This window comes from Streptomyces eurocidicus, from assembly GCF_002891295.1.
GTDB classification, from domain to species: domain Bacteria; phylum Actinomycetota; class Actinomycetes; order Streptomycetales; family Streptomycetaceae; genus Streptomyces; species Streptomyces eurocidicus.
Window position 1 is genome coordinate 342,804 of sequence record NZ_LGUI01000008.1, and the last position, 56,237, is coordinate 399,040.

At 72.6% G+C, this 56,237-nt stretch carries 51 protein-coding genes, 1 tRNA gene and 2 pseudogenes (1 of these 54 only partly in view); 31 read left to right on the plus strand and 23 right to left on the minus strand.

The genetic code is table 11. The annotated features are described in order from the left end of the window. The first annotated feature begins 72 nt into the window (after positions 1-72). Both AF335_RS23575 and AF335_RS23580 read left to right on the plus strand, forming a co-directional pair. Positions 73-852 carry a class I SAM-dependent methyltransferase gene (locus tag AF335_RS23575; protein WP_102920418.1) on the plus strand — a complete coding sequence of 260 codons (780 nt, stop codon included), beginning with the start codon at positions 73-75 and terminating at the stop codon, positions 850-852. A 282-nt stretch (positions 853-1,134) separates the two neighbouring features. Beyond that, positions 1,135-1,778 (plus strand): annotated as a pseudogene (locus AF335_RS23580) (VIT1/CCC1 transporter family protein); the annotation flags it as partial. Positions 1,779-2,008: 230 nt separating this feature from the next. Here the strand turns inward: AF335_RS23580 and AF335_RS23585 are convergent. Continuing rightward, the gene (locus AF335_RS23585; protein ID WP_102920419.1) at positions 2,009-3,094 is read right to left on the minus strand and encodes a P1 family peptidase; all 1,086 of its coding nucleotides are present in this window, start codon (positions 3,092-3,094) and stop codon (positions 2,009-2,011) included. Between the two features lie 283 nt (positions 3,095-3,377). Next, positions 3,378-4,532 (minus strand): low temperature requirement protein A, encoded by a 1,155-nt coding sequence (locus AF335_RS23590; RefSeq protein ID WP_244927133.1) that lies wholly within the window; start codon positions 4,530-4,532, stop codon positions 3,378-3,380. 254 nt (positions 4,533-4,786) lie between these two features. On the opposite strand from AF335_RS23590, the gene AF335_RS23595 reads away from it, so the two are divergent. Continuing rightward, a complete protein-coding gene (locus AF335_RS23595) occupies positions 4,787-4,969 on the plus strand; it encodes a hypothetical protein (RefSeq protein ID WP_102920420.1) in 183 nt (60 codons plus the stop codon). 56 nt (positions 4,970-5,025) lie between these two features. On the opposite strand, the gene mscL is transcribed toward AF335_RS23595, so the two are convergent. The 5 genes from mscL to AF335_RS23620 all read right to left on the minus strand — a co-directional run bounded on the left by mscL (position 5,026) and on the right by AF335_RS23620 (position 10,045). Further along, positions 5,026-5,499, minus strand: coding sequence for a large conductance mechanosensitive channel protein MscL (mscL, locus tag AF335_RS23600; protein WP_102920421.1), 474 nt, complete (start codon positions 5,497-5,499; stop codon positions 5,026-5,028). Between the two features lie 115 nt (positions 5,500-5,614). Beyond that, on the minus strand, positions 5,615-6,487 hold the full coding sequence (locus AF335_RS23605) for an S-methyl-5'-thioadenosine phosphorylase (RefSeq protein ID WP_228773646.1): 873 nt from the start codon (positions 6,485-6,487) through the stop codon (positions 5,615-5,617). 123 nt (positions 6,488-6,610) lie between these two features. Beyond that, the gene (locus AF335_RS23610) at positions 6,611-6,937 is read right to left on the minus strand and encodes an FmdB family zinc ribbon protein (RefSeq protein WP_102920422.1); all 327 of its coding nucleotides are present in this window, start codon (positions 6,935-6,937) and stop codon (positions 6,611-6,613) included. A 66-nt stretch (positions 6,938-7,003) separates the two neighbouring features. Then, a complete protein-coding gene (locus AF335_RS23615; RefSeq protein ID WP_102920423.1) occupies positions 7,004-8,281 on the minus strand; it encodes an MFS transporter in 1,278 nt (425 codons plus the stop codon). A 264-nt stretch (positions 8,282-8,545) separates the two neighbouring features. After that, positions 8,546-10,045, minus strand: coding sequence for a potassium/proton antiporter (locus tag AF335_RS23620; protein ID WP_102920424.1), 1,500 nt, complete (start codon positions 10,043-10,045; stop codon positions 8,546-8,548). Positions 10,046-10,292: 247 nt separating this feature from the next. Between AF335_RS23620 and AF335_RS23625 the strand changes: the two genes are divergently transcribed. Further along, positions 10,293-13,199, plus strand: coding sequence for a penicillin acylase family protein (locus tag AF335_RS23625; protein WP_102920425.1), 2,907 nt, complete (start codon positions 10,293-10,295; stop codon positions 13,197-13,199). Positions 13,200-13,327: 128 nt separating this feature from the next. On the opposite strand, the gene AF335_RS23630 is transcribed toward AF335_RS23625, so the two are convergent. Continuing rightward, positions 13,328-13,936, minus strand: a complete 609-nt coding sequence (locus tag AF335_RS23630) for a 5-formyltetrahydrofolate cyclo-ligase (RefSeq protein ID WP_244927134.1) — start codon at positions 13,934-13,936, stop codon at positions 13,328-13,330. A gap of 81 nt (positions 13,937-14,017) precedes the next feature. Here AF335_RS23630 and galU point away from each other — a divergent pair, with 81 nt between their 5' ends. The 7 genes from galU to AF335_RS23665 all read left to right on the plus strand — a co-directional run bounded on the left by galU (position 14,018) and on the right by AF335_RS23665 (position 19,448). Beyond that, a complete protein-coding gene (galU, locus tag AF335_RS23635; protein WP_102920427.1) occupies positions 14,018-14,920 on the plus strand; it encodes a UTP--glucose-1-phosphate uridylyltransferase GalU in 903 nt (300 codons plus the stop codon). Between the two features lie 4 nt (positions 14,921-14,924). Beyond that, the gene (gene glp, locus AF335_RS23640) at positions 14,925-16,268 is read left to right on the plus strand and encodes a molybdotransferase-like divisome protein Glp (protein ID WP_221505393.1); all 1,344 of its coding nucleotides are present in this window, start codon (positions 14,925-14,927) and stop codon (positions 16,266-16,268) included. Positions 16,269-16,315: 47 nt separating this feature from the next. Further along, positions 16,316-16,822, plus strand: a complete 507-nt coding sequence (gene moaC, locus AF335_RS23645; protein ID WP_102920428.1) for a cyclic pyranopterin monophosphate synthase MoaC — start codon at positions 16,316-16,318, stop codon at positions 16,820-16,822. Further along, positions 16,819-17,364 carry a MogA/MoaB family molybdenum cofactor biosynthesis protein gene (locus AF335_RS23650; protein ID WP_102920429.1) on the plus strand — a complete coding sequence of 182 codons (546 nt, stop codon included), beginning with the start codon at positions 16,819-16,821 and terminating at the stop codon, positions 17,362-17,364. Before moaC ends, AF335_RS23650 begins: the two co-directional genes overlap by 4 nt. A gap of 35 nt (positions 17,365-17,399) precedes the next feature. After that, entirely contained in the window at positions 17,400-17,996 is a 597-nt protein-coding gene (locus AF335_RS23655) for a GNAT family N-acetyltransferase (RefSeq protein ID WP_376697818.1), read from the plus strand. A 202-nt stretch (positions 17,997-18,198) separates the two neighbouring features. Further along, entirely contained in the window at positions 18,199-19,284 is a 1,086-nt protein-coding gene (gene sepX / locus AF335_RS23660; RefSeq protein ID WP_102920431.1) for a divisome protein SepX/GlpR, read from the plus strand. A 90-nt stretch (positions 19,285-19,374) separates the two neighbouring features. Continuing rightward, positions 19,375-19,448: transfer RNA gene (locus AF335_RS23665), tRNA-Ala, on the plus strand. 199 nt (positions 19,449-19,647) lie between these two features. Here AF335_RS23665 and AF335_RS23670 read toward each other — a convergent pair. Next, positions 19,648-21,912, minus strand: a complete 2,265-nt coding sequence (locus tag AF335_RS23670) for an alpha-N-acetylglucosaminidase (protein ID WP_102920432.1) — start codon at positions 21,910-21,912, stop codon at positions 19,648-19,650. 235 nt (positions 21,913-22,147) lie between these two features. Between AF335_RS23670 and AF335_RS23675 the strand changes: the two genes are divergently transcribed. From AF335_RS23675 to AF335_RS23685, 3 genes are all read left to right on the plus strand, one after another. After that, entirely contained in the window at positions 22,148-22,603 is a 456-nt protein-coding gene (locus tag AF335_RS23675) for a hypothetical protein (protein ID WP_102920433.1), read from the plus strand. Between the two features lie 20 nt (positions 22,604-22,623). Continuing rightward, complete coding sequence (locus AF335_RS23680; RefSeq protein WP_102920434.1) at positions 22,624-23,916, plus strand: sensor histidine kinase; 1,293 nt, start codon at positions 22,624-22,626, stop codon at positions 23,914-23,916. 126 nt (positions 23,917-24,042) lie between these two features. Continuing rightward, complete coding sequence (locus tag AF335_RS23685) at positions 24,043-24,537, plus strand: DUF1269 domain-containing protein (RefSeq protein ID WP_170127791.1); 495 nt, start codon at positions 24,043-24,045, stop codon at positions 24,535-24,537. A gap of 13 nt (positions 24,538-24,550) precedes the next feature. Here AF335_RS23685 and AF335_RS23690 read toward each other — a convergent pair whose 3' ends face one another. Beyond that, positions 24,551-25,033, minus strand: a complete 483-nt coding sequence (locus tag AF335_RS23690) for a GNAT family N-acetyltransferase (protein ID WP_102920436.1) — start codon at positions 25,031-25,033, stop codon at positions 24,551-24,553. Between the two features lie 67 nt (positions 25,034-25,100). Here AF335_RS23690 and AF335_RS23695 point away from each other — a divergent pair, with 67 nt between their 5' ends. Then, on the plus strand, positions 25,101-25,898 hold the full coding sequence (locus AF335_RS23695) for an exodeoxyribonuclease III (RefSeq protein ID WP_102920437.1): 798 nt from the start codon (positions 25,101-25,103) through the stop codon (positions 25,896-25,898). Between the two features lie 62 nt (positions 25,899-25,960). Here the strand turns inward: AF335_RS23695 and AF335_RS23700 are convergent, their stop codons facing one another. The 4 genes from AF335_RS23700 to AF335_RS23710 form a co-directional block, all read right to left on the minus strand. Continuing rightward, positions 25,961-26,149 (minus strand): hypothetical protein, encoded by a 189-nt coding sequence (locus AF335_RS23700; protein WP_102920438.1) that lies wholly within the window; start codon positions 26,147-26,149, stop codon positions 25,961-25,963. A gap of 3 nt (positions 26,150-26,152) precedes the next feature. Further along, positions 26,153-26,287, minus strand: a complete 135-nt coding sequence (locus AF335_RS36290) for a hypothetical protein (protein ID WP_260421990.1) — start codon at positions 26,285-26,287, stop codon at positions 26,153-26,155. Then, entirely contained in the window at positions 26,280-26,549 is a 270-nt protein-coding gene (locus tag AF335_RS23705; RefSeq protein WP_228773645.1) for a hypothetical protein, read from the minus strand. The genes AF335_RS36290 and AF335_RS23705 overlap by 8 nt, the downstream gene beginning before the upstream one ends. A 61-nt stretch (positions 26,550-26,610) precedes the next feature. Next, positions 26,611-27,825 (minus strand): helix-turn-helix domain-containing protein, encoded by a 1,215-nt coding sequence (locus AF335_RS23710; protein ID WP_102920439.1) that lies wholly within the window; start codon positions 27,823-27,825, stop codon positions 26,611-26,613. Positions 27,826-27,907: 82 nt separating this feature from the next. Here AF335_RS23710 and AF335_RS23715 point away from each other — a divergent pair, with 82 nt between their 5' ends. Continuing rightward, the gene (locus AF335_RS23715; RefSeq protein ID WP_102920440.1) at positions 27,908-28,378 is read left to right on the plus strand and encodes an NUDIX domain-containing protein; all 471 of its coding nucleotides are present in this window, start codon (positions 27,908-27,910) and stop codon (positions 28,376-28,378) included. A gap of 20 nt (positions 28,379-28,398) precedes the next feature. Here AF335_RS23715 and AF335_RS23720 read toward each other — a convergent pair whose 3' ends face one another. Further along, entirely contained in the window at positions 28,399-28,731 is a 333-nt protein-coding gene (locus tag AF335_RS23720) for a winged helix-turn-helix domain-containing protein (protein WP_102920441.1), read from the minus strand. Continuing rightward, complete coding sequence (locus tag AF335_RS23725; protein ID WP_102920442.1) at positions 28,728-29,147, minus strand: hypothetical protein; 420 nt, start codon at positions 29,145-29,147, stop codon at positions 28,728-28,730. The genes AF335_RS23720 and AF335_RS23725 overlap by 4 nt, the downstream gene beginning before the upstream one ends. A gap of 229 nt (positions 29,148-29,376) precedes the next feature. Here AF335_RS23725 and AF335_RS23730 point away from each other — a divergent pair, with 229 nt between their 5' ends. After that, positions 29,377-29,739 carry a hypothetical protein gene (locus AF335_RS23730; RefSeq protein ID WP_102920443.1) on the plus strand — a complete coding sequence of 121 codons (363 nt, stop codon included), beginning with the start codon at positions 29,377-29,379 and terminating at the stop codon, positions 29,737-29,739. 198 nt (positions 29,740-29,937) lie between these two features. Here the strand turns inward: AF335_RS23730 and AF335_RS23735 are convergent, their stop codons facing one another. Further along, positions 29,938-30,720, minus strand: coding sequence for a MerR family transcriptional regulator (locus AF335_RS23735; RefSeq protein ID WP_102920518.1), 783 nt, complete (start codon positions 30,718-30,720; stop codon positions 29,938-29,940). A gap of 210 nt (positions 30,721-30,930) precedes the next feature. On the opposite strand from AF335_RS23735, the gene AF335_RS23740 reads away from it, so the two are divergent. The 3 genes from AF335_RS23740 to AF335_RS23750 all read left to right on the plus strand — a co-directional run bounded on the left by AF335_RS23740 (position 30,931) and on the right by AF335_RS23750 (position 33,656). Continuing rightward, positions 30,931-32,472: a flavin-containing monooxygenase gene (locus AF335_RS23740; RefSeq protein ID WP_102920444.1), complete on the plus strand. Its 1,542-nt coding sequence runs from the start codon at positions 30,931-30,933 to the stop codon at positions 32,470-32,472. Next, positions 32,469-33,365, plus strand: coding sequence for an SDR family oxidoreductase (locus tag AF335_RS23745; RefSeq protein WP_102920445.1), 897 nt, complete (start codon positions 32,469-32,471; stop codon positions 33,363-33,365). Before AF335_RS23740 ends, AF335_RS23745 begins: the two co-directional genes overlap by 4 nt. Positions 33,366-33,467: 102 nt before the next feature. Continuing rightward, the gene (locus AF335_RS23750; RefSeq protein ID WP_102920446.1) at positions 33,468-33,656 is read left to right on the plus strand and encodes a hypothetical protein; all 189 of its coding nucleotides are present in this window, start codon (positions 33,468-33,470) and stop codon (positions 33,654-33,656) included. Positions 33,657-33,762: 106 nt separating this feature from the next. Here the strand turns inward: AF335_RS23750 and AF335_RS23755 are convergent, their stop codons facing one another. Beyond that, positions 33,763-37,152, minus strand: coding sequence for a S41 family peptidase (locus AF335_RS23755; protein ID WP_102920519.1), 3,390 nt, complete (start codon positions 37,150-37,152; stop codon positions 33,763-33,765). 185 nt (positions 37,153-37,337) lie between these two features. On the opposite strand from AF335_RS23755, the gene AF335_RS23760 reads away from it, so the two are divergent. The 3 genes from AF335_RS23760 (at position 37,338) to AF335_RS23770 (ending at position 41,637) form a co-directional block, all read left to right on the plus strand. Beyond that, positions 37,338-37,910, plus strand: coding sequence for a TetR/AcrR family transcriptional regulator (locus AF335_RS23760; protein WP_102920447.1), 573 nt, complete (start codon positions 37,338-37,340; stop codon positions 37,908-37,910). 119 nt (positions 37,911-38,029) lie between these two features. After that, positions 38,030-40,246, plus strand: a complete 2,217-nt coding sequence (locus tag AF335_RS23765; RefSeq protein WP_102920448.1) for an MMPL family transporter — start codon at positions 38,030-38,032, stop codon at positions 40,244-40,246. A 194-nt stretch (positions 40,247-40,440) separates the two neighbouring features. Continuing rightward, entirely contained in the window at positions 40,441-41,637 is a 1,197-nt protein-coding gene (locus tag AF335_RS23770; RefSeq protein ID WP_102920449.1) for a MarP family serine protease, read from the plus strand. A 22-nt stretch (positions 41,638-41,659) separates the two neighbouring features. Here the strand turns inward: AF335_RS23770 and AF335_RS23775 are convergent, their stop codons facing one another. Then, on the minus strand, positions 41,660-41,872 hold the full coding sequence (locus tag AF335_RS23775; protein ID WP_146045609.1) for a hypothetical protein: 213 nt from the start codon (positions 41,870-41,872) through the stop codon (positions 41,660-41,662). A gap of 202 nt (positions 41,873-42,074) precedes the next feature. Between AF335_RS23775 and AF335_RS23780 the strand changes: the two genes are divergently transcribed. Next, a complete protein-coding gene (locus tag AF335_RS23780) occupies positions 42,075-42,836 on the plus strand; it encodes a helix-turn-helix domain-containing protein (RefSeq protein ID WP_228773644.1) in 762 nt (253 codons plus the stop codon). Between the two features lie 293 nt (positions 42,837-43,129). Here AF335_RS23780 and AF335_RS23785 read toward each other — a convergent pair whose 3' ends face one another. The 4 genes and pseudogenes from AF335_RS23785 to AF335_RS23805 form a co-directional block, all read right to left on the minus strand. Further along, a complete protein-coding gene (locus tag AF335_RS23785; RefSeq protein ID WP_102920452.1) occupies positions 43,130-43,315 on the minus strand; it encodes a hypothetical protein in 186 nt (61 codons plus the stop codon). Between the two features lie 279 nt (positions 43,316-43,594). Beyond that, positions 43,595-44,437, minus strand: a complete 843-nt coding sequence (locus AF335_RS23790; protein WP_102920453.1) for a helix-turn-helix domain-containing protein — start codon at positions 44,435-44,437, stop codon at positions 43,595-43,597. A gap of 28 nt (positions 44,438-44,465) precedes the next feature. Further along, positions 44,466-44,996: pseudogene (locus AF335_RS23795) on the minus strand (DUF6879 family protein). A gap of 364 nt (positions 44,997-45,360) precedes the next feature. Then, positions 45,361-47,400: a DHA2 family efflux MFS transporter permease subunit gene (locus AF335_RS23805; protein WP_102920454.1), complete on the minus strand. Its 2,040-nt coding sequence runs from the start codon at positions 47,398-47,400 to the stop codon at positions 45,361-45,363. A 311-nt stretch (positions 47,401-47,711) separates the two neighbouring features. Between AF335_RS23805 and AF335_RS23810 the strand changes: the two genes are divergently transcribed. From AF335_RS23810 to AF335_RS23840, 7 genes are all read left to right on the plus strand, one after another. Then, complete coding sequence (locus tag AF335_RS23810; protein ID WP_102920455.1) at positions 47,712-48,785, plus strand: energy-coupling factor ABC transporter permease; 1,074 nt, start codon at positions 47,712-47,714, stop codon at positions 48,783-48,785. Position 48,786: 1 nt separating this feature from the next. Continuing rightward, positions 48,787-49,569, plus strand: coding sequence for a cobalt ECF transporter T component CbiQ (gene cbiQ, locus AF335_RS23815; protein WP_102920456.1), 783 nt, complete (start codon positions 48,787-48,789; stop codon positions 49,567-49,569). 174 nt (positions 49,570-49,743) lie between these two features. After that, positions 49,744-50,541 carry an energy-coupling factor ABC transporter ATP-binding protein gene (locus tag AF335_RS23820; RefSeq protein WP_102920457.1) on the plus strand — a complete coding sequence of 266 codons (798 nt, stop codon included), beginning with the start codon at positions 49,744-49,746 and terminating at the stop codon, positions 50,539-50,541. Positions 50,542-50,702: 161 nt separating this feature from the next. Further along, positions 50,703-51,893: a serine hydrolase domain-containing protein gene (locus tag AF335_RS23825; protein WP_102920458.1), complete on the plus strand. Its 1,191-nt coding sequence runs from the start codon at positions 50,703-50,705 to the stop codon at positions 51,891-51,893. 10 nt (positions 51,894-51,903) lie between these two features. Beyond that, entirely contained in the window at positions 51,904-52,695 is a 792-nt protein-coding gene (locus tag AF335_RS23830; protein ID WP_102920459.1) for an SDR family NAD(P)-dependent oxidoreductase, read from the plus strand. A gap of 143 nt (positions 52,696-52,838) precedes the next feature. Then, positions 52,839-54,599 (plus strand): dolichyl-phosphate-mannose--protein mannosyltransferase, encoded by a 1,761-nt coding sequence (locus tag AF335_RS23835; RefSeq protein WP_102920460.1) that lies wholly within the window; start codon positions 52,839-52,841, stop codon positions 54,597-54,599. A gap of 187 nt (positions 54,600-54,786) precedes the next feature. Further along, positions 54,787-56,237: the 5' portion of a penicillin-binding transpeptidase domain-containing protein gene (locus AF335_RS23840; protein ID WP_102920461.1), read on the plus strand. It continues 169 nt past the right edge of the window; the window shows 1,451 of its 1,620 coding nt (coding positions 1-1,451); its start codon is at positions 54,787-54,789; the stop codon falls past the right edge of the window.

Genomic DNA, 56,237 nt, shown 5'->3' on the forward strand with positions numbered 1-56,237 from the left:
GCTCTCCGCTTCTCCGCTCCCCCTCTTCAGCTCGTGTCTTCTCAGCTCGTGTCTTCGAAGGAGGTCACTCCCATGTCTTCGCCCAAAGCCATGCTCAAGAACCGCAGCCACCTCAGCCACAAGGTCCGTTACGCGGTCACCAATCCGGCACGTATCGCCCCGTACCTCAAGCGCCACGCCCGTGACACCTGGCTGCGCCTGAAGCACCCCGACCACGTCGACTACTACCGCGCGGTGATGGCCTCCGACACCGCCCGCAACCCCGAGGCGGCCGTGGGCAGCCGCAGCCACGACCGCTGGCTGGCCCTAGGGAAGATGCAGTTCGACTACCTCGCCGAGCACGGCCTCGCCCCGCACCACCGCATGCTCGACATCGGCTGCGGCAACCTCCGCGCGGGCCGGCTGTTCATCGACCACCTCGACACCGGCAACTACTACGGCATCGACATCTCGCCGGACATCCTCATCTCCGCCAAGCAGACCCTGACGACCTTCGGCCTCCAGGGCAAGCTGCCCCACCTCACCATCACCCAGAACCTCACCTTCGACTTCCTCCCCGACGGGCACTTCGACGTGGTGCACGCGCACAGCGTCTTCTCGCACTCGCCGATCGAGGTCATCGACGAGTGCTTGGCCCACGTCGGCCGCGTCCTCGCCCCCGACGGCTTCTTCGACTTCACCTTCGACCGCACGGAGGGCGCGGAGCACCAGGTGCTCCGCGAGGACTTCTACTACCGCACCCGGACCCTGATCGCCCTCGCCGAGAAGCACGGGCTGCGCGCCCGCTTCATGGAGGACTGGGAGACCCGGCCGCACGGCCAGTCGAAGATCCGGGTGAGCCTGCCCGGGTGACAGGGGTGCGTCCGGCGGCGTGAGCGGGGGGACGGGTGAGAGTCTCGGCTGGTGAGCGATGACGAAGCCGCTGGTTCCCCGGACGGCGGGGCTGATGACGGGCGTGGGGGCGGGGGGCGGTCCTCGTCCCAGGAGGACGGGGTCTCGTCCGAGGGCAAGCGTTCCCCTTCTCACGAGGAGCGTCCCTCTTCTCCTGACGAGCGTTCCTCTTCCCAGGACGAGCGTCCCCCTTCTCACGACGAGCCCCACGAAGGCGGCGCCCTCGGCAACCGCCTCAACCGCCTGCGCGCCGCCGTCCTCGGCGCCAACGACGGGGTGGTCTCCACCGCCGGCCTCGTCGTAGGCGTCGCCGGGGCCACCGACGCGCGCGGCACGCTGCTGACCGCCGGGCTCGCCGGGCTGCTGGCCGGGTCCCTGTCGATGGCCGCGGGCGAGTACGTCTCGGTCAGCACCCAGCGCGACTCGGAACAGGCCGCCCTCGCCCTGGAACGCAGGGAACTCGCCGTGGCCCCGCAGGCCGAACTCGACGAGCTGACCGACCTCCTGAAGGGCAAGGGCCTCACCACCGAGCTCGCCCGCGAGGTCGCCGAACAGCTCACCGAACACGACGCGCTCCGCGCCCACGCCGAGGTCGAACTCGGCATCGACCCCGACGAACTCACCAGCCCCTGGCAGGCCGCCGCCGCGAGCTTCCTCGCCTTCACGGCGGGCGCGCTGCTCCCTCTCCTGGCGATGGTCCTCCCACCACCGCACGTCCGGCTGCCGGTCACGGTGGTGGCGGTGCTCTGTGCGCTGGCGCTGTGCGGGTGGGGGAGTGCGCGGATGGGGCGGGCGGGGGTGGGGCGGGCGGTGTTGCGTAATGCGGGGGTGGGGTGGTGGCTATGGGGGTTACGTATGGGGCTGGGTCGTTGCTGGGGGCGGTGGGGTTTGAGGGCGGTGGTTGCGCCTGCGGCGGGCTTTTCCCCTACCCGCCCCTTCCCGAATGTCCTCAAACTCCCCCAGCTACCGCTGGGAGGTGCCCCCAGACGGGCTGAAATCAGCCCGTCCGGCGTTTGAGGACACCGCGCGGAGCGCGGAACGGGGGCCCGGGGGGCTTGCCCCCGGTTCGGGAAGGGGCGGGCTGGGGGCAAGCCCCGCGCAGCGGCACCCCCGCCACTCACCCCCCGTACAACTCCCCATAAGACGGAAACACCCCACCCGCCCCATCCACCGACTCCGCCGCCAGCACCCCCTTCACCACAGCCCGCATCAGCACATCCGCCCCCGCCGCCAGGATCTCGTTGAGCGCCCCCGCCGCCAGTACGGTCGTGTCCCCGAAGACGTCCTCCGCGACCAGCGGGCGCGCGCCCGTCGCCAGGGCGAAGACCGTGTCGCCGTCGGTCAGCAGATGCACCGGACGTACGGCGCGCGCCAGGCCGTCGTGGGCCGTGCCCGCCAGCTTCTGCGCCTGGGCGCGGGTCAGGACCGCGTCCGTGGCGACGACGGCGAGCGTCGTGTTCAGCGGCGGTCGCGCCGACGCCGCCGAGCGCTTCGCGGACTCCAGCACGGCCGCCGCCAGCGTCTCCTGTGCGGCCCGGTGCCGCTCCCGGTCCGGGATCTCGACCTCGCCCGCGGCCAGCCGGCCGTACAGCGCGCCCGTCGTCGGCTCGACCACCGAACCCGCCGCGTTGACGATCGCCAGCGCCGCGACCGTCGTCCCCGACGGCAGCACCACGCTGGCCGTGCCGACACCGCCCTTCAGCCCGCCGGCCACCGCGCCCGTACCCGCGCCCACCGAGCCCTGGACGACCGGCGCCCCCGACCCCGTACGGGCCGCCGCCTCGACCGCCTCCCGGCCCAGCGCCGCGTCGGGCCGGGCCCGCCAGTCGCCGCCGCGGCCCAGGTCGAACAGGGCCGCCGCCGGGACGACCGGTACCACCTGGGACGGCTCCGGGCCCACCCGGAACCCGCGCCCCGCCTCCTCCAGCCACGCCACCACCCCGGACGCGGCGTCCAGCCCGAACGCGCTGCCGCCCGAGAGGACGACGGCCTCGACCTTCTGCACGAGGTTCCGCGGGTCCAGGGCGTCCGTCTCCCGGGTGCCGGGGCCACCGCCCCGTACGTCCACGGCGGCGACGGCCCCGCCTTCGGGGGCGAGGACGACGGTGGTGCCGCTGAGGAAGCCGTTGCCTTTGCGGTGGGCGTGGCCTACGTGGAGGTTGGGGACGTCGGTGAGGGCGTCTTGGGGGCCGGGGTGCGTCATGGGGCTTGGGTACCACGGGGGTGCCGCTGCGCGGGGCCTTTTTCCCCAGCCCCGCCCCTTCCCGAATGTCCTCAAACTCCCCCAGCTACCTCCCCCAGCTACCGCTGGGGGTGCCCCCAGGAGGTGCCCCCAGACGGGCTGAAAATCAGCCCGTCCGGCGCTTGAGGACCGGGGTCCGGGGCGGAGCCCCGTTCGGGAAGGGGCGGGGTGGGGAACAAGCCCCGCGCAGCGACAACCCGCACCCCGTCACCCACCCCCGTCACTCACCCCCGCGCAGACAACGTCACCCCACCCCCACCGTCCCCGCCCCCACAACCCCCGCCAGCAACACCGCCGCATGTCCCGCGAACGTGCAGCCCAGCATCAGTGCCGCCGACACCGGCAGTACCGCCTGCTGTGCCATCCCCCTCTTGTAATGCCGGGAATGCAGCAGCCACACCACGAACAGGAAGACCGCCGAGGGGACCGTCACCGCGGCCGCCGCCGCGGTCGTCGAGACATGGGCCTTTCCCACCGCCTGCTCCACCGCCACCTCGATGCCCGCGCCGATCGCCGCCGCCGACGCGAAGATCAGGTAGTGGCCGTACCCCCAGGGGAGGGCGTAGCGGTTGGCGGACAGGTGTTCGTGGATGGGTACCGCGAAGTAGATCCACCAGGCGGCGAACACGATCAGCAGCCCGCCCGCCGCGATCGGCAGCAGCTCGCCCAGCGCCTCGTCCTCGTCCAGGGCCGACTGCACCGCCACCGTGCCCGCCGTGATCGTCTCGCCGAGGACGATCACCGTGAAGAGGCCGTAGCGCTCGGCGATGTGGTGCGGGTGCCAGGGGGTGGGCGTGTGCCGCTCGGCGAGCAGCGGTACGGACAGCTCCGCCGCCACCAGGACCAGGAACAGCCACCTCCGGGAGCCTGCCGGGGCGAACAGCAGGGCGATCCAGCCGAGCTGGCAGATCGTCAGGCCGAGCGCGTACCGCCGGGCCGTGACGGCCGCCCCGGGATCCTCCTCGGACCGCGACGCCCGCAGCCACTGCGTGGTGAGGGCCAGCCGCATCAGGACGTAGCCGACGACGGTGATCGTCCAGTCGTTCTTGTCGAAGGCGCGCGGCACCCCGGCCGCGTAGACCTGAACGCCCGCCATCTGCACCAGGGTGAGCACCCGGTACGGCACGTCGTCGCAGTCGTAGGCGGAGGCGAACCACGAGAAGTTCATCCACGCCCACCAGATCCCGAAGAACACGAAGAGGTAGGCGATGATCCCGGTGCCCGTATGCCCTTCCGCCAGCGCGTGCACCAGCCGGGCGCCCGCCTGCGCCACGGCGACCACGAAGCAGAGGTCGAAGAACAGCTCCAGCGGCGTCGCCGCGCGGTGCTCCTCGTCGCGGTCGCGCGCGACCATCCGCCGCAGGACGGCACCGGTCCGGGCCACGGGGTGCTCGCTCATGCGCCGATTGTCACCGCGGGGCGCGCGGAGCGCGCGGTGGAGCGGTGCGTACGGGCGGGCCGGGGCTCCGCCCCGGACCCCGGTCCTCACTCTCCCCCGGCTAACGCTGGGAGGTGCCTCCGGACGGGCTGAAAATTCAGCCCGTCCGGAGATCGAGGACAATTCGGGAAGGGGCGGGTAGGGGAAAAGCCCGCCCGTACCGCACCCGCGCCCGTACCGTACGGCGGCGCCGGCCACCCCCGTACCCTGGACCCATGAGCGACACCGCCCCCCAGCCCGCCCCGCGGCCCCGTCCCGCCGCCCTGATCTTCGACGACCCGCTGTCCCAGCAGTCCTCGGACGACACGGACCACGGCTGGGGCGACCGGCCCTCCGGTGGCGGCGGCGCCGCCGACCTGGCCCGCTTCCTGGACGAGAAGCCGCCGCACCACGTGTGACGACGGCGGCCACGTGTGACGACGGCGGCCACGTGTGACGACGGCGGGCCCGGGCCCTACCGCTGGGCCGGCACCGCGTCCGCGCCCGGCTCGCGCCGCTGCTCCACGAGCGCGTCGCGGATCTGCGTGAGCAGCTCCAGCTCGGTCTCCTTCGCGGGGGCCGCCGGGGCCTTGGCCGCCTGGCGGTCCTGCCAGCGCTTCATCGGCAGCAGCATCAGGAAGTAGACGACCGCCGCCGTGATCAGGAAGGTGAGGGTCGCGCTGAGCACGGTGCCCCACTGGATGAAGACGCCCTTGGTCACCTCGCCTGCGGCGTTCTTGTCGCAGGGGCCCTTGAGGCAGGACGCGTAGTGGTCCAGGTCCTTGGTGCCGAACGCGCCGACGACCGGGTTGATCACACCCTTGACCACGGAGTTCACGATGTTGGTGAACGCGGCGCCGATGACGACGGCGACGGCGAGGTCTATCACGTTCCCCCGCATCAGGAACGCCTTGAAGCCCCCGAGCACGCCTGTCTTCTTCTCGCTCACCGCAACTGCCTCGCTATCTCTCTGACGCTTGTCTCCGTACGTTGCGGAATGAACAGTTCCGCAACGTACGGGAGATTTTGCCAGCTCTGTCCGGTTACCCGGAACGCAAGAGTCGTTACGGCAGCTCGATACCCAGGTCCCAGCCCTCGTGCACGCCCGAACAGAGGCAGGACCGGCCGTCGTTCTCCGGCAGCGCGGTGACCGCCGCGAAGAGCACCTCGCGCAGTCGCCCGACGTTCTCCGCGAAGACCCGCATCACATCGCCGTGGTTTACGCCGTCGCCCGTCTCGGCCCCCGCGTCCAGGTCCGTGACCAGGGCCATCGAGGTGTAGCAGAGCTCCAGCTCACGGGCGAGCACGGCCTCCGGGTGCCCGGTCATGCCGACCACGGACCAGCCCTGGGCCGCGTGCCACCGGGACTCGGCGCGGGTGGAGAAGCGGGGCCCCTCGATGACGACCATCGTGCCGCCGTCCATCACCCGGCCCCAGCCGTGACCGCGCGCCACCGCGACCGCCACCGCGCGGCCGGTGGGGCAGTACGGGTCGGCGAACGTGGTGTGCACCACGTTCGCCAGCCGTCCGTCGGGCAGCGGCTCGCCGTCGAAGAACGTCTGGACCCGTGACTTCGTACGGTCCACCAGCTGGTCCGGTACGACCAGCGTCCCCGGGCCCAGCTCCGGGTGCAGCCCGCCCACCGCGCAGGGGGCCAGGACCTGCCGGACGCCGAGCGAGCGCAGGGCCCAGAGGTTGGCCCGGTAGTTGATGCGGTTCGGCGGCACGGTGTGGTGGCGGCCGTGACGGGGGACGAAGGCGACCTTGCGGCCGGCCAGCTCGCCCACGAAGAGCGAGTCGCTCGGCGACCCGAACGGGGTCTCGACGATGACCTCGGTCACGTCTTCCAGGAAGGAGTAGAACCCCGACCCGCCGATCACGCCTATGTCCGCACGCACGGGTTCCGCCTCGACCATCACGGTGTCTGTATCGACCATGCGGCCCACCCTAGCGGCGCTTCGCAAGGCCCCGGAGGGGCGACCGCGGAGGCCGGGCCGGGAATGCGACGGAGCCCGCCGCCCCGGTGGGGCGACGGGCTCCGGAACGCTTGGGAGCGCGCGTCAGGCTGCCGACGTGCTGCTGCTCGACGAGCCGGACGACGACGCGGAGGTCGCGCTCGTGCTCGACGTGGACGCCGACGAGGAGGAGTCCGACTTGGACGCGGTGCTCGTCGTGCCGCTCGCCTTGGCGGGGCTGCTGCTGGACGACGCGCCACGGCTGTCGTTCCGGTAGAAGCCGGAGCCCTTGAAGACGATGCCGACCGCGGAGAAAACCTTCTTCAGGCGTCCGTCGCAGCTCGGGCACACGGTCAAGGCGTCATCGGTGAACTTCTGCACCGCCTCGAGGCCCTCGCCGCACTCGGTGCACTGGTACTGGTAAGTCGGCACTTGCTCCTCCTGGCACTCTCACTCGTTGAGTGCTAACGACGATCCATATTGCAGTATTCCGTCGCGTCAGTCCACCGAGACGGACTGACGGTGACCGACCCCACGTGCGGCGACGATCGATTCGCCGCGCGGGGTGAGCGCCTTCCGCAGCGCCAGCAGGACCACCAGGGCCGCCGCCGTACCGGCCAGCGGCACCAGGAAGCCGGTGCTCGCCGAGTGGGTGTCGATCAGCTTGCCGCCGACGGCCGCGCCGGCCGCCTGGCCGAGGCCGACCGCGCCGGTCAGCCAGGTGAACGCCTCGGTGCGGCTGCCCGCCGGGACGAGCTTCTCGACCAGCGTGTAGCCGGTGATCAGCGCCGGGGCGATGCACAGGCCGACCAGCAGGCCGAACCCGCCCAGCATCGGCAGCGAGTCCGCCGCCCACAGCGGGGTGGTGGCCAGCGCCAGCAGCGGGTAGGCGATCAGCAGCCGGCGCTGGGCGCTGACGCGCCAGGCGATGGCACCGCAGATCAGGCCCGCGATCATGTTTCCGGCCGCGAACGTGCCGTACATCAGACCGTTCAGGCCCGGCTCGCCCAGCTCCTTGGTGAAGGCCGTCATCGACACCTGCATGCCGCCGAAGACGGAGCCGATGCCGAGGAAGGCGATCGCGAGGACCCGCACGCCCGGCACGGACAGCGCCGACGCCTGCTTCTCCGGGCTGCCCGCGGCGGCCCGGACCGGGGTGGGCTGGGTGCGCCGCTGGGCGGCGAAGAGCAGACCGCCGCCGATGGTGAGCACGGCCTCGGTGATCAGACCGGCGGCCGGGTGGACACCGGTGCACAGCGCGGTGGCGAGCACCGGGCCGATCACGAACGTGAACTCGTCCGTGACCGACTCGAAGGCCGCCGCCGTCGGCATCAGCGGTGAGCCGTCCAGCTTGGCCGCCCAGCGGGCCCGGACCATCGGCCCGATCTGCGGGGTCGACGCACCGGCGGGCACCGCTGCGGCGAAGAGCGCCCACAGCGGTGCGTCCGTCAGTGCCAGCGTGATCAGCAGCGCGATGGCCGCGGCGTGCACGACCACACCGGGTATGAGCACCCGGGCCTGGCCGAAGCGGTCCGCGAGCTTGCCGCTCTGCGGCGCGAAGAGCGCCATGGCGACGCCGGCGGTCGCCGAGACGGCGCCGGCCTTGCCGTACGAGCCGGTGGTGTGCTCGACCAGCAGCAGGATGCCGATGGTGAGCATCGCGAACGGCTGCCGGGCCAGGAAGCCGGGGAGCAGGAAGGTCCAGGCGCCGCGCGTACGCAGCAGCTGTCCGTATCCCGGCCGGGTCCCGGCGTTGTCGTTGACCGTGGTTGCCACGGCCGGGCCTTTCCGCCGCCTGGTAGCGCGCACCGGACGGGGGAAAGCCGCACGGAGCGCGCCGAGAGCTGTCCTCTCGCGCAGGACCGTGGTAGATGCCGAGCGGGCCGCCTTGTACTGCGCGACCGCGGCCGCCGTGCGGTCGCGCCAGCCCTGCATCAGGCAGAGTTGGTTCGGTGATGTCGGTGTCGCCGGCCGAGATGACCGGCGGTGAAGCGGACCTGTGGAGTCAGTTCGAGGATCAAGAATTTCGAACTAAATAGGTTACTTCCTCTTTATCGTACCCGTACTCCCCAGCCAGCCCGCAAGCTTTCCTCCCTCACCGACCGCGCGCAGCCGTTTCTCGGTCGCGTCCCGCACCGGGTCCGTGGCCACCACCAGCAGCTCGTCGCCCCGGCGCAGCACGGTCGTGGGCGAGGGCACGAAGCTGGTGCCGTCGCGCACGACGAGCGTCACCGCCGCCCCGGGGGGCAGCCGCAGCTCGCCGACCTCCACACCGTGCATCCGTGACGGCTCGGGGATCGCCACGGACAGCAGATGGCCGCGCAGCCGCTCCAGCGGCGCCGACTCGATGCCGAGGTCCTCCGGCTCGTTCTCGCCGAGCCTCAGGTGCCGGGCGAGCCAGGGCAGGGTCGGGCCCTGCACCAGGGTGTAGACGATCACGAGGACGAAGACGATGTTGAAGATCGTCCGGCTGTTCTCCACCTCGGCCACCATGGGGATGGTGGCCAGCACGATGGGTACCGCGCCGCGCAGCCCGGCCCAGGACAGCAGGGTCTTCTCCTGCCAGGACGTGCGGAACGGCGCCAGGCTCAGGAACACCGACACCGGGCGCGCGACCATGGTCAGCACCAGGCCGACGACCAGCGCGGGGATGATGTCGTCGCCCAGCTCGTGCGGGGTGACGAGCAGGCCGAGCAGGACGAACATGCCGATCTGCGCGATCCAGCCGAGCCCCTCCGCGAAACCGCGGGTGGCCGGCCAGTGCGGCAGCTTGGCGTTGCCGAGGATCAGCGCCGCCAGATAGACGGCGAGGAAGCCGGAGCCGTGCGCGAGGGCGCCGCCCGCGTAGGCGGCGGTCGCGATGGCCATGACGGCGATCGGGTAGAGGCCGGAGGCGGGCAGGGCGACGTGCCGCAGCGCGTACGCCCCGAGGAAGCCGACCGCGAGGCCGACGGCGCCGCCGATCGCCAGCTCCAGGGCGATCTTGCCGACGAGCAGGTACCAGTGGTCGACCGGGCCGGCCGCCGAGAAGGCGACGACCAGGATGACCACGGGGGCGTCGTTGAAGCCGGACTCCGCTTCCAGCACACCCGTCAGCCGGGACGGCAGAGGAACGTTTCGCAGGACCGAGAAGACGGCCGCGGCGTCGGTCGAGGAGACGACCGCACCGATGATCAGGGCCTGGCGCCAGTCGACACCGGCGAGGTAATGGGCCGCCGCCGCGGTGACGCCCACGCTGACGGCGACGCCGAAGGTGGAAAGTATCGCGGCCGAGGGCAGGGCGGGTCTGATCTCATGCCACTTCGTGCCGAGACCGCCCTCGGCGAGGATCACCACGAGCGCCGCGTAGCCGATCACCTGGGTCAGCCCGACGTCATTGAAGGAGATGCCGAGGCCGTCCTGGCCGATGGCGACGCCGATGCCCAGATAGATGAGCAGGCTGGGGAGCCCGCTGCGCGAGGAGATCCGTACCGCCGCCACCGCCACGAGCAGTACGAGAGAGCAGATCAGCAGGAGTTCGTTGAGGTGGTGGACAGTCAGGGGCCGGTCCCTTCACGAGTCTTTCCACGGATAACGGGCGGGTTTCGGCCGGAACGTTCCTCCGACCGATGAGAACTTCATTTCCTAACCTAATATTTTACGCGTTCTTGACGCGTGACGGCAGTCACAGGAGGGCGATGGCGATCTATGTCACTTCGGCGGCCGGACTCCGCGTCGGGCCGCTCCTGGCCCTGCGCCTATGGTTGCTTCAGCACTCCAGGACCACCCTGCCCCTCTAAGGACAGCGATGCCCGCCAACAAGACCGGCCCTTCCGGCAAGAAGAAGACCGGTAAGAAGAAAGGCCGACGCGCCCGGCTGCTCGTGATCACCCTCGTGCTGCTGATCGTGGCGGGCGTGGGGTTCGGCGCGTACTGGAGCGTCAGTACGGTCCGCGCCTCCTTCCCGGAGACGAGCGGCACCCTTCAGCTGAAGGGTCTGTCGGGGCCGGTGAAGGTCTCCCGTGACGCCAACGGCATTCCGCAGGTCTACGCGGACACCGCCGAGGACCTCTTCCGCGCCCAGGGCTTCGTCCAGGCGCAGGACCGGTTCTGGGAGATGGACGTCCGCCGCCATCTGACGGCCGGCCGCCTCTCCGAGATGTTCGGCGACGGCCAGGTCGAGACGGACGCGTTCGTCCGGACGATGGGCTGGCGGAAGGTCGCACAGGAGGAGTACGACACCAAGCTCTCCGCGACCACCAAGAAGTACCTCCAGGCGTACTCCGAAGGCGTCAACGAGTACCTCAAGGACCATCAGGGCAAGTCGCTGTCCGTCGAGTACGCGGCCCTGGAGTTCGAGAACGACTACAAGCCCGAGCAGTGGACCCCGGTCGACTCCGTGGCCTGGCTGAAGGCCATGGCCTGGGACCTGCGCGGCAACATGCAGGACGAGATCGACCGCTCGCTCGCCTCGACCCGGCTGAGCCCCAAGCAGATCGAGCAGCTCTACCCGGCGTACCCGTACGACCGGAACAAGCCGATCATCGAGGGCGGCGCCGTCGACCCGGCCACCAAGGCGTTCGACCCCAAGGGCACGCCGGCCGCGGGCCAGAACGGCCAGAACAGTCAGAGTGGCCAGGACGGCCAGACGGGTCGTAACGGCCAGAACAGCCGTAACGGCCAGACGGGCCAGAACGGCGGCCAGGCGGGTCGGGACGGTGCGCAGAACGGTGCGCAGAACGGGCAGGACGGTGGTGCCGGCACCCCCGCCACCACCGGTGGCGCGGGCGCCGCGAACGGCCTGAAGACCGGCCTGTCCTCGCTCTCCCACACCCTCGACAAGATCCCGGCGCTGCTCGGCCCCTCCGGCAACGGCATCGGCTCGAACTCCTGGGTCGTCTCGGGCAAGTACACGACCACCGGCAAGCCGCTGCTGGCCAACGACCCGCACCTCGCCCCGCAGCTGCCCTCGCTCTGGTACCAGATGGGCCTGCACTGCACGAAGACCGGCCCGGCCTGCCCGTACGACGTGGCCGGCTACACCTTCGCGGGCATGCCCGGTGTGGTCATCGGCCACAACAAGGACATCGCCTGGGGCATGACCAACCTCGGCGCCGACGTCTCCGACCTTTACCTGGAGAAGGTCACCGCCGGCAGCTACCTCTACGACGGCAAGCAGGTCCCCTTCGCCACCCGCAAGGAGAAGATCAAGGTCGCCGGCGGCAAGGACCGTGAGTTCACGATCCGCACCACCGCGAACGGCCCGGTCGTCTCCGACCGCAACACCGAGCTGGGCAAGGTCGGCCAGGACGCCCCGGTGCAGGACCCCGCGCCCGACCGCGCCGAGGGCTACGCCGTCTCGCTGCGCTGGACCGCGCTCGACCCGGGCAAGAGCATGGACGCCCTGCTGGAGCTGAACCGCGCCGCGGACTTCACCCAGTTCCGCAAGGCCGCCGCCGGCTTCGAGGTCCCCTCGCAGAACCTCGTCTACGCCGACACCAAGGGCCACATCGGCTACCAGGCCCCGGGCCGCATCCCCGTCCGCAAGGGCGACGGCCGCTACCCGGCGCCCGGCTGGGACTCGGCCTACAAGTGGACCGGCTGGATCCCGCAGGAGCAGCTGCCCTGGGAGCTCGACCCCCAGCGCGGTTACATCGTCACCGCCAACCAGGCCGTCGTCGACAAGAAGTACCCGTACAACCTGACCTCGGACTGGGGCTACGGCGTCCGCAGCCAGCGCATCAACGAGCTCATCCAGTCGAAGATCAAGGACGGGGGGAAGATCTCGACGGACGACATGCAGAAGATGCAGATGGACAACACCAGCGAGATCGCCAAGCTGCTCACCCCCTATCTGCTGAAGATCGAGCTCAAGGGCGCCAACGAGCGCGAGACGAAGTACGTCCGCGAGGCCCAGAAGCTCCTCCAGGGCTGGGACTACACCCAGGAGGCCGACTCGGCCGCCGCCGCGTACTTCAACGCCGTCTGGCGCAATACCCTCAAGCTCGCCTTCGGCAACAAGCTGCCCAAGGAGCTCCGGGTCAAGGACCAGTGCCTGCGGGTGCGCCCGGCCAACGACGCCGGTCCGCAGGAGGACCTCGACGGCAACGCCCGCCTCGTCACCGAGTGCGGCGAGCGGGACGCGGACTCCGCGCAGCCCGACGGCGGCGACCGCTGGTTCGAGGTCGTCCGCTCCATCCTCGACAAGCCCGAGGACGACTGGTGGAAGTTCGGCACCCGCAGCAACCCGGGCGCCAGCAACCGTGACGAGCTGCTGGCGCGGGCCATGAAGGACGCCCGCTGGGAGCTCACCTCCAAGCTCGGCAAGGACGTCAACTCCTGGAGCTGGGGCCGGCTGCACCAGCTCACCCTGAAGAACCAGACCCTCGGCAAGGAGGGCCCCGGGATCGTCCAGTGGGTCCTCAACCGCGGGCCCTGGAACCTGGCGGGCGGCGAGGCCGCGGTCAACGCCTCCGGCTGGAACGCGGCGGGCGGCTACGAGGCCGTCTGGGTGCCGTCGATGCGGATGGTCGTCAACCTCGACGACCTCGACAAGTCCCGGTGGATCAACCTCACGGGCGCGTCGGGCCACGCCTACAACGAGCACTACTACGACCAGACGGACAAGTGGGCCAAGGGCGAGCTGCTGCCGTGGGCCTTCAGCCCGGACGCGGTGAAGAAGGGCACGGACGCGGAGCTGACGCTGAAGCCGTGACCCTTCCCGGGGCTCCGCCCCGGACCTCGGTCCTCAAACGCCGGACGGGCTGATTTCAGCCCGTCCGGCGTTTGAGGACAACCGCGCGGTAGCGCGGAAAAAAGGGGGCCCGGGGGCGAAGCCCCCGGTTACGGGAAGGGGCGGGTAGGGGAAACCCTCCGCACCCCACCCGGCGTCACCACCACATCCACGGGCCGATCATGCGGCTCCTCCGGGACATGCGCGAGCACCTCGTGGTCGTACAGCAGAACCACCCGCACCGGCCCCACCCCCGCCCGCTCCAACCGCTCCAGCACCCGGTCGTACGAGCCCCCGCCGCGCCCCAGCCGCATCCCGCGGCCGTCCACCGCCAGGCCCGGCAGCAGCACCGTGTCCGCGCCGGTGACCGCGTCCGGCCCCAGCCGCTCGCCGGCGGGCTCCAGCAGGCCGCGACCGGCCCGTACGAGGCGGTCGGGACCCTCGTAGCGGGCCCAGTCGAGATCGTTGTCGTCCAGCAGCACCGGAAGGAGTACCCGCACGCCCCGCTCCCGCAGCGCGTCGAGCAGCGCGCGGGTGCCCGGTTCGCGCCCGACGGAGACATAGGCGGCCACCGTGCCCGCCTCCGCGACCTCCGGCAGGGCCAGCGCCCGGTGGGTCAGCGCCGCCCCGGACACCTCCAGCTCATCAGGGGTCAACCCGGCCCTCACCGCCAGGAGGCCCTTCCGCAACTCACCCTTGGTACCGTCGTACTTGATCACTGTTCGTACAAACTCCCTGTGTCGGGTCATACTCGGTGGAGCCTCATCTTCCGCCCATTCCCAACCGTTAGTGTTCGGCCCATGACTCAATCGCGTCCTCGGATCAGCAAGGCTGTCATCCCTGCCGCCGGTCTCGGCACCCGCTTCCTTCCGGCCACCAAGGCCACGCCCAAGGAGATGCTGCCGGTCGTCGACAAGCCGGCGATCCAGTACGTGGTGGAGGAAGCCGTCCTGGCCGGGCTGTCGGACGTCCTCATGATCACCGGCCGTAACAAGCGGCCGCTGGAGGACCACTTCGACCGCAATTACGAGCTGGAGGAGGCCCTGCGGCGCAAGGGCGACGACTCCCGGCTCGCCCGGGTGCAGGAGTCCAGCGACCTGGCGACCATGCACTACGTCCGCCAGGGCGACCCCAGGGGCCTCGGGCACGCCGTGCTGTGCGCGGCCCCCCACGTGGGCGACGAGCCGTTCGCCGTGCTCCTCGGCGACGACCTGATCGACGCCCGGGACCCGCTGCTGTCGAACATGGTCGACATCCAGCGCAAGCACGGCGGCAGCGTGATCGCCCTGATGGAGGTCGACCCCTCCCAGGTCCACCTCTACGGCTGCGCGGCGGTCAAGCCCACCGACGTCGACGGCGTGGTGGAGATCACCGGCCTGGTCGAGAAGCCCGACGCCGCCGAGGCGCCCAGCAACTACGCGGTGATCGGCCGCTATGTCCTGGACCCCGCCGTCTTCGACGTGCTGCGCGAGACCGAGCCCGGCCGCGGCGGCGAGATCCAGCTCACCGACGCCCTCCAGGCCCTCGCCGCCGAGCCCGGCCTCGGCGGGCCCGTGCACGGCGTGGTCTTCAAGGGCCGCCGCTACGACACCGGGGACCGCGGTGACTACCTCCGCGCCATTGTCAGACTGGCGTGCGAACGTGAAGATCTAGGACCGGACTTCCGCGCCTGGCTTCGCCGTTACGTCACCGAGGAGATGTAGCACCTTGAGCAAGACCGCCGACAAGGGCACTCACGCGCACACCGACGTGGCGAGGGACGACGAGCGCCTCTGGTCGGTGGAGGAACACCTCGGCGACATCCTGGACCGGATCCGCCCGCTGGAGCCGATCGAGCTCCAGATCCTGGACGCCCAGGGCTGCGTCCTGGTCGAGGACGTCACCGTGCCGCTCGCCCTGCCCCCCTTCGACAACAGCTCCATGGACGGCTACGCCGTCCGCACGGCCGACGTCGAGGGCGCGAGCGAGGAGTTCCCGGCGGTCCTGACCGTCATCGGGGACATCGCCGCGGGCAGCGGCGAGCTCCCCACCGTCGGGCCCGGCGAGGCCGCCCGCATCATGACCGGCGCGCCCCTGCCGCCCGGCGCCGAGGCCGTCGTCCCCGTGGAGTGGACCGACGGCGGCACGGGCGAGGGCCCCGCCGCCGCCATGGCCGCCCACAGCGCCGCACCCGAGGGCGCCACGGGCGAGGTCCGCGTGCACCGGCCGGTCGCCGCCCGGGGGCACGTCCGCGCCCGTGGCAGCGACGTCGCCGCCGGGGAGCTCGCCCTCGCCGTCGGCACGGTCCTCGGCCCGCCCCAGATCGGCCTCCTCGCGGCCATCGGCCGCGCCACCGTGCGGGTCCGGCCCCGGCCGCGCGTCGTCGTCATGTCGACCGGCAGCGAGCTCGTCCCGCCCGGCGAGGCCCTCGGCCCCGGCCGCATCCACGACTCCAACAGCTTCGCCCTGGCCGCCTGCGCCCGCGACGCCGGCGCCCTCGCCTACCGCGTCGGCGCCGTCGACGACGACGCCGAGACCCTCCGCTCCACCCTGGAGGACCAGCTCATCCGGGCCGACGCCGTGGTCACCAGCGGCGGCGTCAGCGTCGGCGCCTACGACGTGGTCAAGGAGACCTTCGCCGAGCTGGCCGGCGACGAGGGCAGCGTCTCCTTCCGCAAGCTGGCCATGCAGCCGGGCAAGCCCCAGGGCTTCGGCCGCATCGGCCCCGACCGGACGCCCCTGTTCGCCCTGCCCGGCAACCCCGTCAGCGCGTACGTCTCCTTCGAGCTGTTCGTCCGGCCCGCCCTCCGCGCCCTGATGGGCCTCGCCCCCTTCGACCGCCCCACCGTCCGCGCGGTCTGCGCCGACGCGATCACCTCCTCGCCCGAGGGCCGCCGGCAGTACCTGCGCGCCCGCCACGAGGACGGCGAGGTCAGGCTCGTCGGCGGGGCGGGCTCGCACCTCGTCAAGGCGCTCGCCGAGGCCAACGCCCTGATAGTCGTCCCCGAGGCGACCACGGCCGTCCCGGCCGGCACCGAGCTCGACGTCGTCCTCCTCGACCGGACTCCCTGACACGCTCCCGATACGGTGTCTGCCCACAGGACCGGATCAGGAGAACGATGAGCAGCGCCCAGGACTCCAGCCTCACCCATCTGGACAGCGCGGGGGCGGCCCGCATGGTCGACGTCTCGGCCAAGCCCGTCACCGCCCGCACCGCCCGCGCGAGCGGCCGGGTCCTCGTCTCCCCGGAGGTCGTGCGGCTGCTGCGCGGCGAGGGCGTGCCCAAGGGCGACGCCCTGGCCACCGCCCGGATCGCGGGGATCATGGGAGCCAAGCGCACCCCCGACCTCATCCCGCTCTGCCACCCCCTCGCGGTGTCCGGCGCGAAGGTCGACCTGACGGTCGCCGACGACGCCGTCGAGATCAGCGCCACCGTGAAGACCACCGACCGCACGGGCGTCGAGATGGAGGCCCTGACGGCCGTCACCGTGGCCGCGCTGACCGTCGTCGACATGGTGAAGGCCGTCGACAAGGCCGCGGTCATCACGGACGTACGGGTCGAGGAGAAGACGGGCGGCAAGTCCGGGGACTACGCGCGCGCCGCGCGGGACGGGAGCGGGGCGTGAGCACGCCGGCCGGCGCGCCCGCGGAGAACTCCCCGGGCGCCGCTCCGGGCCCGTACCGCGCGCTCGTCGTCACCGCCTCCAACCGGGCGGCCGCCGGGGTCTACGCCGACCGCGGCGGACCGCTCCTCGCGGCCGGTCTGACGGAGCTCGGCCTCGCGGTCGACGGGCCGCGCGTGGTCCCCGACGGCGACCCCGTCGAGGCGGCCCTGCGGGAGGCCGTCGCGGCGGCGTACGACCTGGTGGTCACCACGGGCGGCACCGGCATCTCGCCCACCGACCGGACCCCCGACGCCACCCGTCGCGTCCTCGACTACGACATCCCGGGCATCCCCGAGGCCCTGCGCGCCGAGGGGCTGGCGAAGGTCCCCACCGCCGCGCTCTCCCGGGGGCTCGCCGGGGTGGCCGGCCGCACCCTGATCGTGAACCTCCCGGGCTCGACGGGCGGGGTCCGCGACGGCCTGGCCGTGCTGGGCCGGCTGCTGCCGCACGCCCTGGACCAGGTCCACGGCGGTGACCACACCAGACCGGGGAGCCCGAGCTGAGCGCCGTCCGGCCCGCGGAGCTGGCCGACGGGGAGGTGCTGCTGCGCCCGATCCGGCTGCGTGACCAGCACGCCTGGCGCGAGGTCAACCGGCGCAACCGCGACTGGCTGCGCCCCTGGGAGGCCACCATTCCGCCGCCCCCGCCGGGCGGTCCGGTCGCCCAGCGGCCCACGTACCGGCAGATGGTCCGCCATCTGCGGGCCGAGGCGCACGCGGGGCGGATGCTGCCCTTCGTCATCGAGTACCAGGGGCGGCTGGCCGGGCAGCTGACGGTGGCCGGGATCACCTGGGGCTCGATGTGCTCGGCCCACGTCGGCTACTGGGTGGACGCGGCCGTCGCGGGCCGGGGCGTGATGCCGACGTCCGTCGCGCTCGCCGTCGACCACTGCTTCCGTACGCTGGGGCTGCACCGGGTGGAGGTCTGCATCCGGCCGGAGAACCTGCCCAGCCGCCGGGTGGTGGAGAAGCTCGGCTTCCGCGAGGAGGGGCTGCGGCCCCGCTATCTGCACATCGACGGGGCCTGGCGCGACCACCTCGTCTACGCGCTGACGGCGGAGGAGACGGGGGACGGGCTGCTGGCGCGCTGGCACCGGGCGCGGCCCGGCACCCACTCGGTCGACAGCGCTGAATAGGAAAAACAAACCGAGCAAGCAAACCGAGCAAGCAAACCGAACAGGGAAGCGAATAAACGTTCGAAATTGACTGTCAATTGACGGTATTCGAGTGATCTCGGCCCCAACAATCACAAAAAAAGTTCGAGATATCAGCCGGATCGTGCGACACACCGGGCCAATTGGCGGAATCCCTCGCGTGGACCCCTCTACGGTGTGAACTGTGAGCAGCAGCGGCCTCATCTACGCAGTCATCGTCGGGGCCTGGGCCGCCTACTTGGTGCCGATGTGGCTCCGTAGGCAGGACGAGCTCAATGAGGCCCGTCCGACGGAACGCTTCAGCACCGCCATCCGGCTCTTGTCCGGACGGGCGGGAATGGAGCGCCGTTACGCCAAGGACCTGGAAGGGCGCGCCTCCGACGACGCGCCGGTCTCAGCCGAGCCCGCGGAGCCGGAGGCCCGCGTGCCCGAGCCGGACACGCCGACCGCGATGGTCGACGTCCGGCCCTTCGGCACGCCCTCCCCGGGTTCCCCGGGAGCGCAGCCGGCCGGGCAGGCGTCGCCGTCCGGCGTGTCCGGAGCCGCCGGCGCGGCGGCCGCCTCGGCGGCGGCCGAGCGCGCCCGGCGCTCGAAGGTGCTCGCGCGCCGCCGCCGCACCACCGTGGTCCTCTTCCTGGCCTTCACCGTCGGCGCGGTCGTCGCGGGCGTGGGCGGGCTGGCGTTCCTGTGGGTCCCGGCCGCACCGGCCCTGCTGCTCAGCGCGTACATCATCTATCTGCGGATCCAGGAGCGGCGCCGGTTCGCCTTCACCATGGACCAGCGCCGCGCCGAACTGGCCGCCCAGCGGCTCCGTGAGGGCCGCCCCCGCCCTCACGCGGCGGCGCCGGACCCCGTGACCGCCGCCGCCCCCGTTGACACGGTCTCCCACCCCGCGCCCACCCCGCCGCCGGCCGCCGAGCCCTCGGTGACGGCGGACCGCCGGGCGCTCGTCGAGCAGACGGACCACGCGGAGTGGGTCGACCAGCAGCGCGACCGCCGCGCCGGCGGCGAGGGCTGGGAGCCCGTGCCCGTCCCGCTGCCGACGTACGTCACCGCACCGGTCGCCCCGCGCGGCGCGGAGAGCGTCGACCTCGGCGCGCCCGACACCTGGAGCTCCGCCCGCTCCAGCACCGCCGAACCGGCGGCCGCCCCCGCCCCCGCGCAGGAGCGCCGCCCGTCCCGCGCCCGCCGCCGCCCCCGCGAGCGCGGCCGCACCCCCCTCTTCGACCAGTACGCGGAGGACGGCCGCCCCCGCGCGGCCAACGAGTGACCGGGGCCGTCCGGGACCCCCGCCGCTGACCAGCGGGGGAGCGGATTTCCAAGCACCCGGATGGAGGTGCTAGAGTTTCACTCGTTGCAAGGGCCTGTGGCGCAGTCTGGTAGCGCACCTCGTTCGCATCGAGGGGGTCTGGGGTTCAAATCCCCACAGGTCCACCGCAGCGCCTCTCCCGGGTCCGACCGGGAAAGGCTGACGGAATCCCGTCCGATCATCACGATCGGGCGGGATTCCGTCGTTGTGGGGGCCGTTGGCCTTTTCGCCGGCCCGCAGGTTGGTCTGTGGCGTAAGTCACCCTCCCTTTCGTGCCGGGGATTCCCGGCACCGGGCGGGTGGTTCGCCGGGTGCGCCCGGCCCTCAGAGTTTCGCCGCGACCTCGCGGGCCACTCGGACGATGTCCCCCGACGGCTTCGCCGGGTACGCCGGGTGGTTCCGCGTCCAGCGGTCCTCCAGGGCGAACCAGTCGACGGGCTTCGGCTTGCGGTGGGCCGTCAGGGCCGCGTCCAGCTCCGTGAAGTACGTCTGCCAGCGCAGCCGGTAGAGGCCGCCGACCAGCCCGGACCACTCGCGGTTGGCGTAGTCGTGGAGCTTGCCGCCGTTCGCCGACGCGCGGCCGCCCCAGGTGGTGAGCAGGGACACCGCGTCGTACTCCAGGCGGTCGCGCTCGGCCGCCGAGGAGCCCCAGGAGCGGGCCTCGGCGATCCAGCGGCCCAGCAGGTGGCCCGTGTCCGTGGCGACGGCCTTCTCCAGGAGGTCCATCCAGATCAGCCACTGGTGCGTCAGCTCGCGGAAGCGGGCCCGGTTCCCCGCGTCGTACGCGGCCTTGACCCGGGGCAGCAGGAGCCGGGCGCGGTTGGCCACGCACTGGCGGGTGACGTCGAGGAGGTCGTAGCGGTACGCGCTGCTCCGGCGCATGCCCGGGGCCACCGCGAGCAGTTCGGGCAGGGCCCGGTCGAACTGCTCCGCGTCGTAGCGCAGGGCGCGCGGCGACCAGGCCGCCGCATGACTCACCGCCAGGTCCGGGCGGGCGCCGAACAGGCCGTCGGCGGGCTCGCTCCAGCGGTCCGCGCGGCTGGTGCCGTAGGCCGTGCGGCGCAGGACGTCCCAGGCGCGTACGGCGTGGGCGTCCGCGCCGCCGTAGCGGTAGCGCGGCCACTGCTCGAACCACTCCTGGAGCGCCACCGGCCCGTCCGTCCACGGCAGGTCGCTGAAGAGAGCCAGGGCCGCCGGGTTGTTGTCGGCGGACTCCGGCATCAGGGCGATGCCGTCCATGGCGCTGCCGTTCCGGGTGCGCCAGTCGTCGTACAGGGCGGCCCAGTCGGGGGTGTTGGCGCCCATCGCGGTGTGGCCGCCGAAGTTCCAGATCGACCCGAAGGCGTAGGGCGTGCCGCCCCAGTCGGCCTCGCGGTCGGTGACGTTCGGGTAGTGATCGGAGATGCCGTCGAGGATCAGCATGCGGCTGTTGTCGACCGCGTCGACGATCTCGCGGCGCGGGTTCTCCTGCCAGCCGAGGATGGCCCAGGTGGCCTTCGGGTGCGCGGCGCGCAGCGCCTTCTCCACGGCCTTGGCCGCCTCGCCCACGGGGACGTCGCCGGGCTTGCCGCCCTCGTGCAGCAGGTCCATCTTGTACATCGACGTGGCGCCGAACAGCTCCCGCTGCACCCGGTAGAAGGTCCCGGCCACGCGCCCGAAGTGCCGGGTGCGCGGGTCGAGCCAGTCCGGGCGGCGGAACCCGCCCCAGTTTCCCTGCGGGACGGTGCGCGCGCCGGGGTTGCGGCGGGCGAAGCCGGGCGGCACCGTGCCGAAGTAGCCGGGGAACACCGGCGTCATGCCCAGCTCGCGCAGCCGCCGCACGATCCTCTTCGCCAGGGCGACGCGGCGGTCGAGGAGCGCGCCGGAGACCGGCCCGCCGAAGGAGGACATGTTCTGCAGCAGCCACCACGGCTGATGGGCGGGGCCGGGCAGCCAGCCGCGCAGCTCCGCGTCGCCGTAGCCGTACTCCGCGAACGTCCGGCGGTAGACCGCGTCGGCGCCCGCGTAGACCAGCACCTCGTTGTAACCATGGAGGGCCAGTACATCGATTTCCCGCTCCCAGTAGTCCCACTCCCTGTACGGCCCGGTGTAGCCGTCGCTGGTGTCGTTGAGGGCGAAGCGGTGGGTGACGTTCGCGACCTTGACGAGCGGGGTACGGACGCCGGGGAGACGGTCGGGGAGGGCGGTCTGCGCACCGTTCCAGGAGAAGTGGGCGTGGGCCGTATGTCTGAGGTACCAGTGGAAGCCCGTGAGCTGCACGGCCGGCGTGGTGCCCGCCACCACGAGGGCGCCCGCCCCGCCCGTCACCCGGAAGGCGTCCGCGCCGCCCGTGCGCGGCACGGTGCGGAAGGTGACCTGGCGGTGGTGGCGGGGCAGCAGCCGGGCGAGCGCGGCAGCGGCGGCGGCAGCGGAGGGCCCGGCCGCTGCCTCGGCCGCGCCGGCCGCCGTCACGCGGTCGGCGCCGGCGGTGTCCCCTGCCGCGCCACCGGCCTCGTCGTCGGCCGCCGCTCCGGCGGCGGGCAGGCCCACGGCCCCGAGTGCGGCGGATCCGGCGAGCGCACCGAGGAGCGAGCGACGGGCGATGTGCATGAGTGACCTCCACCGTGGCACTGCGGCGACCGGACTGGACCACTGGAGCGCGGTGATCCTACGAGCTGACGACCGCCGGGGAGCAAGGGCACGGGCGGCAATCCAGCCACTCCGGTTACATTTGGCACGAATGGCCCCATCGGGCGGGTCGGAACTGCTAGGCCGGCGGGCTCATCCGGCCCGTCCGTCCCCTCACAGAAAGCCCGACCCCGTGCGATCCCCGCGAACCCTCCGCGTGTCCCTCGGCGCCGCGGCCCTCGCCGCCGCCCTGGCGGCCGCGCTGCTGTGCGGGTGCGCCGACCCCGGCGGGCTGAAGATCAGCGGCCCCGCGCAGAGCCCACCGGCGACCACCGCGGGCCCGGTCTATGTCTCGGAAGGCCCGGGGAAGCCCCCGCAGCGCCGCCCGGAGGCCCTCACGCTCTCCGACACGGTCCAGCTGACCGGCCTGCGCTGGCAGACCTGGGGCGGGCCCACCGCCGAGGGCGTCGGCAGCCTGGCGGGCACCTGGTGCGGCACGGGATGCCCGGCGAAGTCGTACAAGGCCAAGGTCACGCTCAGCGGGCTCGTACGACAGGATCGTTCCGCCTACTACAGCCGCGCGACGGTCGACGCCGACGGCCTGCCCGCCGAGCGATCCGCACCGGTCTCCGCCGGCCTGCGCGACCTCCGGCTCCACGTCCCCCAGCGTTAGCCGTCGAGGAGCCACCAGCCATGGGACTGCGTACGAAGATCGGTGTGGCCATCACCGCCACGGCCGCCCTGGTCGCGGTCATCATGGGCCTCGTCGTGCACCACCGCACCGCCACGAACCAGCTGGAGACCGCCCGCGAGTCCATCGAGACCAGGCTCGGCGCGGCCGTCGAGGACCACGCGGCGGGCGTCGACCGGCCCCGGACGCTGATCAACCCCGACCGGATACCCGGGCCCCTGCGGGCCGCGATCGACAAGGGCAAGCGCGCCACGTACCTGGAGCTCGGCGGCCCCGAGCCGATGCTCTGGGCGGGCAGCCGGCTGGGCCGCGACACCATCGTCGTCAAGCACCCCTACACCCGGCAGGCGGACAACCTCCGCGAGCTCGACGAGGTCCTGTGGTGGGCGGGCGGCCTCGGCACGGCCTTCGCGTGCGTCGTGGGGGTGGGCCTCGCGACCGTCGCGGGCCGCCGCCTGAACGCCTCCGCGCGCACCGCCGAGCGGATAGCCCAGGGCGACCTCAGCGCCCGGCTGCGGCCGCGCGGCGGCAGGGACGAGATCGCGCGGCTGACGGTCGCCGTCAACACCATGGCCGACGCGCTGGCCGCCCGGCTGACGGCCGAGCGCGAGGTGACCGCGAACATCGCGCACGAGCTGCGCACCCCGGTGGCCGGCCTGGTCGCGGCGGCGGCGCTGCTGCCGCCCGGCCGGCCCGCCGAGATGGTCCAGGAGCGGGCGCGGCGGGTGAGCGGGCTGATGGAGGACGTCCTGGAGGTCGCCCGGCTGGACGGTTCGGCGGAGCGCGCCGACACGGACGTACGGGCGCTGGGGGAGCTGACGCGGCGGGCGGTACGCGGGGTGGGGGCGCCGGAAGGGGCTGCCGGGGCCGCCGCGACGGCCGAGGCGGAGGTCCGGATCGTCGCGGACACCTTGGTCGAGACGGACGGGCGGCGCGTGGAGCGGACCCTGGCCAACCTGGTGACCAACGCGTTCCGGCACGGCCGGGCGCCGGTCGTCGTCGAGGTGGACGGCGGCGTCGTCCGGGTGCGGGACAGCGGGCCCGGCTTCCCGCCGGAGCTGCTCGCCCAGGGCCCGCAGCGGTTCCGTACGGGCTCGGGGTCGGGCCTGGGCCTGGGGCTGGGCCTGACGATCGCGTCGGGCCAGGCCCGGGTGCTGGGCGCGAGGCTGACGTTCGCGAACCCGGAGGGCGGGGGAGCGGAGGCCACGCTGGACCTCAGGGGGGCGGTGCGCGGACCGGGCGACGCCGGGTGCGGGTGCGGGGGCACCGGGACGGCGGCGGACGCGGAGGCGTGAACGCGCGGGGTGCGAACATGCGGACCGGCGGAGTAACCGCAAAAGTGGGACCGACGGTTTCGACGGCGTCCGGCGGAGAGCGGAACCCGCCGGCGCGTACGCAGCGGACGCATGGGAGCGGCCACGATGGACGAACACGTCCTGTTCATGAACGTCGACGGCCCCGGGGCGGGCCGGCACGCCCTCGACGCCCTCCGGCAGGCGCACGAGGACGGTGACATCCGGCTGCGCGAGGCCACGGTGATCAGCCGGGACGCGGAGGGCAACCTGGAGTTCCCCGACTCCGAGGACCACACCGGCACGGCGCGCGGCTTCGCGGTGGGCGGCCTGGTCGGCGGGCTCGTCGGCATCCTCGGCGGCCCGCTGGGCATCATGATCGGCTTCGGGGCGGGCGGGCTGATCGGCGGCGCCCGTGACGCGCGCGAGGCCACGGCGGCGAACGCGGCGGTGGAGATGCTGGCGGCGGAGGTGCCGCCGGGCAGCACGGTCCTGATCGCGGAGGTGGCGGAGGACCGCCCGGAGCTGGTGGACGGGGCGCTGGAGCCGTACGGGGACGCGGTGGAGCGGTATCCGGCGGAGGGGGTGCGGAAGGCGGTGGAGGCGGCGATCGAGGGCAAGTGAGGTGGGGCGCGCTCTAGACGAGGAAGCTCTTGGTGAAGCACCGGCTGCTGTCGTGGAACCGGTACATGCCGAACTTCCGCTCGGCGGGCTCGTAGCCCGAGGAGAGGTAGAGGGCGATGGCCTCGGGCTGCATGATGCCGGTCTCCAGCACCATCCGGGTGCGCCCGGCCCGGCGCGCGTCGTCCTCCAGGGCGGCGAGGATCTTCCGGGCGAGCCCGCGCCCGCGCGCGCCCCCGACCACGTACATCCGCTTCACCTCGGCGTCCCCGTCGGCGTACCCCTCCTCGCCCGCCTCCCGCGACCGCCAGCCGCCGGTGGCGACGGGGGTGCCGTCCTCGTCGTAGGCGATGAGATATAGGCCACGCGGCGGGTCGAACTGCGCCGGGTCCATGGGGGAGAGGTCGCCGTCGCCGTAGCGTTCCACGTACTCCTGCTGCACCTGGTCAGTGAGGTCCACGGCGTCCGGGTGATCGTAAGCGGCAGTCACGATGCGCATCGGAAAATCGTACGGGCGGGTGGGCGCTCGGCGGCAGGGGTGTCTCGGAAGTCGGTATCGTGCCGGAATGCTCACCGTGACCTCTGTGAATGTGAACGGGCTGCGCGCCGCCGCCAAGAAGGGCTTCGTGGAGTGGCTGGCCACGACCGAGGCCGATGTCGTCTGCCTCCAGGAGGTGCGCGCCGAGGCCCACCAGCTCCCCGACGAGGTCCGGGAACCGGCCGGCTGGCACACGGTGCACGCCCCGGCGGCGGCCAAGGGCCGCGCGGGCGTCTCGATCTACTCGCGCCGGGAGCCTGAGGCGGTACGGATCGGCTTCGGCTCGGCCGAGTTCGACGGCAGCGGCCGCTATGTGGAGATCGACCTGCCCGGCGTCACGGTCGCGAGCCTGTACCTGCCCTCGGGCGAGGTGGGCACGGAGCGCCAGGACGAGAAGGAACGCTTCATGGCGGAGTTCCTGCCGTACCTGGTCGCGCTCCGCGCGCGGGCGGCGGCGGACGGCCGTGAGGTGATCGTCTGCGGCGACTGGAACATCGCCCACACCGAGGCCGACCTCAAGAACTGGAAGGCCAACCGCAAGAGCGCCGGCTTCCTCCCCGAGGAGCGCGCCTGGCTGACCCGCGTCTTCGACGAGGCGGAGTACGTGGACGTGGTCCGCGCCCTCCACCCGGACGTGGCGGGCCCGTACTCCTGGTGGTCCTACCGCGGCCGCGCCTTCGACAACGACTCGGGCTGGCGCATCGACTACCTCGTCGCGACCCCGGGCCTCGCGGCCCGCGCGCTGAAGGCCGTGGTGGAGCGCGCGGCCTCGCACGACCTGCGCTGGAGCGACCATGCGCCGGTCACGGGGGTTTTCAGCGCGTAGCGTCGAACGGTGGACGGCCCGCCCGCACGCCCCTCGATGGGGAACGCACGGGGCGGGCCAACTCAGGCGAGGCCCACTCCGGCCTGGGCCTTGATGGTGTCCACGGCCTCACCGGTGAGCCACCGCAGCGGCACGACGGTCCACCGCTCGCCCTTACGCATGATCACGGCGTTGCCGTCCTTGGTGCGGCCGATGTGCACGAACCCGTGGTCGCGCCGTAGGTCCCTGGCCAGGTGCTCGCCGTGGATCATGCGCTACTTCCCTTCGCGCTCCTCGTCATCGGCCATGCTGCTGTGGACGTTACCGTTCCGGGAGACCCGCGTGTCGGGGTCGGTGACCCGGTCCCTGTTCGCGTCCGGGTCCCAATCGTCGTCGTCCTTCCTACCCATGTTCGCGCGCTCCTTCCAGCGTCAAGCCCCGCGCCGCGTCGATCAACGCGACCCTCGCCCGCAGCACCTCGGCCCCACTGGCGGGGCGTACGTGACCCGGGTCCGCTTCCCACTCCAGTCCACCGCCGCCGGGGCGGAGGTGGACGCGGGTCGGGGTGAGGTCCATGACCACGCCGATGCGGTCTTTCCGCATGTCCAGGGCCATCCCGCCCACCGAGAGGGGCTGTTCGTTCGTTGACGCCGACATGTCGTTCTGTGCCATGCCATGAGCGTTCCGTGGCGCGAGTGCGGCGCACAGGGACGTAACGTCCCACCTTTCCGCGTCAGTTGACCACGCCCAGGAACTCGGCCAAGCGGCGCAGGCCGGCGGGCCGGGCGGGCCTCGCCCACAGGTCGCCGACGATCGAGACGGCGAACGTGTGGTGCCGCATCCAGGCCGGGGCGACGCGGCGCAGCGCTTCGAGGGCCTTGACCGCCCCGGCGGCGTCCCCGACGTCCGCGTGGGCGCGGGCCAGGTCCAGCAGCAGCCATGTCCGCCACGAGACCGGGATGTCGCGGCTGAGACGCATTCCCCGGGCCAGCGCCAGGGCGTCCTCGGGGTGGGCGTGCTGCACCGCCAGCCGGACGCGTTCGATCCGTACGGACGACCGGCTGAAGACCGAAAGCATCCTGCCGTCCGCCACGGGGGGCAGCGTGGCCAGGCGGCCGGCGGCGCGCTCGGCGACGGTCATCATCTCGTCGGCCCTGGCGTAGTCCCCCGCGCGGGCGGCGCTGGTCGCCGCCGACATGAGCAGGCCGCCCCAGACTCGCAGCCCCTCCGCCGTGCCGGGGTGCTCCCGCTCGACGGTGTCGGCGGCATAAACGGCCACGTGCGAGGCGTCGTCCAGCCGGTTCTGCCGCTGGTAGGCCCAGGCGACCGAGTTGGCGAGCATCGGCGCGAGCAAGGGGTCCGACGACAGGGCCGCGGCGGCCATGGCACGCTCCAGGCTCGCCAGGGCGAGGTCGGACTTCCCCAGCCGGATCGCCAGATGGCCGCCGAGCTGCAGGGCTTTCCCCAGGGCCGCCTGTCCGGCCGCCCGGTCATCGGGGCCGCCGACGGCGGCGGTCAGCCGGGCGTCCTCGACGATGCCCGGCAGCACCTCCATCAGGCGCCCGAACTCGGCCGCGTGGTACAGCGTCCACCCCTCGGCGATCTCCGCCCGGAGCAGGGGGAGTGACAACGTCTCGGCGCCGGACGGGTCGGGCGGCGGGGCGAAGAGCGGTGGCATGATCGCGCGGCGTACGGCGACGAGCGCAGGCGGGTCGGCGTCCCCGGTCGAGGGCGCGCCGGGCGGATCACCCAGCAGGCCCGTCAGCTCGACCCCGAGCCCTCGGGCCAGGGCGTGCAGCGTCGGCAGCCGGGCGGAGTGCTTGCGCTTCTGCTCCAGCTTCCGCACGACGTCGACGGAGACACCGGACCGCTCCGCCAGCCCTTCCTGAGTCAGCCCGGCGAGCCGCCGCAGCCTCGCCAGCCGGTCACCCAGGTGCTCAGGTCCCATGCCTCGACGTTACGCCCAACGGGGCTGGACCGGCACGGCGTTCACCCCGGTGGCGGCGCCCGGCGGGTCCTAGGCTTGTGCCGTGTCCCGCACCGAGTACTACGACGACCCCACCGCCCCCGAGCCCAACTCCCTGGCCGTCGCCGCCTCGGCCGTCGTCACCGACGACGCGGGCCGCGTCCTGCTCCAGTGCCGCCGCGACAGCGGCCTGTGGGCCCTGCCGGGCGGTGGCATGGAGATGGGTGATTCCCTGCCCGGCGCGGCCGTGCGTGAGGTCAAGGAGGAGACCGGGCTCGACGTGGAGATCACCGGGCTCGTGGGGACGTACACCGATCCGCGGCACGTGATCGCCTATACGGACGGCGAGGTGCGCCGGCAGTTCAACGTCTGCTTCACGGCCCGGATCACCGGGGGCGCGCTCGCCGTCTCGGAGGAGTCCACCGAGGTCCGCTTTATCGCGCCGGACGAACTGGACGCACTCCCCATGCACCACACCCAGCGCCTCCGGCTGAGCCACTACCTCGACCACCGGGAGCGGCCCCACCTGGGCTGACACCCGGCGGTGTCCCTCCCTCACAACCCCGCCGAACCCCCCGCGATCTCCCGCAACGCCTCCAGATGGCGTCCGTACGCCGCCCTGCCCTCGTCCGTCAGGCTCAGCCAGGTCCGGGGGCGGCGTCCCGCCCGGCCCTTCTCCACTGCCACCAGGCCCGCTTCCTCCAGGGCCGAGACCTGTTTGGAGAGGGCCGAGTCGGTGACCTCGACCAGGTCGCGGACGAAGGCGAAATCCGCCTTGTCGACCTGGGAGAGGGCCGCCGTCACGGAGAAGCGCACCGCGGAGTTGAGCAGGGGTTCCAGTGCGTGGCGGGGGTGGGGGCGCCGGTCGTTCCCGGGGGTGGTCGTCATGGCCGGCGTCGTGTCTCCAGGAGGGCGCCCGTCGCCAGGGGCAGCGCACAGGCCAGGGCGGCGGCCGCCGCGAACGGCCGGCTGTCCGCGAACACCGTGGTGCCGAGCACGACGGCCGGGCCGAGGATGAGCGCCCAGGCGCCCACCACCAGGCCGTGCTTGAGGCCGAATCCCCGGCGGACGACGCGCTGCCGGCCGGCGTAGACGCTCAGACCCGTCACGAGGAGCGCGTTGGCCACCGCGTAGACCATCGCCGAGGTGAAGCCGTGCCACAGCAGGGCCATCGGCACCAGCGCCGGCTGGCTCGCCGCGAACACCCACAGGTAACGGGCGTACCAGCCGCTCCGGTCCCGGGCCGCCCGTTCCAGGGCCGCCGCGCGGCCCAGTGCTCCCACGGCGTCGGCGACTTCCCGCATGACTCCCCCTCCGTAGCCGGTCCCGCTTTTCACTTGCCAGAATGGCGAATACTTTCCATATTGGCAAGTAAGTGGCGTCCGCGATCCGACGGCCGCCCACCACTCCCGGCCCCAGGAGGCCCCCGTCCCTCCGAAGCGCACCTGGCCGGACTCCGTCACCCGCGCCGATCTCCCGTCATTCGCCCTGGTCAGTGCAGAGGACGACACGGAATGGGGCGTCTGCGCCGAGATGGAAGGGCTGTTCGCCGGCCCGTACCGCCGGCCCTTTCCGCTGATCGGGTGCGACCCGGCCGGGCCCCTGCGCGACGCACTGGCGGGTGGCGAGCCCCGCCTCGGCGACCTCTGGGTGGTGCCGCGGGCCGACGGGACGTGCCCCGAGGGGTCGGAGCGGCTCGACGCGTGGCCGTCGGAGGGCGTGCGGGTCGTCGGGCACCGGCCCCACCCGGGCAGCGCCTCGCTGTGGGACGTCGACATCGAGGCCGCGGACGGCTCCCCGGAACCGCCCGACGACCCGTACCTCGGGGCCGGTGCGATGCTGCACGACGGGCGCGAACCTCCGGGGAAGGGGCGGGCGGACGTCGTCCTCCGCTGACGGCCGCCCGGTCACGAAGGGCCGCCTTCGGCGCGAATAAGGCGTTTGGGCGGGTGATGTTCGGCTTCTTCTGCGGCTCCCGCACCTTCTTGCTTCAATTTCCTTGTGCGGGTGCCCTGTCGCGCGACAGGGCGAACCACTCCCCGTCGTGTGGGCCGTACTTACGGCATGGGTCCGCCCACGCGATCGCCGCCGTCCTCAGCCGGGTCGGGCAGGTCCCGGCTCCTCGGCGGCGCCGTGCGCACCGAGCCATTCATCGAGTTCGGTGCGCACGCGCCGGTCCATGGCCATCGCCACCTCCGCCTCCACCACCGTGCCCGCGAGCGGGCGCAGCTGTTCGAGGCTCTCGGTGATGCGGGCGAGTTCGGCGGGAGGCACGGCCCGGCCCGACGCGGCGCGGGCGAGGGCGCCCGCCAGGACATGGGTGCGGATGAGGGTCGTGAAGGTCTCCGCGAGGGCGTCGGCGTGGACGCGGACCTCACGGCCGGCGGCCAGCACCGCCGCCAGCGGGACGCCGTGGGCCACCAGGGCCGTCGAGGCGTCGAGCAGGCGGCGGCTGATGTGGACGAGATCGTCGCCGTCCAGCCTGAGGTAGCCGATGTCCACGGAGGCCGTGAGGTTCTCCGGGGTGACCTCGCCCGGGAAGCGGTCGGCCAGTTCGGCCGGGGTGAGCCGGACCGCGGTCTCCGCCGACCAGGGGACGGTGATGGCGGCGCCCGCCAGCCCCAGGAGCTCCCCGACGTCCCGCCCGCACTCGAACGCCGTGAGCAGCTCGGCGATGCCGCCCAGCGTGTGGCCGCGCTCCAGGAGCGCCGCGATGACGCGCAGCCGGGCCAGGTGATGCCCTCCGTACCAGGCGATGCGGCCCTCCCGGCGCGGCGGCGGGAGCAGTCTGCGCTCGCGGTAGAAGCGCACCGTGCGGACGGAGAGACCGGCCGCCTCGGCCAGCTCCGCGACCCGGTATTCGCGCGGTCCGGGCAGGGCGGCACGGCTCGCCTCGGCGGGCCCGGGGGCGCCTTCGTCACTCGCCACGCCCGCAGCCTATGCCTTTACGCCCCCGGGGGAAGCCCCCTCGAACCGCCGGTAACTTCCTTGCCCCGGGCCTCTATCGCTCCTTCGCCCACTGTCCTACGCTCCCACCGTGCCAGCAATCACTGGCACGGTCGACGCGAGTGACCGGAAGGCGGCGGCATGGCCGAGCACGAGCACGAGCACACACGGGTGGCGGTGATCGGGTCCGGATTCGGCGGCCTCGGGGCGGCCGTGCGATTGCGCCGCGAGGGCATCACGGACTTCGTCGTCCTGGAGCGGGCCGACTCGATCGGCGGCACCTGGCGGGACAACTCCTATCCCGGCTGCGCCTGTGACGTCCCCTCCCACCTCTACTCCTTCTCCTTCGCCCCCAATCCCCGCTGGCCCCGCAACTTCTCCGGCCAGCCGCACATCCGCGCCTATCTGGAGCACGTCGCCGACACCTTCGGCCTCCGCCCCCACCTGCGCCTCGGCTGTGAGGTGCGCGGCCTGCGCTGGGACGCCGACCGGCTGCTCTGGGAGATCGACACCGCCACCGGCCCGCGCACCGCCGACGTCGTCGTCTCCGCGTGCGGCCCCCTCTCCGACCCCAGCGTCCCCGACGTCCCCGGCCTGGACTCCTTCCCCGGCAAGGTCTTCCACTCCGCCCGTTGGGATCACTCCTACGAGCTGCGCGGCAAGCGCCTCGCCGTCGTCGGCACCGGCGCCTCCGCCATCCAGATCGTCCCGGCCGTCCAGCCCGACGTCGGCCGGCTGACCCTCTTCCAGCGCACCGCGCCCTGGGTGCTGCCCCGCGCCGACCGCCGCATCACCGCCGCCGAGCGCTGGCTGCACACCCGGCTGCCCGCGACCCGTGTCATGCGCCGCGGGTTCCTCTGGGGCGTACGCGAAGCGCAGGTCAGCGTCTTCACCAAGCGCCCGGAACGTTTCGGCCTGGTGGAGAACGTCGCCAGGACGCATCTGCGCAAGGCCGTCAAGGATCCCGCGCTACGGGCCGCGCTCACCCCCGACTACCGCATCGGCTGCAAGCGGATCCTGCTCTCCAACGACTACTACCCCGCCCTCACCCGGCCCAATGTGGACGTGGTGGCCGCGGGCCTCGCCGAGGTCCGCGGGGCGACGCTGATCGCCTCCGACGGCACGGAGACGGAGGCCGACGCGATCGTCTTCGGCACCGGGTTCCGGGTGACCGACGTGCCGATGGCCGGGTCCGTGACCGGTGTCGACGGCGTCACCCTCGCCGAGGCGTGGCGGGGCGGCATGGCCACCCTGCGCGGCGCCACCGTCCACGGCTTCCCCAACTTCCTGATGATCCTCGGCCCCAACACCGGCCTCGGCAACAGCTCGATGATCCTGATGATCGAGTCCCAGCTGAACTATCTCGCCGACTACATGCGCCAGTTGGACACCCTCGGCGGCCGTGCGGCGCTCGACGCCCGCCGCTCCGCCATGGGCGTCTGGAACCGCGGCCTCCAGTCGCGGATGCGGCGTACGGTCTGGAGCACCGGGGGCTGCCGCAGCTGGTATCTGGACGACGAGGGCCGCAACACCACCCTCTGGCCGGACACCACCGCCGCGTTCCGCCGCGCCACCCGGCGCGTCGACCTCACCGAGTACCAGCTGCTACGGGCACCCAGGGCCGGTACGGCCGCACCCGCACCGGCAACCACACCCGGCACCGTCACGGAGGCAGCGCGATGAGCGGACGTACCCCCCTGGAAGGCCAGGTCGCCGTGGTCACCGGGGCCGCGCGCGGGGTCGGGGAGCAGCTCGCCCGCAAGCTCTCCGCCCGGGGCGCCAAGGTCGCGCTGGTCGGCCTGGAGCCCGACGAGCTGCGCCGTGTCGCCCGCTCGCTCCACGAGGACGCGGCCCACTGGCACGCCGACGTCACCGACCACGAGGCGATGGCCGAGGTCGCCGCCGAGGTCAAGGCCCGGTTCGGCAAGGTGGACGTCGTCGTCGCCAACGCGGGCATCGCGGGCGGCGGCCCCTTCACCGGCTCCGATCCACAGACGTGGCGGCGCGTCGTCGAGGTCAACCTCATCGGCAGCGCCGTCACCGGCCGCGCCTTCCTGCCCGTGCTGGCCGAGAGCCGCGGCTATCTCCTCCAGATCGCCTCCCTCGCCGCCCTCGCCCCGGCGCCCATGATGAGCGCGTACTGCGCCTCGAAGTCCGGCGTCGAGGCGTACGCGCACTGTCTGCGCGCCGAGGTCGGCCACCAGGGCGTACGGGTCGGCGTCGGCTATCTCACCTGGACCGACACCGACATGGTGCGCGGGGCCGACGAGAACGACGTGATGCGCGAGATGCGGCAGCGCCTGCCGTGGCCCCTGAGCCGCACCTATCCGCTGGGTCCGGCCGTCGACCGTCTGGTCGCCGGCATCGAGCGGCGCTCCGCCCACGTCTACGCGCAGAGCTGGCTGCGCGGCCTCCAGCCCGTACGCGGCCTGCTGCCCGGCCCCCTCGCGCTGGGCGCCCGGCGCGAGATGCGCCGGTTCGGGCCGAGGCTGGAAGGGATGCGGGGCGGGCTGGTGGGCGCGGGCGGCGCGGCGGACGAGAAGGCCCGTGCGGAGCGGCCCGGGGGCCGGGCGTAGCGTTCCGTAATCGTCCGATATGCGCGCCGTGGGGGTGCGTGCCACGCTGATCCGGGGCGGTCGTCCGCCCCCATCCCCCCACCCCGCTAGGAGTGAACCAGCATGGGTATCAAGGACGAGATGCAGGCCAAGGCCCAGCAGGCCAAGCAGAAGCTGCAGGGCAAGCAGGACGAGGCCAAGCAGCGCGGCCAGAGCGAGCAGGAGCGGCTCCGCCAGCGCGCGGAACAGGCCCGTCAGAAGGGCCAGCAGTCCTTCGACGACATCCAGGACGATCTGGACGACCGCACCTGACGTCCTGCGCGCAGTCGTAAGAAGAAGCAGTCGTAAGAAGTAAGGGGCACTCCCCATTGGGGAGTGCCCCTTACTTCTTGCCCCTTACTTCTTACGTCTTCTCCGCTCACCTCGGCGGCAGCTCCGGCCGCCTCAGGTCCGGCGCCCCCGAGTAGTCCGGCGGGTTCGCCGCCCCGTGCCGCTCCAGCAGGTCGAGCGCCACCCGCACCGCGTCGTCGAGCTGCTTGTGCCGGCCCTCCGCCCAGTCCAGCGGGGTGCGGTCGATCTCGATGTCGGGCTCGACGCCGTGGTTCTCCACGCCCCAGCCGTACGCGTCGAACCACGCGGCGTTCATGGGCACGGTGATCGCGGTGCCGTCGCCCAGCCGGTGCCGCCCGGTCATCCCGACCACGCCGCCCCAGGTGCGCAGGCCCACCACCGGCCCGATGCCCTGGAGCCGGAAGGCCGCGGTGATCATGTCGCCGTCGGAGGAGGTCATCTCGTCCGCGATCGCGACGACCGGCCCGCGCGGCGCGTTGCTCGCGTAGGAGACCGGCTGGGCGTCCCGCGTCAGGTCCCAGCCGACGATCGTGCGGGTCAGCTTCTCCACCACCAGCTCGCTGATGTTGCCGCCCGCGTTGCCCCGTACGTCCACGATCAGCGCCGGCCGCGACATCTCCATCCGCAGGTCGCGGTTGAACTGCGCCCAGCCGGAGCCGCCCATGTCGGGGATGTGCAGATAGCCGCACTTGCCGCCGCTGAGCTCCCGGACGACCGCGCGGCGCTTGGCCACCCAGTCCTGGTAGCGCAGCGGCCGCTCGTCGACCAGCGGCACGACGGCCACCCGGCGGGCCGGACCCTCGCCCTCCGGCGGCCGGAAGGTCAGCTCCACGGTCGTGCCGCCCGCCGCCGACAGCAGCGGGTACGGGCCCGCCACCGGGTCGACCGGCCGGCCGTCGACGTGGGTGAGCGCGGCGCCCTCCCGGATGCCCGAACCGGCCAGCGGGGAGCGCGCCTTGGAGTCGGAGGAGTCGCCGGGCAGGATGCGGCGCACGGTCCAGGAGCCGTCCTTGCCCCGGACCAGGTTGGCGCCCAGCAGCCCGATGGCCCGCTGGTAGTGCGGCGGGCCCTCGTTGCGGCGGGCCGGGACGACGTAGGCGTGCGAGGTGCCCAGCTCGCCGAGGACCTCGCGCAGCAGGTCCGCGAAGTCGTCGGGGGTGGCGACCCGTTCGACCAGCGGCCGGTACTGCGCCAGCACCGCGTCCCAGTCGACGCCGCACATCCCCGGCTCCCAGAAGTACGCGCGGACGATCCGGCCGGCCTCCTCGTACGCCTGCCGCCACTCGGCCGCCGGGTCCACCTCGTGCAGGATGCGCCGCATGTCGATGAAGACGGTGGAGTCCAGGTCGCCGACGTCCGTGGCGGGCACGGCGCGCAGCTCGCCCTCGTCGTTGACGACCAGCCGGGAGCCGTCGCCGCTGACCGCGAACCAGTCGAGCGAGCTGGTGAGTTCGGTGCGCTTGGCCTTCGCCAGGTCGAAGTGTTCGAGCGTGGGGCGGCCCGAGGTGTCGGCGGGGTTGGCGAACGTCTCGCCGAGGGCGCCGGAGATCGGCCAGCGCAGCCAGACCAGGCCGCCGCCGCTGACCGGGTAGAGCGCCGAGTACTTCGAGGCGGCCACCGGGAACGGCGTCACCCGGCTCTCCAGCCCCTCCACCTCCACCAGCGTCGCCCCGTCCGCACCGCCGTTCTCGTCCGAGTCCAGCCCGCCGGCCGCCGGTCTGCCCTCCGCCGACAGCGCGAACGGCGAGGGCGTCGCGGACGACAGCGGTACGAGGTAGGGACGGCAGCCCAGCGGGAACGAGAGGTCGCCGGTGTGGACGTCGTAGACGGGGTCGAAGCCGCGCCAGGAGAGGAAGGCGAGATAGCGGCCGTCGCGGGTGAAGACGGGCTGCTCGTCCTCGAAGCGGCCGTTGGTGACGTCGACGATCAGCCGGTCCGAGAGCCGGGCGATCTTGATCTGGCGCAGGGAGCGGCCGATGCCGGGGTGCGACCAGGTCAGCCACGCGGAGTCGGGGGAGAAGGCGAGGTCGCGTACGGGGCCGTTGGTGGAGCGGATGAGCTCGCTGACGACGGCTGCCTCGCCGGACCCACCGGCCTTGCCCGCTTCACCCGCCTCTGCCGCCTGCTCTGTCTTCGCCGCCTCACCTGTCTCCGCCGCTTCCTCTGTTTTCACCGCCTCACCTGTCTCCGCCGCCTCACCCGTAGTCGTGTCCACGAGCAGCAGCCGCCCGTCGTGCGCGGCGACCGCCAGCCGCTCGCCGTCCGGTGACGCGAGCAGCTCCTGCACCCGGCCGATCCGGCCCGCCGCGAGGCGCCGGGGTTCGCTGGGCCCGGCGGCGCGCGGGAGCTGCGCGATCTCGATCGCGTCCTCGCCCGCCGCGTCCGTCACATAGGCCACCTGCCCGGTGGAACCGAGCATCTCCGGCAGCCGGACCCGGACGCCCGGGGTGTCGGCGATCGTCCGGGCCGGGCCGTCGCGGTGGGTGAGCCAGTAGAGGCTGCCGCGCACCTGGACGGCGCTGGCCCGGCCGGTCCCGTCCACCGCCAGCGCGTCGACGTGGGAGGCGGCCTGCACCTGGTACGTACGCCGGCCGGCGCGCGGTCCGCCGAGGCGTACGTCCAGCCGGCGCGGGGTGCCCCGGGGGCCGAAGTCGTCGGCCAGCCACAGCTCGCCCGCGCACTGGTAGACGACGCGGGTGCCGTCGGTCGAGGCGTGCCGGGCGTAGAAGGCGTCATGGTCGGTGTGGCGGCGGAGGTCGGAGCTGTCGGGGAGGCAGGAGTAGAGGTTGCCGACGCCCTCGTGGTCGGAGAGGAAGGCGATCCGGTCGCCGACGAACATCGGTGACTCCAGATGGCCGCCCAGCTCCGGGAGCAGCCGGGTGCCGTGCAGCCACAGCCGGCCGGTGGCCCCGCCGCGGTAGCGCTTCCAGGCGGCGGGCTCGTGCGGTGGCTTGCCCGCCAGCAGCAGTGTCTTGTGGTCCGCGCCGCGCGTCGCGATGTCCGAGACCGGGCCCCAGGGGAGCCGGCCGCCGGGGCTGCCGTCGGTGGGCAGCCGGTAGGCCCAGGAGAAGTAGGAGAAGGGCTGGCCGTGGGAGGAGACGGCGAGGATGTCGCAGGCGCCGTGCTCGTCGGGCGGCGCCCAGCCGCAGACGCGGGTGTCGCTGCTGCCCCAGTAGGTGAGGCGGCGGGCGGGGCCGCCGGCCACGGAGGCGAGGTGGATCTCGGGGTCGAGGCTGCGCCAGGTGGTGAAGGCGATGTGCCGGCCGTCGGGCGAGAAGCGGGGGTGCCCCACCCGGGTCCGGTCGACGGTCAGCCGCCAGGCCCGCCCGGCGGTGCCCTCGCCCAGGGGGGCCAGGGGTGCCACCCAGAGATCGTCCTCGGCGGTGAAGCAGAGGAGATCGCCGTGCAGATGGGGAAATCGGAGATACGCGCCAGGGTCCTCTCTCACCCCACCCATGGTTTCGGCCCGGGCGGGGCGCGGCAACTCGGTCACCGTGACGGAGAACACCAGCGAAACGACGTCGTTTCGCTGCGCCGCGTCGTAGGCTCGATGTGTACGAAACCGTTTCGTTCAGTTAGTTCCAGTTCACCGGTCAGCCGGAAGGGAGGCGTGGCATGTCGACGGAATCACCCACTCCGGCGGTGCGACGCACCCGGCTGACCCCCGAGCGCGAGGCCGAGCTCTACGAAGCCGTGCTCGACATCCTGCGTGAGGTCGGCTACGACGCCCTCACCATGGACGCCGTCGCGGCCCGTACGCACTCCAGCAAAGCCACCCTCTACCGCCAGTGGAAGGGCAAGCCGGAGCTGGTGGTGAGCGCCCTGCGCCACAAGAAGCCGATCAAGCTGGCGGACATCGACACCGGTTCGGTGCGCGGTGACCTCCAGGCCATGGTGTGCGAGGCCGACGATGCGCAGATGGAACAGGACGCCGCCCTTATGCGGGGTCTGGGGCACGCGATCCACACGAACCCCGATCTCCACCGCGCGCTGCGCGAGCTGCTGATCGAGCCGGAGATGGCCGGCATGGAAGCCATGCTGCGGCGCGCGGTCGACCGGGGCGAGATCGCCGCGGGCACCCTCGCGCTGGATTTCGTCCCGCACATGATGCTCGGTGCCTTCCTCACCCGGCCGCTGGTCGAGGACCGGAACGCCGACCCCGTGTACCTGAGCCGCTACATCGATGCCGTGGTCCTCCCCGCCCTCGGCCTGTAGCTCGGGCTTCTTCTCTCCCCACCACCCCCACACCTCCCACCTGACGCGCCGCTCTCGTCGTCGGGCTGGCTCCCCATGCCCTGTTCGTCCACCTGATCCGACGGGAGCACGACCTTCTCGTGGCCACGTTCCTCTACAAAATAGGCAGACTCGCCTACCGGCGCCGCTGGTACTTCGCCCTCACCTGGCTGTTGCTGCTGGTGCTGGCCGGGGCCGGCGCCGCCACGGCGTCCAAGTCCACCAACAACGACTTCTCCATACCCGGCACCGAGGCGCAGCAGGCGTTCGACCTGCTGGAGAAGCGCTTCCCGGGCAACAACGAGCAGAACGCGAGCGCCCGCGTCGTCTTCAAGGCGCCGGAGGGCCAGAAGCTCACCGACGCCAAGAACAAGGCGGCCGTCGAGAAGGTCATCGGCGACCTCAAGCGCAGCCCGCAGGTGGCCGTGGCCGTCGACCCGTTCGCCGGCCGGTCCGTCAACCCGTCCGGGACCACCGGCTACGCCTCCGTCGCGTACAAGGTCAAGGCCATGGACCTGGAGGAGTCCTCGCGCGACGAGCTCAAGGACGCCGCGCAGGACGGCCGGGACGCGGGCCTGACCGTGGAGGTCGGCGGCAGCGTGCTGCAGTCGATGCCCGAAGGCGGCTCGGAGGCCATCGGCATCGCGGTGTCGGCGGTCGTCCTGCTGATCACCTTCGGCTCGCTCGTCGCGGCCGGTCTGCCGCTGCTGACCGCCATCATCGGCGTGGGCATCGGCGTCTCCTCGATCGCCGCGCTGGCGCCGGTCCTGGACCTCTCCAGCAACACCTCCACGCTGGCCCTGATGATCGGTCTCGCGGTCGGCATCGACTACGCGCTGTTCATCGTCTCCCGCTACCGCGCGGAGCTCGCCGAGGGCCGTGAGCGGGAGGAGGCCGCCGGCCGGGCCGTCGGCACCGCCGGTTCCGCCGTCGTCTTCGCCGGCCTCACGGTCGTCATCGCGCTGGCCGGCCTCGCGGTCGTCAACATCCCGATGCTGACGAAGATGGGCATGGCGGCCGCCGGTACGGTCGCCATCGCCGTCCTCATCGCGCTCACCTTCATCCCGGCCCTGCTGGGCTTCGCGGGCAAGCAGGTGCTGGCCCGCAAGGTCCGCAAGGCGAAGCCGGGCGCGGCCGGCGAGGACAAGGCGAACATGGGCACCCGCTGGGCCCGTCTCGTGCTGCGCAAGCCGGTGCTGGTCCTGCTGATCGGTGTGCTCGGCCTGGGCGCGATGGCCGTGCCCGCCGCCTCCCTGGAGCTGGGCCTGCCGGACGACGGCGCCGCCTCCAAGAGCACCACCCAGCGCAAGGCGTACGACCTGCTGTCCGAGGGCTTCGGCCCCGGCTTCAACGGTCCCCTGATGGTCGTCGGCGACGTGGCCGGCGCCAAGGACCCCAAGGGCGCGATGGACAAGGTCCAGAACACCCTGAAGGGCCTGGACAACGTCGCGACGGTCACGCCGGCGCAGTTCAACAAGGCCGGGGACGCGGCCACCCTGCTGGTCGTGCCGAAGTCCAAGCCGACCAGCGTCGCGACCGAGGACCTGGTCCACGAGATCCGTGACAAGGGCGCCAAGGCGGGCTCCGACGAGGGTGCGAAGGTGCTCGTCACCGGTGCGACGGCGATGAACATCGACGTCTCGCAGAAGCTCAACGACGCGCTGCTGCCGTATCTGGCGCTCGTCGTCGGCCTGGCCTTCCTCCTGCTGATGGTCGTCTTCCGGTCCGTGCTCGTCCCGCTGAAGGCGGCGCTGGGCTTCCTGCTGTCCGTGGTCGCGGCCCTCGGTGCCGTCGTCGCGGTCTTCCAGTGGGGCTGGCTCGGCTCGCTCTTCGGGGTCGAGGAGACCGGCCCGATCATGAGCATGATGCCGATCTTCATGGTGGGTGTCGTCTTCGGTCTCGCGATGGACTACGAGGTCTTCCTCGTGACCCGGATGCGGGAGGCGTACGTCCACGGCGAGCGCCCCGGCCAGGCCGTCGTGACCGGCTTCAAGCACGGCGCGCGGGTCGTCACGGCCGCCGCCATCATCATGATCAGCGTCTTCGCCGGCTTCATCGGCTCCTCGGAGCAGATGATCAAGATGATCGGCTTCGGTCTGGCCATCGCCGTCTTCTTCGACGCGTTCATCGTCCGGATGGCGATCGTCCCGGCCGTCCTCGCCCTGCTCGGCAAGGCCGCCTGGTGGCTGCCCGGCTGGCTCGGCAAGGTGCTGCCCAACGTGGACGTCGAGGGCGAGAAGCTCCAGGCCCAGCTCACCGACCGGGCCCCGGAGCGGGCCGCGGACCGTGAGCCGGTGCGGGAGCCGAGCGGCGTCTGACGGCTTCCCCTTCAGCACGACGGCCCGGTGGGCCTCCTGTTCCCAGGAGGCCCACCGGGCCTCCGCTTTTCCCGGTCCACCTTTTTGTGGTCTACGCCATGTGAGGGAACCGTTGGTCCCTAAACGGGCGTTTTCTTAAGTCCACACACGTTGTGGGCGCGATCGGGGGCGCGTGTGACGGAAAGGGCTCCACGTTGAACCTGCTCGATGTGCTTCTCATGCTGATCGTCGTCGCCTACGCGGTCTCCGGCTTCCGGCGCGGCCTGATCGCCGGAGTGGTGCTGTTCGCCGGGTTCCTCGGCGGCGCGGTGCTGGGCGTGCTGGCGCTGCCGTACGCCCTGGAGCCCTTCACCGCCGGCACCTCGACGGCCGCGATCGTCGCCGTCCTCGTCGTCCTGCTGCCCGCCGCGGTCGGCCACGCCCTGGCCGGGCGGCTGGCCTGGCAGCTGCGCCGCAGGCTGACCTGGGCGCCCGTGCGCGGGGTGGACGGGATCGGCGGCGCGGCCGTCAACTCGCTGGCGGTGCTCCTCGTGGGCTGGGTCGCCGCGAGCGTCCTCGTCTCCGCGAACTCCACCCTCCTGACGAAGGAGATCAAGGACTCGACGCTGCTGGGCGCCGTCCAGAAGGCCATGCCCGAACAGGCGCCCACCTGGTTCAGCCGCACGACGGACGCGCTGTCCGGGGCCGGTTTCCCCCAGGTCTTCAACCCGTTCGAGAACGAACCGGCCACCGGCGTGGCCAAGCCCTCCGGCGAAGCGGTCACCGTCGCCGCGACGCGCGCCGCGCGCGAGAGCGTCGTCAAGGTCGAGGGCGTCGCCGACGTCGGCGACGGCCGCCGGGGCCAGGAGGGCAGCGGCTTTGTCTACGCGGCCCGCCATGTGATGACCAACGCCCATGTGGTCGCCGGGGTCGACCGGCCGACCGTGCGGATCGGCGGCGTCGGCAAGGCGTACCCGGCGAAGGTCGTGCTCTTCGACCCCAGGACGGACGTGGCCGTCCTCGACGTCCCCGGCCTGAACGCCCCCGTCCTCCCCTTCGACAAGACCGCCAAGCGCGGCGACGCGGCCGTCGTCGCGGGCTTCCCCGAGAACGGCGGCCTCGACCTGCGCGCCGCGACCGTAGCCAACGAGGTCCGCGCCAAGGGCCAGGACATCTACGGCGACGGCGTCACCACCCGCACCGTCTACTCCGTCCGCTCCACCATCCGCCCCGGCAACTCCGGCGGCCCCCTCCTCACCCCCACCGGCAAGGTCTACGGCGTCGTCTTCGCCCGCTCCACATCCGACCTGGAGACCGGCTACGTCCTGACCGCCGACCAGGTCACGAACGCGGCGGCCCGGGCGGCGACGGCCACGACGGCGGTGGACACGGGGAGCCGGGCGGCGTTGTGACGGTGCCGCCGGCACGGAGGGGTCACTCGTTCCGCGGGCCCGGATCCTCGCCGTAGACGGGCATGGCACCGCCCATGACGACCAGGCCGGTGGACCGCGCGGGGGGCGGCGGGGCCGCGAGCAGTACGCTCACTTCTCTGCCGCACCGTCCGCAGGGTGCCCTGCCGTCCAGCCACAGGACGATGCGCTCGCATCCCTTGCACTTCACGGGCTCGCCCCCGGACTCGGCGGACATGGTCATCCCCTCCCGTCGGTAGGGGCGGGTGCCCGCGTTCCCGATTCGGCCGGTCTCGTCATGGTGAGGTCCTCCCAAGGCGTCACGTGCGGTGTCGCCTCCACCATGGGGTCCCGTGCGGGACGTATCGACGGACTTTCAGGGACAGTTGGATCGCCTGGGCGGTAGCTTGGAAACGTCCTAAACGTCCGAGGGAGAGCCCTTGAACACTGCCCTGCGGTCGGCTATGGCCGATGCCGGACTCTCGTCACGGCAACTCGCCTTGCGGGTCGGGGTGTCGGGAAAGACCGTCGAGCGCTGGATCAGCGACCCGGAGCTGACCCCGCACCCGAGGAATCGCCATGACGTCTGCGCGGCGCTGGGAGTTGACGAAGACATGCTGTGGCCCAAGGCCGTCAAGGAACGGATCAAGGCGGGGACGGACAGGGAGATCGTCCGCAGCTATCCCTACCGGTCCGCGTGCCCGTCCACCGTCTGGGGAGATCTGGTCGACGCCGCCGAGGAGGAGCTGCTCTTCGCCGGGTTCACGAACTACTTCCTCTGGCTCGACCAACCCGACTTCGTCGGCACGCTGCGCCGCAAACTGAAGCAGGGCTGCCGGGTCCGCTTCCTCCTCGGCGACCCGGCCGGAGAAGTCACCCGGCAGCGCGAACAGATCGAGGATGTCGCCCTCCAGGTCTCCACCCGCATCAGGATCACCCTGGAACACCTGGAGAAACTCGGCCCGGCCGAAAACCTGGAGACCCGCTTCTCGGCGCCGCCGGACGCGACCAACCACGTATCGCTGTCCGTCTTCCGCTTCGACGACCAGGCGCTGGTCACCCCGCACCTGGCCCGCCTGGTCGGCCACGACTCACCCCTGCTGCACCTGCGCCGCCACGGCGAAGGCGGCATGTTCTCCCGGTTCGCCGAACACGGCGAGGAACTCTGGTCGCGGGGGGTGCCGGTGGTTCAGGGGCGGTAGTCACCGGACGGGGAGGCTGAAGGAAGAGCGGGCCTCGTAGGCAGTGGCCGAAGGCGATGTCTCCGCCCCATGCGAGGGTCGCCGCCGCGTGGGCGGTTCTTCCTGAGAGCCGGGTGGTGTCGCGGTCAGCGGCCGGGGCGGCGACGACCAGGGAGTTGGGCTCAGGGGCGGTGGGGTCGTCGTAGTACGTACTCGGTACGGGCCACGGGCGCCCCCCCGGCTCGGGCCGTCGCGTTGAGAGAGGAGGCCCCGCCCGTGCACCGAGGCGTGCGAGCGGGGCCGAGGAGGGCTCTTCAGACGAGGCTGATTCCGGCTTGGGCCTTGATGGTGTCCACGGCGTCATCGGTCAGCCATCGCAGGGGAACCACGGTCCACCTGTCACGTTTGCGCATGACCACGGCTCTGCCGTCCCTGGTGGTCTCGCACCGCATGAAGCCCTGCTCCCTCAGGTCCTGAATCAGATCCTCGCCACGCTTCATTTCCCGTCCCGGTCCTTGTCATCGGCCGCTGCGCTGTGAACGTCACCGTTCTGAGAGACCCGGGTGTCGGGATCCGTCGCCTGATCCTGGTTGGCCTGAGGGTCCCAGGGCTCCCCCGCGTTCTCGAATTCCTTCCTACCCATTTTCCCGTGCTCCTTCCGTCCGGCCCTGTGCCGGCACAGGGCCGTTGGGTGTGGCGGGCGCATTCGTTCCGCCGGACCGAGACGCTAGGGACCGGAGGGGGCCGGGCTCCAGGAACTTGCGGTTTCTTGCGCGGTTTCACCCGACGGCATCGATGGCCGCGGTGATCAAAGCCCGGGCGCGTGGCCCGTAAACGGCCATGCCGGACAGCTCGTTGAAGGCTTTGGCGTACTCGGCGATCTCGCGCGGCTGCACCACGTTGATTTTGGCCGTCAGGTTCTCGACGGCGACCCGCCGATTGTCGAACAGATAGAACGCCTCCAGCGGCCACACCGTCCTCCGGGCCGTCGAAGGGATGACTCCCAACGAGACGGACGCGAGCGGCATCAGCGAGAGAAGGTGCCTGAGCTGCCCGGCCATGGTCGCGGGTTCTCCGATACGGGTACGGAGCACCCATTCCTCGATCAGCACGGCGAAGCGGTGCCCGCCCTCGTGCAGGAGGCGGCTTCTGGCCATCCGGGCCGGTACGGCCTCGGCGACATCATCGGGCGTTTCCTGGAAGCGGGTGATCGACCGCATGAGGGCCGTGGCGTAATCGGAAGTCTGGAAGAAGCCCGGGATCACGTTGGAGACATAGATCCGGAACAGAGAGGTCTTCTCATAGCCGCCGATGAGCCGCTCCTGCGCCTGCCGCAGCCCGGTGCGGTGGCGTCTGCGCCACTCGACATACATGGAGTCGGCCGCTCGCGCGGTCGCGATCAGGTCGGCCGCCTGGTCGGCCGCCCCGCAGGCGGCACACCACGCGCGGATGTCGGCGTCGCTCGGCGTGGTCCTGCCGTTCTGGATACGGCTCGTCTTGGCGGCGTGCCAGCCGCACCGGGCAGACAACTCGGCCCCGGTGAGACCCGCGTCCCTGCGGATCTCCACCAGGCGGTCGGCGAGGGCTTTCCTCGCCGTGACGCTGGAAGAAAGGGTCGACATCTACTGACCGCCCGGTGCTCGCAGGTGTTCAGACGACGTATCTCTCGTGCAGGATGCCACGCTCCCACACCACTTCGAATGCCGAGGCACAGAGCCTGGCCACGGCAGGGTCACCCGTCATCTCGCACCGGGGGTCGGCCCAGTCTCCGTCCCCGGTGAATATGTTGAACCGAACGAGACGTCCGTCAAACAGCCAGAAGTCGGCCCCGGGCAGGGCCACATCGAGCGCCTTGCGCCTGGGCAGCCACCGGACCAGCTCCCCAGCGGCAAGGTTCACCGGGGTCGAGGCGTGTTCATACCTGATGTATTCCGTCACCGGCTCCGAGACGATGCGCGCCCGGCGCGCGACTACACCCCGTGCGACGGTCTCCCGTACCAGCGGCACCCAGCCGGACCAGTTCTCCGACTCCGGATCGAGGTCCAACTCGCCTGTGATTCTCTACTGTTCGAACTCATCGGGTTCGCCGACGACGCCGTAGTTGTCACGCATCTCCAGGTGGACCGCTGTCCTCTGTGCGCTCTTGAGCAGCGTCGGGAAGTCCGGCACGTTCTGCGGCATCGCACGCCTTCCTCAGTACCGGCACCATCCGCGCCGGGATGGAGATCACCGACTCATGCGCCGGGATCCCCACAGCATGGCCAGGAACCCACTCCGTGCTGCCGGTCTCTTCCACGAGAGCGTCGTCAGCGGTCACACCTTTGGACGATGATCCTCTGCTTGCCGTGGTGCACTCAGACCGTAGGGGATCCCTCCTCCTTCGTTTCGGGGTCCATCCCGATGAAATCCAGTGGCATGCGGATCTCCCACAACCAGTAGGGATGTGCTCGACTGCATGACCATTGACCGGGTGGTGTGGAGACGTCAAGGGCGCATACGCGACACTTCGAGCGCTCAAGTGAAGCTCGTGCCCCCGGGCACAGGCTCACACCCCGATCCGCTCCTGCTCCTTCTCGTCCTCCTCCAGCAGCCGCGCCGCCATCGTGTCCAGCGCCCGGTCCAGCAGCGCCCGGTCCTCGGCGTCCGTGATGTCCCAGTCGTTCAGGTGGTCCGCCAGCCAGGTGCGCCAGGCCGTGCCCAGGCGTTCCAGTTCCGCCTCGCCGGCCGGGGTGAGGGTCAGGCGGTCGCCGTCCACCCGGGCCAGGCCCGCGGCCGCCGTGCGGGCGAAGGCCGGTTCCAGGGCCTCCGGTGGCATGCGGTGGGCCGTGGCGACCGACGAGAGGCGGGCCTCGCCGCGGACGCGCAGGCGCCAGTGGATCTGGCCCAGCGTCCACGCCTCGGCCGGGCCCAGGGAGCTGCCGGACGCCGCGAGGACCTGGCGGCTCACCGGTGGGCCCGCGGCCTTGCGCATGACGCCCGCCACCGCGCGCTCCAGCTGGCGCTGCGCCTCCGCCGAGTCCGGTGCCGAGAACGCCTCGCCCATGTCCTGCGCCCCGGCCCTGGCGCTGTCGCGCAGCGGCACCTGCTTGAGGAACCACGCGGCGACGAAGCCGACGAGCGCGACCGGCACGACCCAGAAGAAGACGTAGTCGATCGTCTCCGCGTAGGCGTCGACGATGGGCCGCGCCTGCTCCGGGGTGAGCCCGGCCAGGTCCTGCGGGCTCTGGACCGCGGCCGGCGGGACGCCGGGGGAGCGGGCGAGCGCCTCCTCCAGGTTGGGGCGGAGCTGCTTGACGTAGAGCGTGCCGAAGATGGCCGTGCCGAAGGCGCTGCCGAGCGTGCGGAAGAAGGTCACGCCCGAGGTCGCCGTGCCCAGTTCGTGGTACGGCACCGTGTTCTGCACGGCGATCGTCAGCACCTGCATGGCCAGCCCGATGCCGATGCCGAGCACGAACATGTACAGCGACTCCAGCCACGGTCCCGTCGACACGCCCATGGTCGACATCAGGAACAGGCCGAGCGCCATCACCGCCATCCCCGCGATCGGGAACACGCGGTAGCGGCCGGTGCGGCTGACCGCCACACCGGACAGCATGGACGCGCCCAGCAGCCCGGCGACCATGGGCAGCGCCCGTACGCCCGACATGGTGGCCGACACCCCGTCCACGTACTGCAGATACGTCGGCAGGTAGGTGAGCGCCCCCAGCATCGCGAAACCCACGATGAAGCTGAGCACCGAGCAGATCGTGAAGACCGGGTTGGCGAAGAGGTGCATGGGGAGCATGGGTTCCTCGGCCCGCAGCTCCACCGCCACGAACGCGGCCAGCAGCGCGATCGACCCCGCGAACAGGCCGATGATGACGGCCGAGTCCCACGCGTACTCGTTGCCGCCCCACTCCAGGCCGAGCACCAGGCCGGACGCGCCGAGCGCCACCAGCGCGATGCCCGCGTAGTCGATGACGGGCCGCACCGCCGACCGCACCACCGGGATCGTCCGCGCCGCCATGACCACCATGACGATCGCGACGGGCACGTTGACGTAGAAGCACCAGCGCCACGTCGCGTGGTCGGTGAAGATCCCGCCGAGCGTCGGCCCGACCACCGTCGTGACGCCGAAGACCGCGCCCAGCGCCCCCTGGTACTTGCCGCGTTCGCGCAACGGGATGACGTCGGCGATCAGTGCCATCGCCGTCACCATCAGACCGCCGCCGCCGATCCCCTGGAGCGCCCGCGCGGCGATCAGCATCAGCATGGAGCCGGCCGCGCCCGCGAACACCGAACCGCCGACGAACACCACCGCGCTCAGCTGGAAGATGACCTTCCGGCCGAAGAGGTCGCCGAACTTGCCGACGAGGACGGTCGAGACGGTCTCGGCGAGCAGGTACGCCGTCACCACCCACGCCATGTGCCCGCCGCCGCCCAGGTCCGCGACGATCGTCGGCAGGGCGGTCGAGACGATCGTCTGGTCGAGGGCGGCCAGCAGCATGCCGAGGACGATCGTGACGAAGACGAGGTTGATCCTGCGGCGGCTGAGCTCGGGCGGGGTCACCGGGACCTCGGCGGTGGGCGCGGCGGCCGTGGCCATGTGGCAACCTCCGAAGTCCCGGAACGAAGTCCTCCGGGATTCAGCATTCGGGCAGACGCCGTCTCCCGCCACCGCTGGCGGCGCGCGGGTGAGCGAACGGCGCGCAGAAGCGGCACACACGCTCTTGCGAGACGTTCGCAACACGCGCCTATCATCGAGCGGTTCCTCCGTCTGACGGCGTGCGGGCCGGTGCGCCCGCGCGGGTACGCGACGCCGTGCGACCCCGGAGCACGCCGGACGGCGGGCGCGCCACCCGTGACGAACGGCCGTGCCGCGGCACCGGGCCCGGCCCCGCAGAGCGGAGTCCCGCCATGCACGTCCCCGACGGATTCATCGACGCCCCGGTCTCCCTCGCCACCGGCGCCCTCGCCGCGACGGCCGTCGCGACCGCCCTCCGCGGCGCGCGCCGCGAGCTCGACGACAGGGCGGCACCGCTCGCCGGCCTCGTCGCCGCCTTCGTCTTCGCCGTCCAGATGCTCAACTTCCCCGTCGCCGCCGGTACCAGCGGGCACCTCCTGGGCGGTGCCCTCGCCGCGATACTCGTCGGCCCGTACACCGCCGTCCTCTGTATATCCGTCGTCCTGCTGATGCAGGGCGTCCTCTTCGCGGACGGCGGCCTCACCGCGCTCGGCGTCAACATCACCGACATGGGCGTCGTCACCACCCTCGTCGCCTACGGCACCTTCCGCGTGCTCCTTACCCTCCTGCCCCGCCGCAGGCCGAGCGTCACCGCCGCCTCGTTCGTCGCCGCGCTCGTGTCCGTACCGGCCGCCGCCTGCGCGTTCACCCTGATCTACGCCCTCGGCGGCACCACCGACGTCCCGCTCGGCAAGGTCTTCACGGCCATGGTCGGCGTCCACGTCCTCATCGGCGTCGGCGAGGCCGTCATCACCGCGCTGACGGTCGGCGCGGTGATCGCCGTACGGCCCGACCTCGTGCACGGCGCCCGCGGGCTCGTACGGCCGCTGGAGCTGCGGACGGTGGTGGCGGGGCAAGCCGCCCCCACACCGGGCCCCACACCCGTCCCCGTCCGCCGCTCCACCCGCCGGGTGTGGGCCGCCGGCCTCCTCGCCGCCCTCGTCTGCGCCGGCGGCGTCAGCTACTACGCCTCCACCAGCCCCGACGGCCTGGAGAAGGTCGCCCACGACAAGGGCCTCGACCGCAAGGCCGAGGAGCACGCCGCCAAGGGCTCCCCCCTCGCCGACTACCAGGTCGCGGACGTCTCCGACGCCCGGATCTCCGGCGGCCTCGCCGGGGTGATCGGCGTCGGCGCGACCCTGGCCGCCGGCACCGGCGTCCTCCTCGTCGTACGCCGCCGCCGCGCCCACCCGGCCCCACCCGCCGCCGAGGCCCCCGCCGAGGCCCCGGCCACCGGGTCCGTCTGACATGGGCGCCGGTCACGGCTCCGGGACCGCCCACCGGCTCTACCGGCCCGGCCGGTCCCCGGTGCACGCGCTGCCCCCGCACTGCAAGCTCCTCGCCGTGCTGTCCTTCGTCCTCGTGGTGGTCTCCACGCCGCGCACGGCGGTCTGGGCCTTCGCGCTGTACGCGGCGCTCCTCGCCGCCGTCGCCGCCACCGCCCGGATCCCCGCCGCCGTCCTGCTCCGGCGGCTGCTGATCGAGGTCCCCTTCGTGGCGTTCGCCGTGCTGATGCCCTTCGTCGCCACGGGGGACCGGGTGCGGGTCCTCGGCCTCTCCCTCAGCGAACCCGGCCTCTGGGGCGCCTGGAACGTCCTGGCCAAGGGCACCCTCGGCGTCGCCGCCTCCGTCGTCCTGGCCGCCACGACCGAGCTGCGCGCCCTGCTCCTGGGCCTTCAGCGGCTCCGGCTGCCGCCCCTGCTCGTACAGATCGCGTCCTTCATGATCCGGTACGGGGACGTCGTCGCCGACGAGCTGCGGCGCATGCGGGTCGCCCGCGCCTCACGGGGCTTCCGCGCACGGGGCGTCCGGCAGTGGGGGGTGCTGGCCAGGACGGCGGGCACGCTGTTCATCCGCGCCTACGAGCGGGGGGAGCGCGTCCATCTGGCGATGGTCAGCCGGGGGTACGCGGGGGCCGTGCCGGTCATCGACGAGGTGACGGCGTCGCGGGCCCAGTGGGGACAGGCGGTGGCGCTGCCGCTGGTGGCGCTGGTGGTGTGCGCGGGTGGGTGGGCGTATGCGGCGGGGTGAGCGGCGGGTGGGGGTGCGGTGGTGCCGCTGCGCGGGGCTTTTCCCCTACCCGCCCCTTCCCGAACGTCCTCAAACGCCGGACGGGCTGAAATCAGCCCGTCCGGCGCTTAGCCCGCCGCAGGGCGCACCACCGCACCCCCACCCCCACCCCCCCACCTCGGACGGAGACCACCCATGACCCCCGCACCTCCCGCACCCCCCACCCCGTACTCCCTGGAGGTTTCCGGCCTCGCCTACGCCTACCCCGACGGTCACCAGGCCCTCTTCGGCGTCGACCTCAAGGTCGCCCGGGGCGAGCGCGTCGCCCTGCTCGGGCCGAACGGCGCCGGCAAGACCACCCTGGTCCTCCACCTCAACGGCATCCTCGGCGGCGGACTGGGCGGCGTCCGGGTCGGCGGTCTGCCGGTGGTGAAGCGGAACCTCGCCGAGGTCCGCCGCCGGGTCGGCGTCGTCTTCCAGGACCCCGACGACCAGCTCTTCATGCCCACCGTCCGGGAGGACGTCGCCTTCGGCCCGGCGACGGCCGGGGCGCGCGGGCCCGTACTGGAGGCGCGCGTGCGCGAGGCGCTGGCCCTCGTCGGCATGGAGGGCTTCGCCGACCGGCCCCCGCACCACCTCTCGTTCGGGCAGCGGCGCCGGGTGGCCGTCGCGACCGTCCTCGTCATGGAGCCCGAGATCCTCGTCCTGGACGAGCCCTCCTCCAACCTCGACCCGGCCTCCCGGCGTGAGCTCGCCGACATCCTGCGCGCCCTCGACGTCACCGTTCTGATGGTCACGCACGACCTGCCGTACGCGCTGGAGCTGTGCGGCAGGGCCGTGGTGCTCGGCGACGGTGTGATCGTCGCGGACGGGCCCACGCGGGAGCTGCTCTGCGACGAGGCGCTGATGCGGGCCCACCGGCTGGAGCTGCCGTTCGGCTTCGACCCGCGCACGGTGCCGGCCCCGGGCCGGGCCCCGGGCGCCGGGGCCTGACCGTTCCGCCGCCCCGGCGGCGGCCGCACCCGGCCGTCCCGCCCCGGCCCCGGCCCGCCGCACCTGACGGTTCCGGTGCCCCGGTCTACGCGCATCGACCATGGCGTTGCACCATTGTGGGAGGTATTGACAGCGATCGGCACAGTGGGAGCGGGAGAACAGTGGTGGACGTCCAGGGCACGGTGACGGACGGCTTCGAGCCGGTCCGGGACGCCTTCGCGGAGAACTTCGCCCGGCGCGGGGAGCGCGGCGCCGCCGTCACCGTCTACCGGGACGGCCGCAAGGTCGCCGACCTGTGGGGCGGGACGAAGGACGCCGACGCGACGCCCGGCGACCCCGGCGCCGCCCCCTGGGCCCCCGGCACCGCCCAGATCGTGCGGTCGGCGACCAAGGGCGTCGCCGCCGCCGTGCCGCTCCTGCTCCACCAGCGCGGCCAGGTCGACCTCGACGCCCCCGTCGGCACTTACTGGCCCGAGTTCAAGGCGGGCGGCAAGGAGCGCGTCCTCGTCCGCCACCTGCTGTCCCACCGCGCCGGCCTGCCCGTACTCGACGTGCCGCTGACCCCCGCCGAGGCCGTCGACGGCGTGAGCGGGCCGCGCGCCGTCGCCGCCCAGGCCCCGGCCTGGGAGCCCGGCACGGCCCACGGCTACCACGCGCAGACGTACAGCTGGCTGCTCGGCGAGCTGGTGCACCGGATCACCGGGCGGACGATCGGCACCTGGGTGGCCGAGGAGATAGCCCGGCCGCTCGCCGCCGACCTGTGGATAGGGCTGCCGGACGCCGAGCGGGACCGGGCCGGGCGGGTCGCCGCCATCGAGCCGCCCGCCGCGCCCGCCACCCCGGGGCTGCGGGTGCGCCCCAAGGCGTCCGTCTCGGCCGCCTACGACGACCCGGACTCCCTCACCCGCCGCGCGTTCGCCGCGATCACGCCGCTCGCCGACGAGAACGACCCCGCCTACCGCGCCGCCGAGCTCCCCGCCTCCGCCGGCATCGCCACGGCGGACGGGCTGGCCCGCTTCTACGCCTCGCTGATCGGGGACGTGGCGGGCGGCCGCCGGCTCTTCGCGCCCGCGACCCTGACCCTGGCCCGTACCGAGGAGTCGGTCGGCCCGGACCGCGTCCTGGTGGTGAACACCCGCTTCGGCCTCGGCTACATGCTGCACGGCGCGGCCTCCCCGCTGCTGGCCCCCGGCTCCTTCGGCCACCCCGGCCGGGGCGGCTCGCTGGCCTTCGCGGACCCGGAGTCGGGCATCGCGTTCGGCTACGTCACCAACGGCCTCCAGAAGAACGTCACGGCGGACCCGCGCGCCCAGGCGCTCGTACGGGCGGTTGGCAGGGCGCTCGCGGGGTAGTGCTCGCCCCATGACGGCAGCGGCGCGCTTCGACGGTTACGCGGTACTGATCACCGGGGCGGGCCGCGGCATCGGCGAGGCGACGGCCCGCCGCTTCGCGGCCGAGGGTGCGCGCGTGCTCGTCACGGACCTCGACGGGACGCGGGCGGACCGGGTGGCGGCCGGGGTGCGGGCGGCGGGCGGCGTCGCCGAGCCGCTCGCCTGCGACGTCGGCGACCGGCGGGCCGTCGAGGCGGCGGTGGCCACGGCCTCGGCGCGCTTCGGCCGCCTCGATGTCCTGGTCAACAACGCCCTCTCCTGCCACCCCGACCCGGCGCGGATCGAGGACGAGACGGACGACGACTGGTTACGGGACCTCGACACCACGCTGACCGGCGCCTTCCGCTGCGTCCGCGCCGCCCTGCCGCTGCTGGCCGCGGCGGACGGCCGGGGCGCCGTCGTCAACATCGGCTCGGTCAACGGCGAACAGGACTTCGGCAACCACGCCTACAGCGCCGCCAAGGCCGGCCTCGCGAGCCTCACCCGCACCCTCTCCGGCCACTGCGCCCCCCGGGGCGTCCGGGTCAACCTCGTCGCCCCCGGCACCGTCCACACCCCGCGCTGGGCGGGCCGCGAGACGAACCTGGACCGCGCGGCGGCCCAGTACCCCCTCGGCCGCGTCGGCCGGCCGGACGACATCGCGGCGGCGGTGACCTTCCTGGCGTCACAGGACGCCTCCTGGATCACCGGGGTCACGCTGCCGGTGGACGGCGGACTCCTGGTGAGCAATGTGGGGCTGCGGAGGGCGCTGGCGGGGGACTGAGCCGCGGGCGGGAGCCGGGGCCGGGCGAGAGGGGTGCGCTCCGGGCGCCCCACCGCCCCGGGGCGCGCCCCTCCGCCCCCACCGGAGTCCTGGCCGCGCGGCGCCCCCCGGACTCCCACAGGCACGTTCCCTACGATGGCGCGGTGACCAGTGACACCGCGACCCGAGCACGCCAGGGCCAGCCGGCGGACGAGCGACAGCCCCCGTGGCAGCGCAGACTCCGCCGCTTCGGCTATGTGGGAGGGCCGCGGCCCGACGCCCGGGAGCGGCTCGTCCCGCCGTTCCCCGAGCCGGGGACACGGGTGTGGGCGGCGCTCGGCGCGCGCCCGCCGCTCGCCAGGGTGCTGGCGCGGTGGACCGGGTGGATCGGGCCGCTGCTGGTCGCGCTGGTCGCCGGACTGACCCGGTTCTGGCACCTGGGCAGCCCCAAGGCCGTGATATTCGACGAGACGTACTACGCCAAGGACGCCTGGGCCCTGTGGAAGTCCGGGTTCGAGGCGAAGTGGCCCGACGACATCAACGACAAGATCATCGGCGGCTTCCACCAGGTCCCGGACGCTCCGGGGTACGTCGTGCACCCGCCGGTCGGCAAGTGGGTCATCGGCATCGGTGAGTGGTTGTACGGGCTGAACCCTTTCGGCTGGCGTTTCGCGGTCGCCGTCCTCGGCACCCTGTCGGTGCTGATGCTCTGCCGCATCGGCCGCCGGCTCTTCCGCTCCACCTTCCTGGGCTGCCTCGCGGGCGCCCTCATGGCCGTGGACGGCCTGCACTTCGTCATGAGCCGCACCGCGCTGCTCGACTCGGTGCTGATGTTCTTCGTGCTGGCCGCCTTCGGCTGTGTGCTCGTGGACCGGGACAAGGCGCGGGCCCGGCTGGCCGCCGCCCTCCCGGTCGGTGACGACGGGGCCGCGCGGCCCGACGCCGCGGTCGGCGACCGGCTCGCCCTCGGGCTCCGCCCCTGGCGCATCGCCACGGGCGTCTTCCTGGGACTGGCCTGCGGCACCAAGTGGAACGGAGCCGTCTATCTGGCGGCCTTCGGCCTGCTGACCGTCCTGTGGGACCTGGGCTCGCGCCGCCTGGCGGGCGCCCGCCGCCCCGCGCTCGCCACGCTGCGCCGCGACGTGCCGTGGGCGTTCCTGTCGACCGTGCCCGTCGCGGTCGGCGTCTACCTCGCCTCCTGGACGGGCTGGTTCGTCAAGAGCGGCACCTACAGCGAGAAGAACGGCTGGCAGCACAGCGGCTACTACCGGCACTGGGCCGAGACCGAGGGCGGCCACGGCCCCGACGGCTTCCTCGCCGGGATCCTCAACCCGCTGCGCAGCCTGTGGACGTACGAGCAGGAGGTCTGGAGGTTCAACACCACCCTCACCTCGCCGCACACCTATCAGTCCAACCCCTGGAGCTGGCTGGTCCAGTCCCGCCCCGTCTCGTACTTCTACGAGTCCCCCTCGCCCGGCCAGGACGGCTGCCCGGCGGACGCCACCGACAAGTGCGCCCGTGAGGTCCTCGCGCTGGGCACCCCGCTGCTCTGGTGGGCCGCCTGCTTCGCGCTGCTCTACCTGCTCTACCGGTGGGGGCTGCGGCGCGACTGGCGCGCGGGCGCACTGCTGTGCGCCGTCGCCGCGGGCTATCTGCCGTGGTTCCTGTGGCAGGAAAGGACGATTTTCGTCTTCTACGCGGTGGTGTTCGTGCCGTTCCTGTGCCTGGCGGTGGCCATGATGATCGGGGCGATCCTGGGACCCCCGGGGTCCTCCGAGCGGCGCCGGGTCGTGGGGGCGGTCGGGGCGGGCACGCTGGTGCTGCTCATCGCCTGGAACTTCATCTACTTCTTCCCGATCTACACCGGGCACCCCATTCCGATGGAGGCGTGGCGCAACCGGATGTGGTTCGACACCTGGATCTGAGCCCCTTCCGGCCCCGCCCGGACCTGCCGGGAGGCGCCTGGAACGTCCCGCTTCGTCCGGGGCGCCGGAGAGTCCGGTTCCGGCCATCGGGGTCCCTTCTCCCTCTTCCGTCCCGTACAGTGCCGAACCGAGGGTTTTAATCACCTGATTAAAACCCTGGGGTGGGGACTCTGGAGGGGGCTGACTGATGCACAAGGGTGCGAAGATCGCGGTGGGTGTCGTGACCGCCGGGCTGGTGGGGGCCGCCGGACTCGGCGCGTACAACGTGATCGACGCCGTCGCGGGCACCGGCACCGCGCAGGGCGAACCGGCCCCCAAGCGCACGGGGCCGCCGACGGCGAAGGAGACCGGCGACACCGCCCGCGACTTCCTCGCCGCCTGGCAGGAGGGCGACGCGGCGAAGGCCGCCGCCCTCACCGACAACGCGGCGGCGGCGAGCACCGCCCTGACCGGCTACCGCGACCAGGCCCACGTCGAGAAGGTCACCCTCAAGCCCGGCACGCCGACGGGCACCCGGGTGCCCTTCTCCGTCAGCGCCGAGATCGGCTACGGCAAGCAGCGCGCCATCTGGACCTACGAGTCCTCCCTCGAGGTCGTCCGCGGCCAGGACAGCGGCAAGGCCCTCGTCGACTGGCAGCCCACCGTCGTCCACCCTCGGCTGGGCCGGGGCGAGACGCTGCGCACCGACGCCGGCGCCGCGCCGCAGCTGACCGCGCTCGACCGCAACGGCGCCGTGCTCGACGCCAAGGACCACCCCTCCCTCGCGCCCGTCCTGCCGGAGCTGCGCCGCCGCTACGCCGAGAAGGCGGGCGGCGAACCCGGCGTCGAGGTGCGCGCCGTCACCCCGGGCGCCGCGCCCGACGCCGCCCCGAAGACGCTGTACGTGGTCTCCAAGGGCAAGCCCGCGCAGCTGAGGACGACGCTCGACGCGCGGGTGCAGCGCGCCGCCGAGACCGCGGTGAATGGCCGCGACGACGCCTCCGTCGTCGCCGTGAAGCCCAGCACCGGTGAGATCCTCGCGGTCGCCAACTCCCGCCGGACCGAGTTCAACGCGGCGCTCATGGGGCAGACCCCGCCCGGCTCCACCATGAAGGTCGTCACCGCGGCGATGCTGCTGGAGAAGGGCAAGGCGGCCCCCGGGAAGCCGCTGCCCTGCCCCAAGTACGCCACCTACGGCATGCGCTTCCACAACGTCGAGGAGAGCGAGAACCCGGGCGCCACCTTCGCCCAGGACTTCGCCGCCTCCTGCAACACCGCCTTCATCTCCCTCGCCGGCGACGTCCCCGACGACGCGCTCGCCGCCGAGGCCCGGGACGTCTTCGGCCTCGGCCTGGAGTGGAAGACCGGCCTCGCCAGCTTCGACGGCAGCGTCCCGGCCGAGTCCGGCGCCGGCAAGGCCGCCGCGATGATCGGCCAGGGCAAGGTGCAGATGTCACCCCTGAACATGGCCTCCGTCGCGGCCACCGCACGCACCGGATCCTTCCGCCAGCCCTACCTCGTCGACCCGTCCGTCGACGGCCGGCAACTCGCCCGCGCCTCCCGCGACCTGCCGGCGGCCGTCGCCGGGCAACTGCGCTCGATGATGCGGCTCACGGCGGTCTCGGGCACGGGACGGACGGCGATGTCCGGGCTCGGCGG

Excerpts from the sequence above, each read along its gene's own strand:
- AF335_RS23575 (WP_102920418.1), top strand. The coding sequence starts at position 73 with ATGTCTTCGCCCAAAGCCATGCTCAAGAACCGCAGCCACCTCAGCCAC.
- AF335_RS23585 (WP_102920419.1), bottom strand. The coding sequence starts at position 3,094 with ATGACGCACCCCGGCCCCCAAGACGCCCTCACCGACGTCCCCAACCTC.
- AF335_RS23590 (WP_244927133.1), bottom strand. The coding sequence starts at position 4,532 with ATGAGCGAGCACCCCGTGGCCCGGACCGGTGCCGTCCTGCGGCGGATG.
- AF335_RS23595 (WP_102920420.1), top strand. The coding sequence starts at position 4,787 with ATGAGCGACACCGCCCCCCAGCCCGCCCCGCGGCCCCGTCCCGCCGCC.
- AF335_RS23605 (WP_228773646.1), bottom strand. The coding sequence starts at position 6,487 with ATGGTCGATACAGACACCGTGATGGTCGAGGCGGAACCCGTGCGTGCG.
- AF335_RS23625 (WP_102920425.1), top strand. The coding sequence starts at position 10,293 with ATGCCCGCCAACAAGACCGGCCCTTCCGGCAAGAAGAAGACCGGTAAG.
- galU (WP_102920427.1), top strand. The coding sequence starts at position 14,018 with ATGACTCAATCGCGTCCTCGGATCAGCAAGGCTGTCATCCCTGCCGCC.
- moaC (WP_102920428.1), top strand. The coding sequence starts at position 16,316 with ATGAGCAGCGCCCAGGACTCCAGCCTCACCCATCTGGACAGCGCGGGG.
- AF335_RS23670 (WP_102920432.1), bottom strand. The coding sequence starts at position 21,912 with ATGCACATCGCCCGTCGCTCGCTCCTCGGTGCGCTCGCCGGATCCGCC.
- AF335_RS23680 (WP_102920434.1), top strand. The coding sequence starts at position 22,624 with ATGGGACTGCGTACGAAGATCGGTGTGGCCATCACCGCCACGGCCGCC.
- AF335_RS23685 (WP_170127791.1), top strand. The coding sequence starts at position 24,043 with ATGGACGAACACGTCCTGTTCATGAACGTCGACGGCCCCGGGGCGGGC.
- AF335_RS23690 (WP_102920436.1), bottom strand. The coding sequence starts at position 25,033 with ATGCGCATCGTGACTGCCGCTTACGATCACCCGGACGCCGTGGACCTC.
- AF335_RS23695 (WP_102920437.1), top strand. The coding sequence starts at position 25,101 with ATGCTCACCGTGACCTCTGTGAATGTGAACGGGCTGCGCGCCGCCGCC.
- AF335_RS23700 (WP_102920438.1), bottom strand. The coding sequence starts at position 26,149 with ATGATCCACGGCGAGCACCTGGCCAGGGACCTACGGCGCGACCACGGG.
- AF335_RS36290 (WP_260421990.1), bottom strand. The coding sequence starts at position 26,287 with ATGGGTAGGAAGGACGACGACGATTGGGACCCGGACGCGAACAGGGAC.
- AF335_RS23705 (WP_228773645.1), bottom strand. The coding sequence starts at position 26,549 with ATGGCACAGAACGACATGTCGGCGTCAACGAACGAACAGCCCCTCTCG.
- AF335_RS23710 (WP_102920439.1), bottom strand. The coding sequence starts at position 27,825 with ATGGGACCTGAGCACCTGGGTGACCGGCTGGCGAGGCTGCGGCGGCTC.
- AF335_RS23720 (WP_102920441.1), bottom strand. The coding sequence starts at position 28,731 with ATGACGACCACCCCCGGGAACGACCGGCGCCCCCACCCCCGCCACGCA.
- AF335_RS23725 (WP_102920442.1), bottom strand. The coding sequence starts at position 29,147 with ATGCGGGAAGTCGCCGACGCCGTGGGAGCACTGGGCCGCGCGGCGGCC.
- AF335_RS23730 (WP_102920443.1), top strand. The coding sequence starts at position 29,377 with ATGGAAGGGCTGTTCGCCGGCCCGTACCGCCGGCCCTTTCCGCTGATC.
- AF335_RS23740 (WP_102920444.1), top strand. The coding sequence starts at position 30,931 with ATGGCCGAGCACGAGCACGAGCACACACGGGTGGCGGTGATCGGGTCC.
- AF335_RS23745 (WP_102920445.1), top strand. The coding sequence starts at position 32,469 with ATGAGCGGACGTACCCCCCTGGAAGGCCAGGTCGCCGTGGTCACCGGG.
- AF335_RS23750 (WP_102920446.1), top strand. The coding sequence starts at position 33,468 with ATGGGTATCAAGGACGAGATGCAGGCCAAGGCCCAGCAGGCCAAGCAG.
- AF335_RS23755 (WP_102920519.1), bottom strand. The coding sequence starts at position 37,152 with ATGGGTGGGGTGAGAGAGGACCCTGGCGCGTATCTCCGATTTCCCCAT.
- AF335_RS23775 (WP_146045609.1), bottom strand. The coding sequence starts at position 41,872 with ATGTCCGCCGAGTCCGGGGGCGAGCCCGTGAAGTGCAAGGGATGCGAG.
- AF335_RS23785 (WP_102920452.1), bottom strand. The coding sequence starts at position 43,315 with ATGAAGCGTGGCGAGGATCTGATTCAGGACCTGAGGGAGCAGGGCTTC.
- AF335_RS23790 (WP_102920453.1), bottom strand. The coding sequence starts at position 44,437 with ATGTCGACCCTTTCTTCCAGCGTCACGGCGAGGAAAGCCCTCGCCGAC.
- AF335_RS23805 (WP_102920454.1), bottom strand. The coding sequence starts at position 47,400 with ATGGCCACGGCCGCCGCGCCCACCGCCGAGGTCCCGGTGACCCCGCCC.
- AF335_RS23810 (WP_102920455.1), top strand. The coding sequence starts at position 47,712 with ATGCACGTCCCCGACGGATTCATCGACGCCCCGGTCTCCCTCGCCACC.
- cbiQ (WP_102920456.1), top strand. The coding sequence starts at position 48,787 with ATGGGCGCCGGTCACGGCTCCGGGACCGCCCACCGGCTCTACCGGCCC.
- AF335_RS23820 (WP_102920457.1), top strand. The coding sequence starts at position 49,744 with ATGACCCCCGCACCTCCCGCACCCCCCACCCCGTACTCCCTGGAGGTT.
- AF335_RS23830 (WP_102920459.1), top strand. The coding sequence starts at position 51,904 with ATGACGGCAGCGGCGCGCTTCGACGGTTACGCGGTACTGATCACCGGG.